We start from the raw sequence: 57671 nt of genomic DNA, 5'->3' as shown, positions 1-57671 counted from the left end.
ACAAGTTCTGTAGATCAGGTAACAAACTTCTCCGTGAAAATACGGATTACTGAAGAAATGGAAGGTAAACAACAATCGATATTCCGCCCGGGTATGTCGGCAACGGTAGATATAGAAAGTGAAACAGTAAATGGTTTGGCTATCCCGATTCAGGCTGTATTTACTGATGCCGGAAAGTCTGCAGAAGGAGCAACCAGCGGAGATCAGGGAAGTGCCGATAAACAAAAGTCAAAACTTTCAGATAAGAAAATAAAGCAGTTTATATATACCTACGACGCGAAAACCAAGAAGGTTAAGAAAACCGAAGTCACTACAGGTATCCAAAACGACCAGTTTATCATCGTAAAATCAGGTATAAAAGCCGGCAATGAAGTGGTTACAGGCCCTTACTCAGCCATCCAAAACAAGCTTAAAGATGGTATGCTTGTAGAAAAAACGGCTAAAGACCAACTGTTTAGCAAAGACGGTAAGAAGTAAGCTATAATTATTCGCAAGAAATAGTAACTTGCGAAAGTTTAAGGCGTATTACAAGGTTTTCGGGGTGTAAGATTTAAGGTTCAGACAAATGGTCTCAACCTTAAATCTTACACCTTTTGCCTTAAACCTTTTTTTAAAGGCCAGCCTTACACCTTTTACTTTTAACCTTTTATACACATGGTACCTAAAATAGCAATGATAGGGGGCGGTAGCTGGGCAACTGCCATTGTAAAAATGCTATCAGATAATTTATCTGAAAAGGAAATATATTGGTGGATGCGCAACGAAGTTGCCATTGAGCATATTAAAAAATTCAAACACAACCCCCACTATCTAAGTTCAGTAGAGCTGAAGCTTGCGACAGATAAAATTTCATCAGATATCAACTGCATCCTGAAATCAGCAGATTTCGTCATTTTAAACGTCCCTGCTGCATTTTTGAAAGAAACCCTGGCCGGTGTAACTCCCGAAGATTTAAAAGGAAAAAAAATTGTCTCAGCAATAAAAGGAATTGTACCTGAAGATAACCTGATCATTGGTGAATTTATGCACCAAAAATACGATATTCCTTATCAAGACATATTAGTGGTAAGTGGACCTTGTCATGCAGAAGAAGTTGCTTTCGAAAAGCTTTCCTACCTCACTATTGCTTGTACCGAAATAGAAACCGCATCATCTTTTTCCTCCCTTTTAAATAACCGTTATATCAAAACCAATGTATCTGATGATATCTTTGGAACGGAATACGCTGCGGTACTAAAAAATATTTATGCCGTAGCCAGTGGAATTTGTCATGGCATCGGCTATGGCGATAATTTCCAGGCAGTATTGATCAGCAATGCCATAAGGGAAATTAAACGCTTTGTAGACGTTGTACATCCGATCAATCGTGATATTATGGAATCTGCCTATCTGGGCGATTTACTCGTTACCGCTTACTCACAATTTAGTCGTAACCGTACATTTGGAAACATGGTAGGGAAGGGCTACACCGTGAAGTCTGCACAGTTAGAAATGAACATGGTTGCCGAAGGCTATTATGCAGCAAAATGCATGCATATTCAGAATCTGGCTTTTGGGGTGGATATGCCAATATGTAAGGCTGTACATAGCATCCTGTACGAAAAGCGTTCTCCTCAGATAGAAATGAAACTACTTGCCGAAAAACTAAGTTAAAGCGGAGGCCGATTGTAACTCAATACCCAACAAGTCTTTAACAATCAGCGAAATGCCCGTGGTCGAAACAAAACGGCAACCTCTAATGTTACTGGTATAAATAATAATAATATCGGTCATGAAAAAGAAATTTGCAATAGGGCTATTGGCAATCGCATTAGTTGGCGGTGCTGGCTTAAGTGTTAACGCACAGGAAAAAAAGAAAACAGAGGTTGGTAAAGCTTTAGATCACACAGGTAAAGCAATTGATAAAGGAGCTAAATCAGTGGGTAATAAAACCGCAGAAGTTGCGGTAAAAGGCGAAGCAAAAGTTTCAGATAAAACCTGGAAAGGTAAAATGGCACCAGATGGCTCTAACGTTTACATCAACTCCAAAAATGAAAAATATTATGTAAATGCTAAAGGGGCTAAAATCTGGTTAAAACCTAGTCAGATTAAAACCAGGCCTGCATCAAAAAATTAATAAAAAAATCCCGGACCATAAGTCCGGGATTAATATATTTCTCTAAACGATTGTTCCGTATAAATCAAAGTCTTCCGCCCGGTCAATCTTAACCTGAACAAAGCTTCCATTTGCAGCATAACCGGTTGATGCATCAATCAAAACCTCATTGTCAACTTCCGGTGAGTCAAACTCAGTTCTTCCCACAAAAAAATCACCCTCCTTTTTGTCAACCAATACCTTGAAGGTTTGGCCAACTTTTTCCTGATTAATGTCGAACGAAATACCCTGTTGTATTTCCATAATATCATCAACCCTTTGTTGTTTTACTTCCTCAGGAACATCATCTACCAAAGTGTGTGCATGAGTTTTCTCTTCGTGCGAATACGTAAAACAACCCAAACGGTCAAATTTAGTATCTTCCACCCATTGTGCCATTTCTTCAAAGTCGCGTTGCGTTTCACCTGGATAACCGCAAATTAAAGTCGTACGCATCGCAATGTTTGGCACCTTATCCCTGATCTGATTAACCAGGTCTATCGTTTTTTGCTTCGTTGTACCACGTCTCATCGATTTTAGCATGTTATCTGTAATGTGCTGTAATGGCATATCCAGATATTTGCAGATGTTTTCACGTTCGTTCATGGCATCCAGAATCTCCATCGGAAATCCACTTGGGTAAGCATATTGCAAGCGAATCCATTCGATCCCCGGTACATCAGATATACGGCGCATCAGTTCATCAAGCTTACGGGTGCCATACAGATCCAAACCATAATAAGTAAGATCCTGTGCAATTAGAATCAATTCTTTAGTGCCATTTGCAGCAAGGATTTTAGCCTCGTTAACCAGCTCTTCCATCGGTTTACTCATATGCTTGCCACGCATAAGCGGAATGGCGCAGAATGAACATGGACGGTTGCAGCCTTCCGCAATTTTGAAATAAGCAAAATGAGATGGGGTAGTTAACAACCGTTCACCGATAAGTTCGTGCTTATAGTTAGCACCCAGTTCATGGAGGATATTTTGTAAATCGTTAGTGCCAAAAAAAGCATCAACATTCGTAATTTCTGCCTCAAGTTCAGGCTTGTACCGTTCAGATAAGCAACCGGTCACAACAACCTTTCCGATTTTACCAGCCTCTTTCAATTCACTGAACTGAAGAATGGTATCGATAGATTCTTGTTTGGCGTTGTCAATAAAACCACAGGTATTGATCACTACAATATCGTCTTTACCCATTTTGTCAGATTCGTGACTAACGTTTAAGTTATTGCCACGTAATTGTCCCATCAATACTTCCGAATCATATATGTTCTTCGAACAACCCAAGGTGATAACATTTATTTTAGGTTGCTTAATGGAGGTTTTACTTCTTGCTATTTTGGTATTCATCTTTTACACTTAATCTTTACTATAATATTATTTAAACAAGCTATTCACAAACTCTTTTTTATCAAAAAGCTGCAAATCGCCGATTTTTTCGCCAACGCCAATGTATTTAACAGGTATTTTAAACTGATCCGAAATGCCAATCACCACACCACCCTTGGCTGTACCATCAAGCTTCGTGATAGCAAGTGCGTTCACATCTGTAGCTTCGGTAAATTGTTTGCATTGTTCGAAAGCGTTCTGCCCGGTCGAAGCATCTAAAACCAATAAAATTTCATGTGGCGCATGGGGTACAACTTTTTGCATCACCTGCTTAATCTTACCTAATTCATTCATTAAGCCTACTTTGTTGTGCAACCTGCCTGCAGTATCAATAATCACTACATCCTCACCATTTGCAACTGCCGATTGAAGCGTATCAAAAGCTACAGATGCCGGATCAGAACCCATGGCCTGAGCAACAACCCTTACACCAACACGCTCACCCCAAAGCTTAATTTGGTCAACTGCTGCAGCGCGAAAAGTATCTGCAGCACCTAGCACAACTTTTAATCCCGATTCCTTAAGCTTATGCGAAAGTTTTCCTATTGTTGTTGTTTTACCTACTCCATTAACGCCAACAACCATAATTACATAGGGTTTATGGTCACCGTACTCAAACTGGCGGAAGTCGTTACTGTTGTTTTCCGACAAGAGCAATTGGATCTCATCTCTTAAAATGAAATTCAGTTCCGAAGTATTAAGGTACTTATCTTTAGAAACACGTTCTTCAATCCGTTTAATGATTTTTAATGTAGTGCCAACACCAACGTCCGAGGTAACAAGTACTTCTTCAAGATTATCCAGAACTTCATCATCAACCGTCGATTTACCCGCAACAGCTTTGGTAATCTTATTGAAGAAACCGTCTTTCGTTTTCTCCAGTCCCTTGTCTAAGGCTTCCTGTGCTTCAGGAGCGGTTTCTTTCTTTTTGAAAAAATCAAATAAGCCCATTAGTATTATTGTTTAGAAATTATTCCCAACCGTAATTTGCTATAACAAAAAAAGCCCTCCCGGTTAAACGGAACGGCCTTTAATATTTTATTGAAAAATATTAACCTTATTTAGATGCAATAGCATCTTTTACGTGGTCGTTATGTACGATAAGCTCTTTGAATGAGTAAGCACCAGTTTTTGGTGATTTTACCATTGTAATTACTTTCGAATATTCTTTACCTGTACCGGTTTTAAGGGTTGCAACTACTTTCTTTGCCATGTTCTTATAATTTTAATGATTGAATGATAGATTGATAGAATGGGGGTTGCTCACCCTAAGCCTTCTACCTTAAAACCATCAACCTTATTTAATTTCTTTGTGTACGGTTACTTTTCTCAATACTGGGTTGAATTTTTTCAACTCTAAACGCTCAGTAGTGTTTTTACGGTTTTTCGTAGAAATATATCTAGACATACCTGGCATGCCACTTTCTTTGTGCTCAGTACATTCTAAAATAACCTGAACTCTGTTACCTTTTTTTGCCATTTTAATATTAAGTTAAACTGTTAATCTCAACAGTTAATGTTTTTTACAAAAATCCTTTTTTTACGAAACGATTGATCGCTTCGCTAATACCCACTTTATTGATGGTTTTAATCGCTGAAGTAGAAACTTTCAACGTAATCCAACGGTCTTCTTCAGGGATATAAAATTTCTGAAGTTTCAAATTAGGATAAAATTTGCGCTTGGTTTTAACGTTCGAGTGTGAAACGTTATTACCTTTCATTGCCATTTTTCCTGTTAAATCACAAACTCTTGACATGACTTGTAAATATAGTTGTTAAATATCGTCGCTTAATTTTTTTAAGAGTGTGCAAATATCTGAATAATAATTGTAAACAGCAAGAGTACAGGTAAATATTTTCATATATTTTTTAAAACATCCCAGGTATATTCAATTTGATACGAATTCAATATTTACCCTTATTATTATTTAATTAAATTAGCCGCTACTAACAAAATATATAACAGCGCCATGCAAATTACATCTTTTAAGCAATACGAAGAAGATTATAAAAAAAGTATAGAGAATCCCGAACAGTTTTGGGGCGAAGTAGCTCAGAATTTTCAGTGGCGCAAGCCCTGGTTCAAAGTGCTCTCATGGAACTTTAACGAGCCCCAGATTAAATGGTTCGAAGGCGCCAAACTTAATATCACCGAGAATTGCCTCGATCGTCACCTCGAAAAGAATGGCGATAAACCTGCAATTATCTGGGAACCTAATAACCCTGAAGAAGAAAGCGTAACGCTTACTTATAAAATGCTGCACGAACGGGTTTGCCGCTTTGCCAACGTATTAAAACGTAACGGCGCAAAAAAAGGCGACCGCATCTGCATATATATGCCAATGGTGCCCGAGCTGGCCATCGCAGTTTTAGCATGCGCCCGTATTGGCGCCGTACACTCTGTAATATTTGGGGGCTTCTCTGCCAAATCCATCGCCGATCGCATAAACGACTCGCAGTGTAAACTGGTAATTACTGCCGATGGTGCGTATCGGGGTAACAAACAGATTCCTCTAAAAGATGTCATCGACGACGCGCTGATTGGTTGCCCAACAGTAGAGAAATGCATTGTATTAACACATGTCCGTACGCCTGTTTCCATGCTCAAAGGCCGCGATGTTTGGTGGGAAGATGAAGTGAAACACGTAAATGATGTTTGTGAAGCGGAAGAAATGGATGCCGAAGATATGTTGTTTATTCTTTACACCTCTGGATCAACCGGAAAACCGAAAGGTGTTGTGCATACCTGCGGTGGATATATGGTTTACGCTGGATATACTTTTTCCAATGTATTCAATTATCAGCCTGATGAAGTATATTTCTGTACAGCCGACATCGGCTGGATCACAGGTCACTCTTATATCGTTTACGGACCACTATCTCAGGGAGCGACATCAGTATTGTTTGAAGGCATTCCAACCTACCCAAGCCCTTCACGGTTTTGGGATATTGTAGAAAAACATAAAATTAACACATTATACACAGCTCCTACAGCCATTCGTTCTTTGATGAGTTTCGGAGAAGATCCGCTACAGGGAAAAGATTTGAGTAGCATTCGCGTATTGGGATCAGTCGGAGAACCGATTAATGAGGAAGCCTGGCATTGGTTCGATGAAAAAATTGGACACAGTAAGGCACCAATTGTGGATACCTGGTGGCAAACGGAAACAGGTGGAATCATGATTTCTCCAATTGCTACCGTAACCCCAACCAAGCCGGGTTATGCAACGCTGCCGCTTCCTGGTATTCAACCCATCTTAGTGGATGAAAATGGAAATGAAATTGCCGGAAATAGCGTTAGTGGAAACCTTTGTATCAAGTTTCCGTGGCCGGGCATGCTGAGGACAACCTATGGCGACCACGAACGTTGCAAACAAACCTACTTCTCAACCTACGAAAATTTGTATTTTACCGGCGATGGATGTTTGAGAGATGAAGATGGCTATTATAGAATTACCGGCCGTGTAGATGATGTATTAAATGTTTCAGGCCATAGAATCGGAACCGCAGAAGTGGAGAATGCAATCAATATGCATGCCGGTGTTGTGGAAAGTGCCGTTGTCGGTTACCCTCACGACGTAAAAGGACAGGGGATCTATGCCTTCGTCATCTATCCTGAAATGCACGGAGAGGCAGAACTTTCAAAAAAAGATATCCTTCAAACCGTTACCCGTGTAATCGGAGCAATCGCTAAACCTGATAAAATACTTTTTGTAACAGGCTTGCCTAAAACCCGTTCCGGTAAAATTATGAGAAGAATTTTAAGGAAAATCTCAGATGGCGATACCGCTAATTTAGGTGATACATCTACTTTACTTGATCCGGGAGTAGTGGAAGAGATTATTGAAGCAGCAAAAAGTTTGTAATAGTAATTGCAGAAATAGAAAATGCCCCGCGATGTAAAAAACCGCGGGGCATTCTGGTTAATAATATCCTGGGTTTTGAACAAGGTTTTTATTCGCATCAATTTCTCGTTGCGGAATCGGGAAAACCAGGTTATTCGCGTTCCATGCTATTGGTCCAATATTGGTTTGAGTGCGCTTTGCATCGTGTAATGAGAAGCCTTCAAAGGCCAGCTCCAGTTTACGTTCATTCAGTACATTCGCAAGGGTTGCAGTGGTCGTTGTCAAACCAGCTCTGCTCCTCACAACTGATAAATCCTGTAAGGGCGTTTGGCCTCCAATAGGTGCAGCAGGCGCCAAACGAACATTACATTCTGCTCTGATTAAATACATTTCAGCTAAACGGATGATGGAAACATTTCCATAAGGGTTTGCAAATTTTGAAGTGTACATGTCCCCATCATCATAAAAAGCATTTATCCGGTCATCGGAGGTGTCATAAGTGTTATCAATCCAGTCTTGAGAAATGACAGCATCGCCGCGGCCGCCGTATGTGGATGAGCCATAGAACTCATTATAGCCATTAAAACCTGTTAAAGTTGTTACCTGGATGGAAAAAACATCTTCCGTGGTGTTTACACCTGGACTGGATCCCATGACTGGAAAGGCAGCTATGTAAGATGATGTTAACGAATAATTACCTGAGTCTATAACCCTACTGGCTGCTGCTCCCGCAGCTGCATAATTACCCATTTGTAAATATATTCTTGCCAGCATCCCTGCAGCAGAATATTTTGTAGCAAAGAAACCATTTGTTGCAGGTAATTTTGCTTCTGCATCAGTTAAATCGGCTATGGCTTGTGCATATACAGCAGCAACTGTTGCCCGGCTTACATAACTTCCATCAGTAACTGCCGAAGTTGGTGTAAGTACAATTGGCACCCCTAAATTTGTCGATGGAGAACCATCATTGTAAGCTTTACCGAATAACCTCACAAGGTCAAAATAAACTGAGCCTCTGATGAATTTAGCCTCACCTTCAACTTTATTTTTCTTTGCTGCATCGACCTTTCCTATTGCAGCAATTACATTGTTTGCATCATTGATTGCTGTATAACCGTCCGCCCATACGTTATTCACAAAAGTATTTGTCTTGAAAATAGATTTGATATTCGTTTGAGTAAGTTCTTCATAAGTTCCATACCATTCGATAGCATCTGTATTAGCTAAAAAATCAGCCATTAAGAAGGGTCTGCCGCCATATAAGTTTCTGCTCCCAAGTGCAGAATAAGTACCCACTAACGCTACTTCAACATCCTTAGAGGTAAGTAAGGCCTTGTTTTGTTCTATGGTGTCTACCGGAGAAATATCAAGTGCCTTTTTGCATGATACTGCGCCAGTCAACAGTATAGAACCCAGCAACAGATGATATATATATGTTTTTTTCATGTTGATTCTTCTTTAAATTATAATCCGATATTGATACCAAATGAAATTACACGAGGTTGTGGAGCAGAATAAAAATCAACCCCTTGATTGATATTTGTTGATTGATAATCTGCATTAACTTCAGGATCCCAACCTTTGTAACCGGTAATAGTCGCTAGATTCTGAGCGGTCGCATACAGCCTCAGCTTACTTAATTTAAGTTTGCTTAAAACCGTTGTAGGAAAGGTATAACCCAATGTTACGGTTTTAAGTCTGAGATACGATCCATCCGATAAATACCTCGTAGAATTGCCTACTCCATTACCATAAAATAACCTTGGCTCAGGTATATCGGTTACATCACCAGGCTTATCCCAGTAATTCATTTGATCTGCAGTTTGGTTATCGTATCCGTTTGAACCGTTTGCACTCATGTATTGCCCTCCCGCATTAAAAATTTTGTTTCCGGATACGCCCTGAAAGAATATGGCCAGGTCAAAGTTTTGATAAGAAAAGGTATTATTTAATCCAAATGTGTATTTCGGATTAGGGTTGCCTGCAAATATACGCTGTGCTTCGTTAATGTCATTTGTTGTGCCTCTATTGATACTGCCAAATTCATTGGTCGTATTCAGATAGTAAAGTGCATCGCCATTCGCGGGATTAACACCTGCATATTCCGGCAAATAAAAAACACCTATTGGTTGTCCGGCTATTGCTGCATTGATCTCGTTACTATTCAATATCTGGCCACCCAAATTCGTAATTTTATTGTTATTTATTGCGGCAGTAATACCAGTAGACCATTTAAAAGCGCCGATAAAGTTTTCGGTATTAATCCCTAACTCGAAACCTGTGTTTTTTAGTGTCCCTAAATTTTGAGTAATCGTAGAAAAACCGGTTGTTTCAGGAATGGGAACATCTAATAATAAATCAGTGGTATTCTTTTGATAGAAGTCAAAAGTACCCGATATCCTGTTTTTCAGAATCCCGAAGTCTAACCCTAAGTCGAGCTGCTTTGTCTTTTCCCATGTCAAATCCGGATTTGCAATTCTTGATGGTATTTGACCAGCCAGACCTCCATATGCACCTGTTCCACTAAACAATCCCCTTGCAGAATAATTTCCAATTTCAGCATTACCTGTTAAACCATAGCTTGCCCTGACCTTTAAAAGGCTAATGATTTCTATGTTTTTAAGGAAACCTTCTTCAGATGCAATCCATGCTACCGATCCTGCTGGAAAATAACCATATCGGTTATTAGCCCCAAACCTCGAAGAACCATCTGCCCTGACGCTAAAGCCAACTAGGTAACGATCATTGTATTTGTAATTTGCCCTAACAAAATAGGAAAGAAAGCTAAATGCACTCTCATTGCTACTAGCCACAACTTTTGTCGCGGCTGATCCTAGCTTCACATAGGCATCACTTGGAAAATCCTGACCTTCTATAGTACTGTATTTTGTAGTTGATTTTTGATAACTCGTTCCAAGTATCGCATCAAAACTGCTTTTGCCTTGAGTACTACTGTAACTAAAGAAATTATTGGTGTTTGCATTAATAACAAAAGTAGAGATGTTTTGTCCATCGCCATTCGATGTTCCCGTATTTCTGAATGTCAAAGACCCATAGTAACTTTCTTCATTTTGATTTAAGTTGTCGATAGAAAAATCAGTGCTGAATTTTAACCCTTTTGCAATGTTAATATTTGCAAATGCTTTACCAATCGTACGGTAAACCGTCGCCTTATATGCTGCGTTTTCAATTCCAATAAATGGATTATAATAAACAGGATAATTGGATGCTGCACCAGGTAAAGTTCCGCTGATTAATCCTGATCTGGGATCGATAAGTGGTGTAATAGGGGATAAAGCAACAGCTTGTAAAGGTGATGAAAACGCATTATCGTTTGAAAGTCTGTTATTAATACTATTTGAAAAATTAAGATTTACCCCAACTTCTAAGAAGTCAGTCACTTTGTTCGTCAGATTTAACCTTCCACTGTAACGTTTGTAGCTGTTTCCAACAATAATACCTTGTTGATCCAATGCCTGGCCACCAATATAAAACTTGGTTTTATCATTGCCTCCTGTTAAATTTAAATCATATTGTTGGGTAACCGGATTGTTTTGGAAGGCTTCAGCTTCCCAATTTGTATTCACCTTGTAGGTTTGATAATCGTCATTTCCGGCCGAGTATCTGTTCATTCTGCTTTCAATTAAATCAGAATAATCACTGAGTGCATCTGCTAATGCAGCGTAATCACCATTAGCAAAGTCTTGTTTTGCTGCTCCAACACCTGCTCTTCTCATCAATTGAACATACTGTTCTGCATTTAAAAATTCTCTGTGATTTGATGGAGTACTAATCCCACCTAAAGCATTAAATTGAATAAGCGTTTTACCAACTTTACCTTGTTTTGTCGTAATAATTACAACACCATTCGACGCTCTGGCACCATATATAGCCGATGCAGATGCGTCTTTCAACACTTCGATAGATTCAATGTCATTGGTATTTAAATCGGCCAATGCACTGGTAGGTGCGCTCGTACTAGATAAATCTCCTGACGTAATCGGAATCCCATCCACAATGTATAAAGGTTCACTGCCTGCAGTAACTGATGCAGCACCCCTTACTCTCACAGTTATCCCCTGACCCAGTTTACCATTTTGCGCTGAAATCTGAACCCCTGCAGCTTTTCCTTGTAAAGCTTGTTCAAAACTCGTGACCGGTAGATTTTCAAGATCTTTTGATTTTACAGAAGCTACCGAACCTGTAACATCTCTCTTAATTTGCGTCCCATACCCCACCACAACAACATCTGATAGCGTATTGCTATCTTCCTGTAAATTAGCATTAACAGATGTTCCGGTAATCGGGAGTTCCAGTGTTTTATAACCAATAAAGCTGAAAACAAGTGTCTTCGCATCTTCCGGCACGTTCAGCCTGTAGCTTCCCGTTGCATCCGTTTGGGTGCCGTTTGCAGGCAGGCCTTTTACGTAAACGCTCACACCCGGTACTGGTCCCGAAGTGCCTGAGGTAACTTTCCCACTAATCACCTTGCTCTGCGCGAAAGCAAATGAAATCAGTGCGAAAGAAAAAATCATACTGAGTAGTAGTTTTTTCATCAAATTATAGGTTTTAGTTAACAATTACGGCCCTGGTCGAAAGCCATTTACATAATTTAATGAAAAGAAACCACGATATACAAAAAACTTTGCCATCGTGCTGTTTTTTTGATTCAACGGCAGAAATTTAAAACAAAAAACAATCACCCCATGTTAAATACTGACATTAATTAATTTTAATTTTAATAATCAGATCATGGACAAATTAGAAATAAAAGGAAAGTGGAACGAGTTAAAAGGAAAGGTTAAACAGGCTTATGCTGATTTAACAGACGATGATTTAAAACACGAAGAAGGTCAGGATGATGAGTTGTTGGGAAGACTTCAGCAAAAGACCGGAAAAGGTAGAGATGAACTTGTAAAATGGATCAACTCCTTATAAATAAAACCACTTCACAAACAGACAATCAATTCGATTGTCTGTTTTTTTATAACCGCTAATATGAAAGATTTAGCCCGTCGCTTCAAGGAAAATCCAATATTAAAACCCGCAGATTTAACGCCGGGCCATCCCGGTCTTGAAATTGTTTGCCTGCTAAATCCGGGCGTTTTTCGTTTTGACGGAAAAATCTGGATGCTCATCCGGGTCGCCGAAAGGCCTGTACAGCAACAGGGCATCATTTCCTTTCCCATATTGGACGCCGACGGAATGGAAATCATATCAATCAAGGAAAATGATCCGAACCTCGTCACAACTGATCCACGAATAATTAATTATAAGGGGAAAGATTACCTTACAACATTGTCTCACCTCCGTTTGGTTTGTAGCGAGGATGGCGTCAGTTTTTACCAGCCTGAAGGCTATCCAATGCTAATCGGTGAAGGACCAAATGAAACTTTTGGAATAGAGGATTGTCGGGTGGCACAAATTCATGATACCTACTATCTTACCTTCACGGCTGTTTCTGCACACGGTGTTGGGGTAGGAATGAGAACCACCAAAGACTGGGAGACTTTTGTGAAACATGGAATGATTATCCCTCCTCATAATAAAGATTGTGCAATTTTCGAAGAAACCATCAACAATATATATTACGCTCTTCATCGTCCCAGTAGCGTCGCCCTCGGTGGAAACTACATTTGGCTGTCAGAGTCACCCGATGGCGTACATTGGGGAAATCATAAATTGGTTTTAAAAACCAGAAAAGGTAAATGGGACAGCGAAAGGGTAGGGGCAGGAGCAGCTCCGATTAAAACCGATCAGGGCTGGCTCGAAATTTACCATGGCGCTAACGAAAACCACCAATATGGGCTCGGCGCAATTTTATTAGATCTTCACAACCCGGCTCAGGTAATTGCACAAACTGACGGCCCGATCATGATCCCAACCGAAGACTATGAAATAAACGGTTTTTTCGGAGAAGTGGTATTCACCAATGGTCACATCGTAGATGGAGATCAGTTAACAATCTACTACGGAGCCGCTGACGAATTTGTGTGTGGCGCAACGTTCTCAATCAGCGAAATTATATCAGCCCTCGTCTGGCTGTAAATTTATCTTCCAGCCTTACCCCATAACAATACCTTCCTCAGGTGTCCTGAGGTTTCTAGGGTGGTAAAATAAAATTAGCTTTCTGCACTGGTCAAAAAAAAACGGTCCCCTTTTCCGGGAACCGCTTTCAGCTTTTTGCTTTAACCGTTAATTAGTAACCAAAAATCTCAGTTAAACTCAATTTTTTAACCGGACCGAATTTTGCTAAATCATCCATACTGATTTTCTTCTCGGAAGCAACAATACAATAGTTGTATGGCTTTTTAGAAAGATTCGTATCGTGGAATGACTTCACATCAGCGAAAGTTAATGGTTTCAGATTTGCATACTCATCAGCTCTCGAATCGTGGTCAAATCCTAATTTCTTGTCAGCTAAATAACTGTATATAATTCCGTCTTTAGTAATGCGGCTCGTTTCAATGCCATTAAGTGAATTACCTTTAGAAAGGGCAAACGACTTGTCCGATTCAGGTAATACATTCAATAACTCATTCATACCAGCTACCGCCTCATTCATTTTGTCGGCTTGAGTACCAACGTAGGCAACAACAGTGTTCTCTTTTTCCTTACTGTTTGGAGAAGAATAAACGGCGAAAGTAGAATAAGCCAACGCCTTCGATTCACGGATAGTCTGGAATACTATAGAACCCATACCACCACCAAAATAATTATTGAACAAAGCAATCTTGGCAGCATTTGCCGGATCATACAATCCTCCGTTACGTACCCAGCGAATCTCTGCCTGAACCATATCATAGTCTGCAAAGTAAACTTTGTTTGAATCAGTTTTCGTGTAAACAAACTTCTTCATTGGAGCAGCATCCGTAAATTCTTTTCCAAGTGGATGTGCTTTAACAATATCAGCCGAAAAAGCAGCCAGCGTCTTCGGACCAAAATAAGTAATGGTGTGTTTGTAGTTCGTTAAATTGTGTAAAAGATAAATCAGATCAGATGATTTCATGTTTTTGATCTCATCATTGGTAACTCCATAATTGAATGGATTATCTTTTCCATATTGTGCATAACTCATTAAGCCGCCCAGGATCGAAGATTTATTCAGCTTAGCGTTTTCCCGTGTCTTTAATAAACGGCCTTTTAAATCTTCCAAAGCCTTTTCATTCGGTTTACAATTGGCCAATACATCTTCCAATAAAGCAACTGCCTTATCAAAATTCTCCTGCAAACCACTCAATGAAACCGTAGTTAAATCCGTTCCTACATTAATATTATAGCTACAAGCAAGGTTATAAAATGCTTTGCTAATGTCTTCCGCCGAATATTTATCCGTACTCAAGAAAGATAAATACTGCGCTGCATAGGGTAAAAGCTTATAATTATATGATCCCATGTCAAATCGATAGCCCATACGGAAAATAGCATTCTCTGTATTTTGAACCGCAATTACATCTGCAATTGCTGCCTTCCCAAACTGAAGATCTTTAGTATAATCTAAAAACTTAGGCGCAATTGGCGCTACCTTGGCATCAATAATGGTTTTGGTAAAAGGAGAAACCTCGTTGGCATTTGTTTTCACCGCAGTGATGGTCGGTTTTTCTACTTTTAAAATGCTTTTATCTTCACCCTTGTGTTTAAGTAGTACAACGTAATCATCAACAAAGAATTTGTTGGCGAAATCAACGATTTCTTTTTTAGTTACTTTCGCCATGTTATCGGTAGAGGATAACATTTTATCCCATTCCGTACCACGGTTTTGAATAAAAGCATTCATTGTTGCATCAGCACGAACATCATTATTATCGTAAGCCTGCAGTTCTGCAAGTTTAATATTTGCAACAGTAGCTTTGATCAGGCTCTCATCAAACTCACCCTTTTTAAGCAAATCAACTTGCTCCAGCATAATCTTTTGTGCCTCTTCCAGACTTTGTCCGGCTTTAGGCGAACCTGATAGGATAAAAACGCCATAATCCTTCATCTGGTTGTAACCCGCACTTGCCCTTAACATCTTTTGTTGCTTGTTAATGTTGATGTCCATTAAACCTGCTTTGCCATTCGCCAGAATACTTCCAATTAAATCCAGTAATAAACTCTGGTGAGTATTCTGTGCAAAACCCCGGTATGCTACATACAAGTTTTCAGCACTTGGTCCGTAAATATCAACTTTCTGGATTTGAGTTAGCGGCTTTTCCGGAGCCGGATTGTAAAGGGCTAATGGCTTCGAAACCATGTATGCAAAATCCTTATCAATCTTTTTAATCAAGGCATCATAATTAATATCACCCGACATGATCAGGGCCATATTATTTGGCACATAATATTTGTTATAATATTTTCTGATTTCAACTAATGATGGATTTTTTAAATGTTCAATGGTACCAATGGTGGTTTGTTGTCCGTAGTTGTGTGTTGGAAATAATGCATACAACATTTTTTCATACATTTTGCGGCCATCGTTATCCATACCGATGTTTTTTTCTTCATATACAGCCTCCAACTCCGTGTGGAAAATACGGAATACAGGTGCGCGGAAACGCTCTGCCTGAACAGCCAGGAACTTGTCGATAGCATTTGATGGAAGATCTTCCTCGTAAACCGTTTCCTCAACCGAAGTATGGGCATTGGTCGATCCGCTACCAATTGCTTTCATCATTTTATCGTACTCATTCGCGATAGAAAAGTTCGAAGCTTCACCCGAGGTTTTATCTATCTGCGCATAAATCTCTTTACGTTTCGCCGGATCGGTTGTTTTGTTATAAGTTTCATAAAGGGATTCAATCTTATCCAGAAGAGGTTTCTCCTTTGCATAATTTAATGTTCCGAATTTATCCGTCCCTTTAAATAAAAGGTGTTCTAAATAATGGGCCAAACCGGTGTTCGTTCTTGGGTCAGTATTACTTCCTGCCCTTACAGCCATTTTGTAGGTAATGTTTGGCTCTTTGTTATTTTGTGATAGAATAACAGTTAATCCGTTTTTCAGCGTGTAAAAACGTGTTTTGGTAGGGTCATTAGTTACATACTTATAAGTGTAACCCCCTGATGTTCCCGTTTTCCACTGATAGGTGCTTTGTGCCTGCGCTAAAGACCCGGTAATGAGAAAACAAGCCAATGTAAATAGTTTGATTTTCATTGAAATGATTTTGGTTTATGGTAATGAGTTAGAATTCAGATAAGCGGCCTCATCCGTGCCGTTTTCCTGTAAATAAGTTAATTATCCAAATATATAGCCTTTAACTTATCTAATGAAATGCTTTTGAGAATATCAAACAGTTTACATAAAAATAGCCCGGTGCATAGCACAGTTTGATGGCATTCTTAGCTACCCCTTAGCCATGGTTCCCTGCCCTCAACAACACTGTTAGTACACAGCAAGTCCGCACTCGTGTAAAAATGACTCATTTAAAAGCTTGCAGAATAACATTACATCAGGTCGGTCACCTGAATCAGAGATAGGAATAGAATCCTTTGGTAATTTTCTAATTTACATCATTTTGGTTAAACCTGAAAATTATCCTCAAACTTTCCTCAGGTACTATTACTAAAATAATCTGTATTTTTACCAGCATGACAAAGCAGAATACAAAACCCAATATCCTGGTTGTAAATGATGATGGTATAACAGCTACAGGCATTAAAAACCTGATGGAGGTGATGCAGGAAATAGGAAATGTGGTAGTAGTAGCGCCAGATAGTCCACAAAGCGGAATGGGACACGCCATCACAATAGGGAAACCTATCCGCTTCGATAAAGTCGATTTATATGATGGCGTGGAAATGTATAAATGCAGCGGAACGCCTGTAGACTGTGTAAAACTGGGTGTAAATAAAATATTTAAAGGTAAAAAGCCCGATTTGTGTGTATCTGGAATTAACCATGGCTTAAACAATTCCATTAACGTATTATACTCAGGCACCATGTCCGCTGCGGTGGAAGGTGCCATTGAGAAAATTCCTTCAATAGGCTTTTCTATGGATGACTTTGCCGCAGATGCGGATTTCAGCCATACAAAAAAATACATCAAAAGTATTTGCGAACAGGTGCTGGCCAACGGACTACCTGAAGGGACATTGCTTAACGTTAATTTTCCCAAAGGTGATAAATTGAAGGGCATTAAAATCTGCCGCCAGGCCAACGCCAAATGGATGGAAGAATTCGAAGAACGTACCGATCCTTATAAACGGCCTTATTATTGGTTAACCGGAGTATTCGAAAACTTTGACAACGGGCAGGATACAGATGTCTGGGCACTCGAAAATAACTATGTTTCCATTGTGCCTGTTCAATTTGACCTCACAGCGCATCATGCCATTCAAACCCTAAATAGCTGGGATTTTGGTATCGATCATTCGGTGAAGAAAACTGCTGCAAACAAAATTGCAGCACCAGATGGATTAAACCTCGGTTAACACATGAATGATAGAATAAGAAAACTGGATAATTCAGTTTGGTGGGGATTAGGAATTGGGTTAATTGTTCCTTTAATATTATGCTCCCTGGCATACTACGTTATTCATCACGTGGGTGCCTTACGTAAAGCGGATTTGTTGTACATAGGTGGAATTGCGCCAAATGCTTACACCATGCAATATTTTTTTGGATACAATAAGGAAAACATCGGTAGGGGGATTCTCGCTGCAACCTTTTTGTGTGCTTTTGTATTTTTTGCTTATAAAGTTTTTTAAAATCCCCGAACCAATAGCTACATTCTCATATCTCACATCATAATCCTAATATGAAATACTACCTGATAGCTGGTGAAGCATCCGGCGATTTACACGGCGCCAACTTAATGAAGGCCCTGAAGGAAGAGGATGATCAGCCTGTATTTCGATATTTCGGAGGGGATAAAATGAAAGTTGAAGGTGGTGAGCTGGTGAAGCATTATGCAGATATGGCCTTTATGGGCTTTACAGAAGTAATACTGAACTTAAGAACAATCTTTAAAAATCTTAAAACAGCTAAGGATGATATTCTTTCCTGGAAACCCGATGTCCTGATATTAATCGACTTCCCCGGTTTCAACTTAAAGATAGCCGAATTTGCGAAGGCAAACGGTATAAAGGTCTGTTATTACATCTCACCCAAGGTTTGGGCATGGAACCAGAAAAGAGTGCTGAAAATAAAGCGTGTAGTCGACCACATGTTTTGTATTCTACCCTTTGAAGTAGATTTTTATAAAGAATGGGGAATGCATGTCGATTATGTGGGTAATCCATTACTTGATGAAATTGCCCAGTTTACTCCTGATCCGCAATTTCGTGAAAACCATCAGCTCGGTAATCAGAAAATCATTGCCCTGCTTCCTGGAAGCAGAAAGCAGGAAATTGAAAGGCTGCTCCCTGTCATGTTAAGCGTCACAGAGCAGTTTCCCGAATATACTTTCGCGATTGCGGCTGCACCTACATTTACCGAAACCTACTATCAGCAATATATTGGCAATAAAAACGTAAAACTGTTGTTCAGCAGCACCTATAATTTGTTGCACGTCGCACATGCCGCCATAGTTGCCTCCGGAACCGCTACCCTGGAAACCGCACTGTTCGAAGTTCCCCAGGTGGTGGTATATAAAGGTGGCACTATTTCCATCGCAATCGCCAGATTACTGGTAAAAATCAGATTCATTTCACTCGTCAATCTCATCGTCGATAAAAAGATTGTAACTGAACTTATTCAGGAAGATTGTAATACGCAGAAAGTATCTCAGGAACTCAACCTGATCACAAAAGGTAATGGCAGAACTCAAATGCTTGCCGAATATAAAACACTCCTCAAACGGATGGGAAATCCAGGTGCCTCTGAAAAAACTGCACGCTTGATTTTTAAATATACCCGGTCAAAATAGTTTTGTAATTGCGTAACATTTTAGGTACGATTTGATTTTTTCTAAAACAATAATGCCTTAAAGGCGTTACTAAATCGTTTTGCGGAAATCCAGGTCGTATTAAATTAATCATCTACGTTCCATTAATTATTACATCATTGGCCGCAAAATGTAACTAATTATAAACTAAACGAGTGAGTGCCAATGAAAAACATTCTACCCAGGTTGTCAGGTATCCTATGCCTGATCCTAATTTCAAGCCCCCAGTTGTTTGCAAAATTAAAGAGCAGTAAAAACAATTACAGCCTCTATTATTTTCAGCAAGATACAACTAAGCGAGACACAACAAAAAAAACACCTGTTGCCAAACCTGCCGATTCTGTCAAAGTACCGGTCAACCCTTTAGGTGGCGCGAGCCCGGCAACTTCCCCAACACCAGCTCCGGCTGCTACGCCAGCAACGGCAAGCCCGGCCGCGCCTGCAGCAGCAGCCGGACAGAAAACAATAACCGGTACGGTAGTCGACGAACAAAAACTCGGCCTTCCCGGTGTCGGCATTAAAATCCAGGGTAAAACCGGTGGTACAGTAACGCAGGAAAACGGTAAGTTTAGCATTGCGGTTTCAGCACCTACAGATGTTTTGGTGTTCAGTTACATCGGTTATCAGTCTAAATCAATGCCCGCTGGAAATGGTGCAACACCATTAACCGTTAGTCTGGTACCTTCCGGTGCTCAGAACCTTAACGATGTGGTGGTAGTGGGTTACGGTACCCTCAAAACGAAGGAGGTGACGTCATCCGTTGCCCACGTAGATACGGCCCAGTTCCGACAAAGTGGTGCACGAAATCCACTCGATCTGATTCAGGGAAAGGTTGCCGGACTTAACTTAACCCGAACGAGTGGTTCCAATCCAAATTCTGGTGTCAACGTTCAATTAAGGGGGGCAGTAACCGTAACCGGAAGCTCAAGCCCTTTATTTGTGATAGATGGTATTCCAGGTGGTAACCCTGATCTTCTGCAACAGGATGACATTCTTTCTGTCGATGTATTGAAAGACGGTTCAGGTGCTGCCATCTATGGTACAAGTGCTAATGCTGGGGTTATTTTAATTACAACTAAAAAAGGCAAACCAGGCGCACCTCAGTTCAACTATTCAACATATTTCAGAAAGGAATATATCCAGAACAGACTGGATTTCTTAACAGCTGATGAATTCAGACAAAAGATCGCAGCTAAGCTTATCGATGCCCCGGATTACGGAGGAAACGAAGATTTATACGGTAGCCTGATTAATAAAGACAATCTGTCTCAAAATCACAACTTATCCCTTTCAGGAGGATCAAACAATACAAACTACAGAGCAAGTTTGAACTACCGTGATCTACAGGGTATTGGTCTGGAAAATGGCCGCAAAGAATATACTGCAAGGTTAAATGTAAATCAGAAAGGATTTAATGATAAGCTGAATGTACAGATGAACCTGGCTTCTAACTTCAACAATGCCAACACACTTGGTGGTAGCGGATGGGAAGAAGAATTGGTAAAAAATCCTACCAAAAGGATATATAACCCTAATGGTAGTTTCTATTTCGATAACCAAAGCACAAATCAATATGCACGCCTTCAGCAGGAAAGAAGTAAAAGACAACAGCAAACCAGTTCCGCAGATATCAAGGCAGATATAGACCTTTTTAAAGGACTTAAAGGATCTGTGTTTGGATCGGTACAGAGAGATAGCTATACTGATGGTGCCTGGGCATCTATTTTTTCTGAACGATCAGTAGAAGATTCCGATTATCCTGGTGGCGGTTACGCCAGCAAAGGCAATTTCCTTTCTCAGGCATTTGCATTCGAGCCAACCTTGCAATACAACACGGTAATTAAAGAAAAACACTCACTGGCTGCAGTAGCCGGATATAGTTATCGTTATAACGTAGAAGAAGGCCAGTCTGCGAGTAACCGTGGTTTTATCAATGATCAGTTTCATGAAGATAATTTAACCACAGGTGTTGCTTTAACAGATGGCAGGGCAACAGCCACAAGTTTCAAAAATGATAACACCTTGATCGCTTTCTTTGGAAGAATTAATTATGCATTCGATAACAAATATCTGCTTCAGTTAATCTTAAGACGGGAAGGATCCTCACGCTTCGGTGTGAATAATAAATGGGGAAACTTTCCGGCAGTTTCCGCAGGTTGGAACATCTCTGATGAGAATTTCATGAAAAATGTAAAATGGGTGAATTACCTTAAACTTCGCGCAGGTTATGGGGTAACAGGTAACTCTGGCTTCTCTAATAATGCGTCAAGAGTAGTATTGGGAGGCGGCGGCAGGTACATTTACCCTGACGGTGCGTACAGAGAAACCTACGGACCAACTACCAACGTTAACCCCGATCTGAAATGGGAAAGCAAACGCGAGTTAAATATCGGAGCAGACTTCACTTTGTTTAATAGCAAATTAAAAGGAGCGCTGGATGTTTTTGATCGTACGACTAAAGACCTGCTGGATCTTTATACTACACCGCAGCCCCCTTACGTTCTTGCCAATATTTATGCCAATGTAGGTACCATTTCATCAAAGGGTATCGAGCTGGCGCTAAGTTACGAAGCCATCAAAACTAAAGACCTAACCTTTAGCATGGACTTTACCGGTAGTACATTAAGCAATAAACTGGTGAGCTATTCAAATGATATTTTCGATGTGAAATACAAAACTTTTGGTGGAATTGGCGGTTCAGGCGATCTTGGTGATGCTATCACAACCTACGAAGGTTCACCACTTGGCGAATTCTGGGGTAAACGTTTCGCAGGTTTTGATGCCGAAGGGAAATGGCTGTTTTTTAACAGGAACGGAGAAGCTGTTCGTAACGACAAAATCAACAATTCAAAAGATCCGAACGTGACCGATTTAGCCAGAATTGGTAATGCTATCCCAAAATATTACGCATCTTTTACTGCTAATCTTTCTTATAAAAACTGGGACTTCAGAATGTTTATTAGAGGTAAGTTCGATTATGATATTTTGAACACTACTGAACTCTCTTATGGAAATCCTTCCATCAAGGGAAGCAACTACTTGCGGACAGCCTTCGAAAAGAATAGTCAGATCAATGATACTTACATGTACTCTGACTACTATCTTGAAGATGGAACAAATCTGAAGATTGATGAAATTACCATCGGCTATAACTTCAAATTAAAAACCAAGCTGATCAGAAACCTAAGGGTATATGCTACTGGTCAGAATTTAATCACACTTACAGGTTATACCGGTAACGATCCTGATTTCGTACTGGATTCTGGCTTAGGCCCAGGTGTGGATAACAGAAATGCTTACCCAAGTACCAGATCCTTCCTGTTCGGTTTAAATCTTGGCTTCTAAACTTATTATCATGAAAAGTAATTTAAAATATATCGCATTAATCATGTTCTCAGTACTCAGCTTCGCGTGTACGAAACTGGATGAAAATGCCTACGATCAGATTCCAGCTGACGTATTCTATACCAATAAAAACGAAGTGCTTTCTGCTGTGTTACGCCCATATACGCACGCCAACGCATGGGTGGCTCCGGCAGGACAAAACGGATGGTGGCGCATGGCCGAACTATCTGCAGATCAGCTGGCCTGGCCAACAAAGGGGCCTCACGGAGAAGATGGCGGTCAGTGGAAAAGATTGCACTATCACACCTGGACAGTCGACGAGTCTGGTTATAACAACGCCTGGAACCTCATGTATTGGGGAATGGGGCTCTGCAACAGCCCGATACAGAATCTGGAAAGCAGAAGTATTGCTGATATGGGAATCACACAGGCCGAAAAAGATGCATACATCGCCGAACTTAAACTGCTACGGGCATTCCACTATCTTAAATTGATGGATTTGTTTGGTAACATTCCAATAAGCCTTACCGTACCAACCGGAAGCGTGCCAACGAGTGAATATCCTGCAACCTCAACCAGAAAACAGGTGTTTGATTTTATTGAAAAGGAAATCAAAGAAAATATTGAAAAAACACCTAAACTCTCCAGAGCAATGCTGGGAAGGATGAGCCAGGCAGGTGGTTACGCCATGTTGGTCGAACTCTACTTAAATGCTGAAGTATGGACAGGTACACCAAGATGGGACGATTGTATCGCCGCTGCCGATATGTTGATTAAAAATCAAGGGGGTGGACAAAATGGGGCAATGGCTTTAGATCCTAATATTTTGGATCAGTTCAAAAATACCAACGACTTATCAAAAGAAGTTATTTTCTCCATTGCATACGATTACAAAAGAGCAAACTTTGAACCAGGCTTTGCGGCCGATTTCTTTCACTTCGCGCAAAGAGATATCTATGGTGGCGGAAGAAATGGTAACGATGGCGTTGTGGTAATTCCAGGCGTTTATGATACTTATGATAATGACGACTTGAGGAAAAAAGAATGGTTGTTAATCGGTCCACAGTATAAATTTTCAAACCCTAAAGTTCCGGTAGAAGGTACAGTAGAATATGCTGGTAAGCCACTTGTGTTTGTAGATAACATTCGCAAAAACGTAACCGGTTCAACAACCAGTAACATGAGTGAGGGAGAAGAAAACAGTGGGGTGAGGTTCAATAAATACCGACTGGGTAATTCCATTGCCGGCTTTATTGTAAACGGTACCGACACAACTGCTGTACAGCCAGATCCAAATTATAATAACACAGACTGGAATATATATCGCCTGACATGGATTTACTTCGCTAAAGCTGAAGCCATCATGCGTAAAAACGGTGGTGCAGCTACGGCAGAAGCAGTAACACTAGTCAATACCTGCAAGCAACGTGCTTATACTGCTGCCACATGGCCAAGCCATGCTTATACCACTGCTACGTTAACTTTAGATAGCTTATTGGCAGAGCGCGGAAGAGAATTCATCTTTGAGGGGTTCCGCAGAGACGACTTAATCAGGTTCGGTAAATTTGCAACAGGAACATGGTGGGATCACACACCTTCTACTGCAACCCGGACACTGTTTCCCATCCCTCAGCAACAACGTGATTTAAACTCAAAACTCACCCAAAACCCAGGATATTAATCTTCACAAAAGGGCGCCGCAAGGCGCCCTTTGTATTTCAAACTGAATTGAAATCATTCAAGTATAAACGTTTCTAAAACGATTAATATAAAAAATGTTAAATTGCGTTTTTATAACCCGTTAAAATTCGAAAGCTGCATTTTTTATTTAGCTTTGAGTTTAACTACCAAATAGAACTGAAGCCAAATGAAATCGCTTTCCATAAAAGATATTGCTACTAAAGCAAATGTATCAATTACTACTGTTTCATTTATTATAAATGGTAAAGCCAAAGAAAAATCAATAAGCGAAGCCGTAATCGATAAAGTGCAGAAAATAATTGAAGAAAGTGGTTATAAACCCAATCAAATTGCACGTAGTTTACGAACCGGTAACTCTAATATTATCGGCCTGATCATTGAAGACATCTCAAACTCCTTCTTCTCTCGTATCGCACGTTTAATAGAAGACAAGGCCTATAAAAAAGGCTATAAAATTATTTACTCCAGCACCGAGAATAGCGTTGATAAAGCAAAAGAACTCATCAATATGTTCAAATCGCGTAAAGTTGATGCTTATATCATTTCTCCTATAAAAGGAATCGAGGAAGATATTCAGATGCTCATCAATGATGGAAACCCCGTTATCTTTTTCGACAGGAACCTGCCCGAGATTAGTACAAGTTATGTTGGTGCAGATCATTTTAATGCCTCTTATCAATCAATAGAAAGTTTTATCAATCAAGGGAAGAAAAATATAGCCCTGGTTACAACCGATATTAATGTTCCGCAAATCACCGAACGTTACGACGGATACAGAAAAGCGCTCGAAGATCATAACATTCCATACAACGATGACCTTGTTTTAAAAATACATTTCAATCAGGAAGAGGATGAAACCATCGGACAAATTAAAGAGCTTTTCAATGATAAAAATATTGATGCAGTACTGTTTGCCACCAATTATTTAGCCATAAGTGGTTTAAAAGTACTCAAGAAAATCAACAAAAAAATTGGTGCAGACTTTTCCGTTATTGCCTACGATGATCACGAAGCATTTGAATTGCATACCCCTGGCATTTCAACCGTTCAGCAGCCGTTAGAAGAAATTGCAGAAAACGTAATTATGCTAATCCTTAAGCAATTATCCTCAAAAACCAAATTGGAAGATCAGCAAATCATTATTCCTGCCAAACTCATTATAAGGGAATAATCTTGTAATGAAAAAATTACATCCCATAGTTCCAATATGGTTTAAAATTCTCTAATATTGAAATAGTAAAACGTTTTACTTTTAACTTGATTAAAAGGGCTTAATCAGGCAGTAATCATCTCAACAGAAAATTCAGAATTGGTAGCAGAATCCCGAACTGGCTCTTAGATGAAGTAAATCGATTTATTCTTAAACACCTTGAACCAAATATAACGATGAGAAAACTTTCCCTACTGGCACTATGTGCGTTCTTTATTTGCACACTGAAAGCTCAGGACAAAGCACCGGCTTATCCCTTAATCACCCACGACAGCTATTTCAGTATATGGTCATTTGGTGATGGGCTCAATCAGTCGGTTACCAAACACTGGACAGGCAAAGAACAATCCCTGATAGGATTGATTAAAGTAGATGATAAGTATTACCGTTTCCTGGGTAATGAACCGAAGAACTATAAACAACTACTTCCGGCAACCGACGAATCCCGCTATCAGGCAAAGTACACTTTTAGTCAGCCGGATAAAGGATGGGAAAATATAAGCTACAATGATGCCTCCTGGAAAAGTGCGGAAGCACCCTTCGGAGACGATCAGCGAGCAAAAACAAAATGGAACACAGATGATCTTTATTTCAGGAGAAAATTTACTTTAACTAATCTATCTCCAGGGAAAAAAGTGCTGAAACTTAATCACGACGATCATGTAATGGTTTACGTCAATGATAAATTAATTTATAAAAAGAATGATTACGTTTCTGATTATATTTATATTCCTATCCCTGACGGTCTGCTCAAAATGGGCGAAAACTTACTGGCAATCCAGGTAAAAAATACTGCCAGCGCGAGGCACCTCGATGCCGGAATTGTAGAAGAAGAGGAAACAAAGCTTCCAATACAACTAGCCAAACAAACGAACGTTAATGTACAGGCTACTACTACAGCATTTACCTTTAAATGCGGTGGTGTCGACCTGCAGGTAAATTTTACTTCTCCACTTTTGCTGAACGATATTCAATTAACCGCACGACCGGTTAGTTATGTGAGTTATGCCGTAAAATCAAATGATGCTAAGGCTCACAATGTTGATGTTTATCTCAGCGCGTCATCAAATATTGCTGTCAACGCTCCCGCCCAGCCGGTATCTGCCTGGAGCAAAAAGTCGGGTGGCCTGGCCATACTCAAAGCCGGAACAGTAGAACAACCTGTCTTGAAAAAAAGGGGTGATGATGTTCGAATCGATTGGGGGTATCTGTATGTCGCAGTACCTGAAAAGTTTGGTGCAAAACAATTTTTATCCCCACAGGGAGCCAGCTTGAGCGCATTTGTAAAAGGTGATTATCCTGCACAAAAGCAAATACTAAATAGTAAAAATATAAATCTAGGCACTGTAATTCCTTTTGGTTTGATCAATGAGACTGCCGTAGAGAAATATGTGATGTTCGGCTATGATGATGTCAGGCCGGTTGAGTATTTCAAAACACAGCTATTACCGGTTTGGAACAAATCGGGTAAGCAGAATTTTGAAGATCAGCTGAAGCAGGCCAGTGCCGATTATGCATTGCTTAAAAATAAATGTGCTGCTTTTGATAACCAGTTATACACTGATGCAGTTAAATCAGGGGGTAAAGAATATGCCGACCTCTGCAAGCTGGCTTATCGCCAGAGCATAGCCGCACATAAAATTGTTTATGCACCAAATGGCGACATCCTTTTCTTGTCTAAAGAAAACTTCAGTAATGGTTCAATAAACACCGTTGATGTTACCTATCCGTCTGCTCCGCAATACCTCCTTTACAGCCCGGAATTGTTGAAAGGAATGTTAAACGGCATTTTCTATTATTCGGAAAGCGGGAAGTGGAAAAAGCCTTTCGCCGCTCATGATTTAGGTACATATCCCATCGCAAACGGGCAAACATATGGTGAAGATATGCCGGTTGAAGAAGCTGGAAATATGATCATCCTCACCGCTGCTATTACTAAAGCAGAAGGCAATACCGGCTACGCAGCCAAACACTGGGAAGTCATGTCAGTATGGGCCGATTATTTATTACGGGAAGGCTTCGATCCTGCAAACCAATTGTGTACAGATGATTTTGCCGGTCACCTGGCCAGAAATTCAAATCTTTCTGTTAAAGCCATTGTTGCCCTTGGCGGATATGCGCAGATGGCGCAGCAACTCGGTAAAACGGATGTAGCTACAAAATACAGGAATGCAGCACTTAAGATGGCACAAGATTGGATGAAGCTCGCTGATGATGGCGACCACTATGCGCTTACGTTCAATGATAAAAATACCTGGAGCCAGAAGTATAACCTGATCTGGGATAAGTTACTGAAGCTCGACCTTTTTCCGGTTGCCGTTTATAACAAGGAAATTGCTTTCTATCTAAAAAAACAAAAGGAGTTTGGCCTGCCATTGGATAGTCGCAGAACCTATACCAAGTCCGACTGGATCATGTGGACCGCAACGTTAACCGATAACAAAGTCGATTTCGAAAAGTTTATCCATCCGGTTTACCGTTACGCTACAGAAACGGAAAGTAAAGTGCCATTGAGCGACTGGCATGAAACAACAGACGGAAGAATGAGTGGCTTTCAGGCAAGGAGTGTTGTTGGCGGCTATTTCATCAAAATGCTTGCCGATAAATGGGGTATTCAATAAAATATAAATCAGCCTTGCTTGCTTTTTCTACCTATGCAGGCAAGCGCTGATTTTAACAAACATTCGATATGGTGTAGGGTTAGCACATCATTGAACCAATAAACACAAACAAACTAAATGAAACCTAAATTAATTTTGTCCATCCTGCTTTGCCTGGCTGCCAAAGGCTCGTTCGCGCAGCAGAAAGACTGGGTAAGCTATGTAAATACTTTACAAGGCACCAATTCCAAGCATGAACTCACGCGGGGAAATACTTATCCTACAACAGCCTTGCCATTCGGCATGCACACCTGGACACCACAAACCGGTAGAAATGGCGATGGCTGGAAATACCAGTATTTTAAAGACAAAATCCGCGGCTTCCAGCAGGCGCATCAATGTAGTTCGTGGACCCGGGATTATGCAGTTTTCTCATTAATGCCGGTAATTGATGATCTGGTAGTAGATGAAAATAAACGTGAAACCAGATTCAGTCATAACGATGAAATTGCAAAGCCCAATTACTACAAGGTTACTTTCGAAAACGAAATTACAACCGAAATCTCACCATCAGAAAGAGGTGCACATTTACGCTTCTCTTATCCTAAAGGAAGAAGAAGCTTTCTGGTACTCGATGGCTATACCCGTTTAAGTGGGGTAAAAATCTTTCCAAAGGAAAATAAGATTACAGGCTGGGTAAATAATGGCGAAGGCTTTAGAAATGGCTGGAGAAGTTATTTTGTTGTTCAGTTTGATCAACCCATAAAATCTTTCGGAACCTGGGAAAATAAAAAAAACACAGTTCTTATAGACTCAGTTTCTGCTGAAGGCCTCGGAAAGGGAGCATTTGTTCAGTTTGCCGATGGAGTAAAAGTTCAGGCTAAAACAGCATCATCTTACATCAGCCTTCAACAGGCTGAACTCAATTTAATACGAGAGCTAGGCGCTGATAAAACATTGGAACAAACGAAAGCAAATGCTGCTGCTGTATGGAATAAATCTTTAGGAAAAGTTGAAGTTGAAGGCGGAACTAAAGCGGACATGGAGACATTTTATTCCTGCTTTTTTCGTGCCAGCTTGTTTTCGAGAAAGTTTTATGAATTAAATGAATCCGGACAACCTTATTACTTTAGTCCTTACGATGGGAAAGTGCATGAAGGCTACATGTTTACTGATACTGGTTTTTGGGATACATTCCGTGCTCAGTTTCCTTTAAACACTTTAATACAGCCAGAAATGCACGGACGTTACATGCAGGCCTTGCTTGCTGCTCAGGAACAATGTGGTTGGCTTCCATCATGGTCTTTCCCGAGCGAAGCAGGAAGTATGATTGGAAACCATGCCATTTCACTACTAGCTGATGCCTGGGCAAAGGGCATCAGAACTTTCAATCCGCAAAAAGCACTTGACGCTTATTACCATGAGGCCATGAACAAAGGCCCGTGGGGTCCTGCTAATGGAAGAGACGGGGTAAAAGAGTACAACCAGCTCGGATATGTTCCATATCCAAAATATCGCGAAGCAACCGCCAAAACGCTCGAATATGCTTACGACGATTACTGCGCCTACCATCTGGCGCAAATGACCGGAAATAAACATTACATGGAAGTTTTCGAAAAGCCGATGTATAACTACAAAAATGTGTATGACGCTGGTACCCGTTTTATGAGGGGAAAAGACGCTCTGGGCAACTGGACACCAAAATTCGACCCCACAGAATGGGGCGGCCCTTTTACTGAAGGCAATGCATGGCATTGGCAATGGTCGGTATTCCACGATACAAAAGGTTTAATTAACCTAATGGGAGGTGAAAAAAACTTCAATGCTAAATTAGACTCGGTATTTAGCGAGCCAAATAAAGTCAATGTAGGTTCCTATGGAGGCATGATACACGAAATGACTGAAATGGTAATGGCCAATATGGGGCAGTACGCACATGGAAACCAACCTATTCAGCACATGGTTTATTTGTATAACTATGCCAAAGAGCCATGGAAATCGCAGTTTCATGCACGGGAGGTGATGAAAAAATTATATGATGCCTCCGAGAACGGTTACCCCGGCGATGAAGATCAGGGCCAAACTTCTTCCTGGTATGTATTAAGTGCATTAGGTTTCTATAGTGTAACACCTGGAACCGGTGAGTATGTCTTTGGAAGTCCCGTTTTCCGGAAAACGACAATAAACCTTGAAAATGGAAAAAAATTCGTAATTGAAGCCCCTGCTAATGATGCTTCCCATGTTTATATTAAGTCTGCCACACTAAATGGAAAGCCGTACAGTAAAAACTTTCTCAACCATACAGATTTGCTAAATGGTGGTGTATTAAAACTACAAATGGATGTTAAACCTTCGTTAAAAAGAGGGATATTGGACGAAGATAAACCGTTTTCTCTCAGTTTATAAAAACGTTTTACTACTTTTGGCCAATTTTGTTGAAAAACACGAGAATTAATTTAAGAAATAAAGATATACAATGGTAAAACCTGTTGCATTAGGTGTAGATATTGGCGGTTCACACATTACAGCCGCATTGGTGGATTTAGAAACACGTACATTAGTTAACGATTCCATTAAACGTAGCCCTGTGAATTCACAGGAGAAAAAAGAAGTCATTTTATCTGCATGGTGCGATATCATCGAAAAGGCCTTCAAAAACATTACAAATGGTTCCAGGTATGTCGGTATAGCCATGCCAGGCCCTTTTAATTATGAGGAAGGCATTTCCTTAATTAAGGATCAGGATAAATTTAAATCCCTTTACAGTGTAAATGTCAAACAGGAACTGGCCTTAAGACTGGATATTCCTGCCGATCATATTCATTTTATAAATGACGCCGCAGGATTCCTGCAAGGCGAAGTGTATGCAGGAGCCGCCAAAGGTAATGCCAACGTCTTAGGGTTAACCCTGGGTACTGGTTTAGGATCTTCATTATGCATCGATAGTAAAGCCATTGATGCCGACTTGTGGTGCTCTCCTTTTTTGGATGGCATCGCAGAGGATTACCTGTCCACCCGATGGTTCGTAAAGCGATATAAGCAGCTTACGGGCAACGAAGTCGATGGTGTAAAAGAACTGGTTGCTATAGTAGAAAGCGATCATGCTGCAACACGCGTATTTATGGAGTTTGGCTACAACCTTGCGCAATTCTTAATTCCGGTGATCAATAAACATAAAATTGATACCGTAATTATAGGCGGAAACATTGCACAATCTTTTAGTGCCTTTGCTCCGGAATTAACTGCAACACTAAAAGGAAATCAAATAGATGCAGACATCAAAATCTCCGAACTCAAAGAAAATGCTGCTTTAATCGGCGCGGCAAGCTGCTGCGATGAAAATGCCGGGTAAAATTTCCCTTAAAACATTAAATACGGCGATGTAGAAGCAACATCGCCTTTTTTTTTCAAAAATAATCGTGATTTTGGAGATAATCTGGTCTATAAATGCTTGGAATTCATAGCTTTCTTGGTATTTAATCTGGTGTTTTTCCTATAAATAGTGCAAATCTATTGGTAATGCATATTTTTTTTTGATAGTTTAAATAAAATTGTGAATTTATTCCTATTATTGTGTTATAAAACGTTTTAGCAAGCCCTAAGGGGAATGAGAGTAATGGTATAAGTTCTGAGCATGCAGGACTTTTTTAAAGCATCGTTTGATAAAACGTTTTAGTTTTAATCTAAAGGGCAAATAATAAATAATATGGAGGGAATTATATGACATAAAGCTACTAAGAAACTGTCCACGTGTCTAGCGATTAGCTCATGGGCCAACAAACATTCCACAATCAACAACCAACAACTATTTAACTAATTATTATGAATTGTTTCAAAATTACCAGAAGGGTAGCCGTACTCTTCTGTGTGCTTGCATTGCTATCGGGGTGCACGAAGGAAGAATATCCGGCAGTAGATTTATTTACATGGAAAGCAAAAGTTGATGTCACTTCTAAAGCAACACTTTCTGTAAATATTGAAAGTTCCGGTGGTTCATCAGGAGCAGAAGGGTCTGCAAAAGTTGTCGACAATGATCTTACAACAAAATTTTTAATCAATCCTTACGCGAATAACTTTTATATGCAGTTGAGTTTTGCTACTCCTCAACAGGTTGCCTCCTATACACTGACTTCCGGTAACGATGCTCCAGGTAGAGATCCTAAGGATTGGAAGTTCAGCGGATCTTTGGATGGGACCACTTGGGTGGACCTCGATACGCGTACCGGAGAAACCTTTTCCGGAAGGAACATGGTTAAAACCTACAGTTTTAAAAATAAAATTGCTTACAAATTTTACCGCATTAGCATCACAGCAATCGGAAGTGGTTCGCTGTTTCAGTTGTCTGAATGGCGTTTGATCGAAGTTCCGGAAGAGCAACAATAATCCGTATAAATAGCCAAATATATAGTACAATTTTTTATACCGTCGGTAGTCGCCGATAGGTACTGGAAATCTATTGTAACTAAAAGCAGGCTTAGTAACAGTTACTATCAACAAACAAACTTATCATGATAAAAAGAATTACAAATTTAACGGAGGGCAGGCTCAGGTTTAAAGATTGTGCATTTAAGGCTATCGCTCTCTCATTAGTCTTGAATGGCAGTTTATACTCGTCCGCTCATGCAACTGCTGTTAACATAACCAGTTCAGAGTTCATCAACCAAACAAAAGCTGACATTGTGGTACGCGGTATCGTAAAAGATGAAACAGGTGCACCACTTCCCGGAGCAGGTATCAAGGTAAAAGGCTCATCTACAACTGCCGCTGCAGATGTAAATGGAGCATTTACCATAACGGTTCCGGATCAAAACGCAATATTGATTATTTCTTATGTGGGTTATGATTCACAAGAAATTACAATTGGAACTAAAACAACGATTGAAGTTAAACTCAAAGAAACTGCAGGGTCTAACTTAGAAGAGGTTGCTATTGTAGGTTTCGGAGTTCAGAAAAAAGAAAGTTTGGTTGGTGCACAGTCATCTGTGAAAGCGGATGAATTAAAACAGCCAGTTTCGAGTATGAGTCAACTCCTGGCAGGCCGTATCCCAGGTGTGATTAATGTAAGTAGAAATGGTGAGCCCGGTGCTACAGGCTCAGATATTTTTATTCGTGGCATTTCTTCCCTAACATCGGGCGACAGGGGACCTTTAGTAATTATTGATGGTGTGCCAAACCGAAGTCTGAACGACATTAGCGTTTATGATGTAGAAAATTTTACGGTATTGAAAGATGCCGCAGCCACAGCAGTCTATGGTATCCGTGGTGCAAATGGTGTAATACTTATTAATACCAAACAGGGAAAGACTGGTTCGCCAAGAATCAATGTGGAGTATTGGGAAGGTGTAAGTAGCTTCACTAATCGACCACAATTGATCGATGGTGTTGATTATATGAATCTTGCTAATGAGGCCAAGTATTCAGATTATCTAAGGGGCGGAGCTGCAGGTGCATTTGCGCCGGCATATTCTATTGATGCTGTACAAAAAACGGCCGCAGGAACAGACCCCATCTTATACCCTAATGTAAACTGGTTCGACGCTATATATAAAGATTTTGGGAGAAACAGGTCGGCTATTACAAATCTTTCCGGTGGGGTAACCAACGCAAAGTATTACGTCTCAATCGGATATTATGGTGAAGACGGTTTGTTTAAAACGGATGAGGCTGTAAATTCAGCGGTCAAACAAAATTTTAGCCGATACAATATCAACACCAATTTAAATCTTGATATTACCGGGACAACCAAACTGGACTTGGGTATTAAAGGTATTTTAGCACAAACCAACTACCCTAGTAATTTAGGAGCACAGGATATTTTTAGTCAGGCATTTTTAATTAATCCGACTTCATTTCCGGTTCTTTATCCCAACGGCAGTTTACCAGGGATAAGTGCACAGGCCGATCAACGTAACCCATATGGAGATATCACGAGAAATGGGTATAGAATTGGTTACAGTACTCAATTGTATTCAAACTTACGTTTAACACAAGACTTGAAAGAAGTTACGCCAGGTTTATCGGTTACTTCCATGTACTCTTTTGACATCAACAATAACAGTGCAATTTTCAGAACCAAGAGAGAAAGTTTATATAGAATTGATCCCCTTAACCCTTACAATGTGGCCGGCAACCCTGCCTCAGGTTATAAATATGGCTTGGTGCTACAAGGTCAAGACTTTTTAAACTTCGGAAGTGCAAATGGCGGTGACAAGAAAATGTATTTTGAGGCAGCAATAAATTATAATCGCACTTTTGGTAAGCATGCGGTAAGTGGATTATTACTTTATAACCAAAACGACAACTCTACATCGTTTGCTCCAAATTTAACGCAATCTTTGCCTTATAGATTACAGGGTATCGCCAGTCGTGCAACCTATGCATATGACAATAAATATTTCTTCGAATTTAACATGGGTTATAATGGTTCAGAAAACTTTGCACCTGATAAACGGTATGGTTTCTTCCCTGCTATTGGTATAGGTTATTTATTATCGAGCGAGAAGTTCTTTGAACCGTTAAAGGATGCTATTCAAATGGTTAAATTCAGGTATTCTGATGGTATTGTTGGCAGCGGCGGTAGTGGTGGTAATGGTTATGTCCAAACAGAGGGTGAACGTTTTTATTATTTAACAAAAGTAGGCAGCGCCAGTGGTTACACATACGGTTTAAATGGTAATGCCGGCGTTGGTGGTTTAGGTGTAACAGCCTATGGAGTAGATGTTACCTGGGCGGAAACACGCAAACAGGATTTGGGCTTTGAGATGAAAACCCTAAATAATAATCTCTCATTAATTGTTGATTTTTTTAAAGAAAGAAGAAAAAATCAATTCATAACCCGAGGAACTGTACCGAACTATATCGGCTTAGCCAACACACCTATCGGAAACCTTGGTATTGTGGAAAATAAAGGTATCGATGGTACTATTCAATATGATGCACAGTTGAGCAAGGATTGGTCGCTGAATTTAAGAGCTAACTTTACCTATAACAAAGACAAGGTTATTGAAAATGATGAAGCACCAAAAGCCTATCCTTGGTTGGAGCGTAGAGGGCTTAATATTTTATCTCGTTTTGGATATGTAGCTGAAAAATTATTTGATACCCAGGCAGAAATTAATGCAAGCCCAACACAATTTGGGACGTTAATGCCCGGAGATATTAAATACAAGGATTTAAATGGTGATGGTAAAATCGATTCGTTTGACCAAACGGTGATTGGTAGAGGAGATATTCCAAGCACAACATATGGTTTCGGGTTTTCATTGACCTATAAAAACTTCGATTTTGGCATGTTCTTCCAGGGACAGGATAATGCAGATATCAATATAAATATTCCGTCTTTTGCTAATTCCGGCGGTTTAGGAAATATGTTAGCGGTAGCTGCTAACCGCTGGACGGTTGCAAATCCACGTCAGGATGCTGTTTATCCTCGATTATCATATGGTGGTACCAACAACAATAATTATCAAACCAGTACTTGGTGGACACGCGACGTCAGCTTTTTAAGGTTGAAAAATGCCGATTTAGGTTACACGTTAAAAGAAGGTATCAAAAAACTAGGCATTAAACGATTGAGAATTTATGGAACTGGTTATAACGTATTTACCATCAGTAAATTTAAGCTTTGGGATCCGGAATTGCTAACTACCAATGGTACCAGATACCCATTAACCTCTAACTATTCTTTAGGTCTTACAGCTAATTTCTAAAATTAAAAGCATGAAAAAATTATTGATATATACAGCTGGCGTATTGCTATTAATGGGCAATAACGGTTGTAAAAAATTCTTGAATCAGGTACCTGACGACAGACTAACTTTTGATCAGATGTACGAGAGGAAGTCAACAGTTGATCAGGCGTTAGCAAATATTTACTCAACCCTGCCAGACCAAAACTATGATCGCTCTGCTTCAGGGCTTGGTAATATTGGTCCATGGACAGCTGCTTCCGATGAAGCTGATTATACGCTACCCAACTTCACAGAAAGTGTAAATACAGGAGCATGGGATGCTACTACCGGACAGGTAAACTACCATTGGCAAAATTATTACAGGGGTATTCAGGCAGCGAGTTCATTTATGGCTAATGTGACAAGATGTACAGATTGTAATATTGGTGGTATAGACATCATAAACCGGTATTATAATGAAGCTAAAGCACTAAGAGCTATTTATTATTACTATCTAATCAGGCAATATGGTCCGGTGGTTTTATTAGGTAATGATCCAATCGCATCTGATGCTCCACTTGAAGCAATAAGTAAACCTCGTAGCTCAATGGATGAGTGTGTCGATTATATCGTTTCAGAATTAGATGCGGTGATTGCAAAGCTTCCAGCTACACCGCAGGCTAGTGAAGACTATGGTCACATCAATGCCTCCGTTGCAGAAGCCTATAAAATTAAGACCTTATTAACTGCTGCGCGTCCATTATTCAATGGAAATACAGACTATGCGGCCCTTAAAAATAGCGATGGCAAGCAGCTTATCAACCAGACTTACAGTGTAGCAAAATGGACCAGATTAGCTACCGCGGCCAAAGCATTTTTAAATAACCCAAATTATGCCAACTACGCCCTGTACACCGTATCTTCAGTTCCAACCAGTAACCCTGTTACACCAAATACACCATTTAACAGGGCCTTTATTGCTACGAGGGATGTGTTTTTAAATGGATGGAATTCTGAAATTATTTTCGGGAGGGGTGGTGATGTTACCTTTTATCAATATTCCTTGGCTCCCAATCACAATGGTGCCACAGGTGGGGATAAAGGGGGCTCATTTTTATCGCCTTCTCAACAACTGGTAGATGCTTACTTCACTGCTAATGGCTTACCTATAGAAAATGACCCGACCTATTCAGCCTCTGGAACATCAAATTATCAGGCGCCTGACCCAAATGATCAGGGTACTCCAAGGTCCATCAGCAACATGTATGTAAACAGAGAACCTCGGTTTTATGCGAATATTACTTACTCAGGCCGTAAATGGATCAACACTTCATCAAATATCGTCACTAGTTTCGAATTTAACGGAAACGCAGGTAAATCTGCCATTTCAAACACCGATTATTCTAAAACAGGATACACGTCCAGAAAGCATCTGACTGTTGCAGGATGGTCAGCTGGCCGGTCTATTTTTACTATGATCAGATTAGCAGAAATTTATTTAGATTATATCGAAGCACTTCAGGAATCTAATCCATCAGACCCGGATATTTTAATATACTTAAATCGCATCAGAAGTAGAGCAGGCATCCCGGTTTATGGAAGCGGAGGTATTGCAGTGCCATCCAACATGAGAGATGCAATCCGTCGCGAACGCCGTGTTGAGTTAGCTTTCGAATTAGATCGTTATTTTTACACAAGAGAGTGGAAAATTGCAGAAACTACGGATACTCAAATTCGTGGTTTAAATATCACTCAAAATGCACCAGGTTTTTATACTCCGGTAGTAATCGAAAATAGGGTTTTTCAAAAGAAACACTATTTGTGGCCTATTCCAAACGGAGAAATCCAAAAAGTGCCTGTAATTGTTCAAAATACAGGCTGGTAAAATTGTTTGGCACCGGGTTGAAGCCCGGTGCTTTTTTTTAAAACCAAGTTATTTAAACCATGAAAAACATACTCTCTTTATCTGTCATTTCATTATTCACTTTGCTAGCTTGTAATGGGAAGAAATCGCCAGTTGAAACGGTTAGCCCTGCACCACCCTTAGTGGAGGCTGTAGACCCCCCTAATGCGCCATCAAAAACCTGGAAGGAACATTGGTTCGAACACGTACAGTTGCTTAATCGTATTTCCTACGATACAAGTGTAGTAGTTTATTACGATGGCGATGTAAAGCCAACCGTCGTATGGCCTAAAACATACATGGCCGAAGCCTGGAATTATACGAAAAGAACGTACGGTAAATTTGGTGATGATAGCCGGTTGTTTGTCATTTATCATGCTGGTAAATACAGTGGTGGTCACCCCGGCACGTATCTTGATGCCGGCCATGATTACAGAAATGTAACAGACTGCGGAGCAAGCAGCCTTGATGCATGGACCACGGGTATTGATAATGATATTGATTTGTCAACCCATGAAATTGGTCATATTGTTGAAGGCGCTTCCAAAGGAGTTAAAGAATCTCCCGCATTTGATATCTGGCATGATAGTAAATGGATGGAAATTTATCAGTATGATGTCTATTTGGGACTCAACAGAACTGCCGATGCTCAACGCTGGTCAGCAAAAATGATGACCACAACAGATACCTATCCAAAAGCAGGTACACAATGGTTTAAGAACTGGTTTCTTCCTATTTATGAAAATTATGGTAAAGCGAAAGTTTTAAATGGATTCTTTACTTTATTATCCCAGCATTTTCCAAAACAGTCAATTTCAGTACAAGGCAAAACTTACCAGCAATACACCAGAAAAATGAACTTCGGAGAATTTATACACTTTTGGAGTGGTGCCGCAAAGGCTGATCTTTCCACTCTTGCCCTAACAGCATTTGGTCCGAAAGACGAAAAAGGAGCGGATTGGGCACCAATGCTGACAAAAGCAAAAACCGACTTCCCAGCAATTACTTATTAACGATATCCTTAATATACTTTACCAAATGGTTTTGCGTTCGGCAAAATCATTTTTATTTTGTACACAAAACCATGAACAGAAATTTTTTAATCGTCATTATAGCACTACTTTTTGCATTTAACACTTACGGACAAAATGAAAAACGGAAAGGCTATCAGGTTTCATTCAATGATCCTTCCAACCAGTTAAATCAGGAAACAAAAAACAAAATCACCGCAGCTTTCTACAATACGTACCCCTTTTTCGCATCCGCGGATGGTTACCGAACGAAACGTGAAGCAATAGTAACGCTCGATGGAAATGAAAACACAACAATCAAAGCCAAAGCTGGAGAAATAAAAATTAACAATTCCTGGCTACAAGGAAAGTCACAGCGCAAAATAGAAAAAGAGCTCCGCACCGCATTTACTAAAAACTGGTCCTTCTATAGTCAGGATAAGAAAAAAGGATACTCACTAACCTTCATCAGTAAAGACCCAAACCTGGATCCAAAGGTTCGCCAGAATTTGATTGATACCTATTTTGAAATATATCCTACGTTAGTGAAAACGTTTAATAATAAGTCTACACATAATGTTCTATTTGTGGTAGATACGGCCTATAAAGCAGTAGCCGAAGCCAGTGGAAACAGAATATTATTCAGCGCCGGCTATATGAAAGCACATCCAACGGATATCGATGTAGTCACGCACGAAACGATGCATATCGTTCAGGGATATGGTTACAGTGCTGGTCCGGTATGGCTAACAGAAGGTATTGCCGATTATGTTCGGTATAAATACGGGGTTGATAATGTAGGTTCGAAATGGAGCTTGCCCGCATTCAACGAAAAACAAAGCTATAAAAACAGCTATAGAATCACTGCAAGGTTTTTTGCCTGGTTAGAACAAAATGTAAAGGAGGGTTTAATCGCCCAGCTCGATTCCCAACTCCGTGCACATAAATACACCGAGGAGTCATGGGTTGAACTGACAGGAAAAAATATCGATCAGCTTTGGGGTGATTACAGCAAAAATCCAGATCAGTTAGCCCTTAAATATAGCAGTAAATAGTGTTTGAGAAATAGAGGTGGTCGCCTTAAGCGTCTGGAAATATGATGCCAGAAATAAAAAATAAATATTTATCGTAAAATTTTGATGATTTACTAAAACGTTTTACATATTATTTTTATTTTGCACTGCTAATCATGCTAACCAAAATCACCTATTAATAATCAAATGAATAAAAAATCTATTTTTCTTGTCTTTGCAGTAATCTGTTTAATCTTCAACAGTAAGCTTTCGGCGCAGGAAGTGATCAAAAAGAACGGATATACACTATCGTTCGAAAGCAACTTTCCGGCACTTGACCCTGCATTAAAAAAACGGCTTATCAAGACATTCTTCGAAGTATACCCGAAACTGGCGAAGGAATACAATCCGTCTACCCTAAAGAACGTAAAGTTTTTTGTCGATACAACTTACGATGGTGTCGCCGCAACCGCAGATGGTAAAGTAACCTATAGCTCGATATGGATGGTTAAACATCCTGAAGATATCGATGTAGTTACCCACGAAGTCATGCATATCGTTCAGGATTACGGAAGGAGTGTAGGTCCAGGATGGTTAACGGAAGGAATAGCCGATTATGCCCGTTATAAATTTGGTGTTGATAATGCAGGAGCAAAATGGATATTGCCAGCTCTAAAGCCCGAACACTCCTATAAAAACAGCTACAGAATTACGGCCAGGTTTTTTGCATGGTTAGAAAAATCTAAACCAGGTACTATCAAAACTGTAGATGCTTCATTGAGAGATCACACCTATACACCTGCAATCTGGACAAGGCTAACAGGTAAAGATTTGGATGCACTTTGGAGTGATTACGTTAAGAATCCTGAAATTTAGAAATCATAATAAACACACAAATGAAAAAACTATTTATCGCCCTACTGAGTGTTGCAGCCTCAACCAGCTTTGCACAAACAGTAGGCAAAATCACCGATCCGGTCGACTGGATAAACCCCCTGATGGGAACGCAATCCAAGCCAGATCTTTCAAATGGAAATACTTACCCGGCAATTGGTTTGCCATGGGGAATGAACATGTGGTCGCCACAAACAGGAAAAAACGGTGATGGATGGGCATATGTTTATGATGCCGACAAAATCCGTGGTTTTAAGCAAACGCACCAGCCATCCCCATGGATGAATGACTATGGCGCTTTTTCAATCATGCCCGTTACAGGTAAACTGAGATATAAGGACGAAAACCGCGCAAGCTGGTTTAGCCATAAAGCAGAAGTTTCCAAGCCATATTACTATAGTGTATACCTGGCAGACGCTGATGTGACTACTGAAATCACGCCTACAGAACGTGCAGCTCAGTTTAGGTTTACCTTTCCAAAAACAGATAGCTCTTTTGTAGTTGTAGATGCTCAGAACAGAGGCTCATATATTAAAATAATCCCTGCGGAGAGGAAGATCATCGGATATACTTCAAAATATGCCCGCGGACCACTCCCTAAAAATTTCAAGAATTATTTTGTTATCTATTTCAACAAAGATTTCAAGCTGGCTAAAACCTGGGACGATAAAAAACTTAACGATAATGAACTGGAACTTACTGCTGACCATACCGGTGCTGTAATTGGTTTTGCCACACAAAAGGGCGAACAGGTAGTGGCTAAAGTAGCTTCTTCATTCATCAGTTTCGAACAGGCCGACCTTAACTTAAAAAGAGAGTTAGCCAACGATGGCTTCGATGCAACAAAAGCAAAAGGCAGAGCGGTTTGGAACAAAACCCTGAGCAAAATTGCAGTTGAAGGCGGATCTATTGATCAAACCCGCACTTTCTATTCTTGCTTGTACCGCACGCTGTTTTTCCCTAATAAACTGTATGAGTTGGATGCGCAAAATCAGGTCGTTCACTACAGCCCATATAACGGACAGGTTTTACCAGGTTACATGTTTGCAGGAACAGGATTCTGGGATACTTTCAGAGCGCTTTATCCTTTCCTGAACTTAGTTTATCCTTCTATAAACAAAGAAATGCAGCAAGGCTTAATCAATGACTATAAAGAAGGCGGTTGGTTACCAGAGTGGAGCAGCCCGGGTTATGCTAATATTATGGTGGGTAACAATTCCGCTTCGGTAGTATCTGATGCCTACATTAAAGGAATGCGTGGTTACGATATCCAGACTTTATGGGAAGCTTTGAAACATGGAGCCAACAACGAAGGTCCGATGGAAGCAGTTGGCCGTGATGGGGTTAAATACTATAATGAACTGGGTTATGTTCCGTTTGATGTAAAGAAAAACGAAAATGCTGCCAAAACTTTAGAATATTCATATGATGATTTTACCATTTACCAGTTAGGCAGGGCCTTAGGTAAACCAGCGTCAGAAATCGATATCTACAAGAAAAGAGCCATGAATTATAAAAATCTTTTCGATCCGGCATCTGGTTTAATGCGTGGTAAAAATCAGGATGGTACCTTTCAAAGTCCGTTCAGTCCATTTAAATGGGGTGGAGCGTTTACTGAAGGTAACAGCTGGCACTACACCTGGTCAGTATTTCAGGATGTAGATGGTTTAGCAAAATTAATGGGGGGCCATGATAAGTTTGTAACCAAACTGGATTCAGTATTCTCTATGCCTCCGGTATTTGATGAAAGTGCTTATGGTGGCGTAATTCATGAAATTCGTGAAATGCAAATTGCCAATATGGGTCAGTATGCCCATGGAAATCAGCCTATTCAACACATGATTTATTTATATAACTATGGTGGCGCACCTTATAAAACTCAGTATTGGGTAAGGGAAACCATGAACAGGATGTATAAGGCAACACCTGATGGCTATTGTGGTGATGAAGATAATGGACAAACCTCAGCATGGTATGTATTTTCAGCAATGGGATTCTACCCGGTTACACCGGCAGTAGATCAATACGTACTGGGTGCGCCATTATTTAAAAAGGTAACCATTACTCTGGAAAACGGTAAAACTGTTGCCATCAATGCTCCTGCTAATAGCGATAACAACCGTTACGTGCAGTCATTGTCAATGAATGGGAAACCGTATTCTAAAAACTGGATCAGCCATAGCGGTTTACAAAAAGGTGCGGTATTAAACTTTAACATGAGTGCAATGCCAAACAAAACCAGAGGTTCAAACCCTGTTGATTTCCCTTACTCGTTATCAACTGAAAAATAATAACTATTTACCGGTTGGGCAAAAAATGCTCAACCGGTAATAAAAATACAGGCTTAACCGGCCAAACAAAAAACCAAATATGAAACCTAACGCTTTAAAGGCGGGTTTTGCGGCCATACTCTGGCTAAGCGGAGCCTTGCTGGCCCACGGCCAACAAATTAATCTAACTGATCTTTCTGCTTTTAAAAACCCTGCAAATTCGTGGTCGCTGGCTGCGAATGTCATGGCAGATCTCAACGTAGAAAATGTTTTAAAAACAGCTAAAGGAACCGGTATTCTAGTCAATCAATCCACTGCTAAAAAAGCAGGTTCCGACTTATATACCCTTTCTGAGTATGGAGATGTTTCAGTTGAACTAGACTATCTTACGGCAAAAGGAACCAACTCCGGTATCTACTTACAGGGGAACTATGAAATACAAATTGACGATGCATGGGGGTTAAGAAGCGCAAGCTCATCCAATAATGGAGGTATTTATCAGCGTTGGGACGATTCAAAACCCGAAAATGAAAAAGGCTTTGGAGGTATTGCTCCCCGACAAAATGTAAGTAAAGCTCCGGGATTATGGCAACACATCAAAATTGTTTTTCAGGCACCAAAATTCGATGCATCAGGAAACAAAACAGACAATGCCCGTATGGTAAGTATCGTGCTAAATGGCGTTACTATCCATGAAAATGTAGAACTATTCGGACCTACAAGGGGTGCGGCAAGTGCCGAAAAAGCGAAAGGCCCCTTACGTTTACAGGGCGACCATGGATCGGTAGCGTTCAGGAACATCAGCATTACCCCACTTACAGAAGTTCCCAAGCCCGGCCAAAATGGTGGGGCAGATCCAATCTACATCGATGCAAACAGCAATAATATGATCAGGAGTTTCGTTGATGTAGCCCCCGGCGTTCGTTCTGTACATGCCATATCAGTTGGCGGACCTGAGAAAATCGGTTTCAGCTATGATTTAGACAACGGAACGCTATTGCAAGGCTGGCATGGAGATTTTATTGATGCGACCCCAATGTGGGATGGTCGCGGTAACGGTACTTCACGCCCGTTAGGTAGTGTAACTCTTTTTACAGCAAAACCGGTATTGGCAATCGGAAAATTGATAACCGGCCAGAATAAATGGCTAACTGATACAGCAGGAACAGATTTTAAAACAAAGGGGTACATTGTGGATAAACAGGATCGCCCCGAATTCAAATATCAGATTTATGGTGCGAAAGTGACAGACGCCATTAAGGTAATGGAAAGCGGACAGGGATTAACCAGAACAATTACCTTAGACAAACCTTCAAAAGATCTTTATTTTTTACTGGCAAGTGCTCCAAATCTGGAAGAAGTTTCCAAAGGGTTATATCTGATACGTGATAAATCCTACTATGTAAAACTTGCCGATGGAACGCCTAAACCTTTGGTGAGAGAGGTTGATGGGCAATGGCAGCTTTTGGTTGCCTTAGATGACACTTTAAACTATACCATTTTGTTTTAATTAAATTAACGATGAGAAACACATTAAAAAAATTAGCAATACTGGCGTTAGGTTTTAGCTTTTCTGCAGCTTTTGCACAGGAAACACCGAAAGAAGAAGACTTTTTCAGGATAAATAAAGTACGCGTGCCCGAAGGCCCGATATTAGAAGTGGGCGGACTGGTGACCATGCCAAATGGCGATCTGGCCGTCTCCACCAGAAGAGGTGAGGTTTTTATTGTTGAAAATCCTACAAGCGCCAGGCCCTACTGGCGCAGGTTTGCCTATGGCCTGCATGAAATTTTGGGTATCGTGTACAAAAACGGCGCACTATATGTTGCCCAACGTGGCGAGTTAACCAAACTAACCGACAAAGATCAGGATGGCAAAGCCGATGTTTATGAAACAGTTTACGCCTGGCCTTTGAGCGGTCACTATCACGAATATAGCTTCGGCCCCAAATTAATGCCCGACGGGACATTTATGGTTACCGGCAACGTAGCTTTTGGCGATGAAGAATGGTGGCGTGCAGAAAGTCGCGTACCCATGCGCGGTTGGGCAATGAACATTACCGAAGATGGTAAAATGATGCCTTATGCTGCGGGATTTCGTTCGCCTGCAGGAATTGGAACAATAGACGGACAGTTTTACTTCACCGAAAATCAGGGCGACTGGGTAGGCTCAGGGGGTTTATGGAAAGTGAATAAAGGCGATTTTATGGGCCATCCGGCAAGTTTAAGGTGGACGAACATGCCTAACTCTCCCGTCAAACTTCAATCAGATTTCTTTTATTCGAAAATGGACGAGAGAAGGATCAAAAATGATGAAGGCAGGTATATTAAACCAGAGAACAGGGTGAACGAAACTTTTAAAACGCTGTTCGATATGAAAAAAACCTTTCCGGAGTTAAAATTGCCATCAGTTTGGTTGCCTTATGGTATTCTCGGAATATCTTCCGCAGAACCGGTTAAAATTCCAGTCAATACCTTCGGCCCGTTTGAAGGCCAGATTTTAGTTGGTGATCAGGGAATGAGTATCATTTCGAGGATTTTCATGGAAACGGTCAAAGGCGAAGAACAAGGGGCAGCCTTCCTCTTCCGCAAGGGTTTCCGTTCAGGTGTACTGAGGTTGGCCTGGGGAACAGATGGTTCTTTATTTGTGGGTGAAACCAATCGTGGCTGGGGATCAGCAGGAGATGCAAATGAAGGTTTGGAAAGGTTAGTCTACAATAACAAAACACCTTTCGAAATGAAAGCCGTAAGGGCAATGCCTGATGGTTTTGAAATTGAATTTACCATGCCGGTCGACCGTAAATCAGCTGAAGACCTGGCATCATACAATGCAGAAAGCTTCATCTATAAATATCAGCCTGTTTATGGCTCACCTCCTGTAAATACAGAAAAATTAAAAATATCAGGGGTTAAGGTTTCTGCCGATGGTTTAAGAGCCAGGATTATTGTTCCCAATCTGCGTCAGTATTATATCCATACGCTAACGCTCGATGGAATCAGATCGCAGCAAGGATTTTATTCTTTGATTCATCCGGTAGCTTATTACACCCTGAATCAGATTCCGGATGGAAATAAACTATCATTAAGCGAAGTAAGCAGGAGAAATTCTGAAGTTGCGGCGGCAACACCAGTTAAAAAAACGGCTATACCAAAAGCAGGGGCTGGTAAAATGCCTGAATCAAAAGGAGCCCCAGCAGCAGCCAAACCCGCTGCTGCAATTCCCGCTAAAGTCCCTACATTTAAAGAAGTGGAAGGTTTGTTAACCAAAAATACCTGCCTGGCCTGCCACAACCAAACTAAACGACAGATCGGTCCGCCGTTTGTTGAGATCGCAAAACGTAAATATTCAGCCGAAAAAATTTTCCAGCTTATTCATAACCCACAGCCTCAAAACTGGCCTGGCTATTCAACCGAAATGCCACCAATGCCTCAGGTTACCAAAGCCGAAGCACTGAAAATTGCAGCCTGGATCAACTCACTGAATAAATAAGGCTACTAGGTAAAGCGGCTGGTGGCAGCACCAGCCGCTTTATTTACATAAATTATAATCTATAAATGAAGAAAGTTACACTGCTGATCAACTTTTTCCTGTTAGCCACTTTTGCTTTGCATGCACAGCAGAACAACATTTCAGGAACAGTTAAAGCAAATGAAAATACAGTAATTGCCGGTGCAACAGTACAGGTGTTAAATACCAATCTGGTAACCAAAACAGATGAGGAAGGATATTTCGAGATAAAAAATATGAGGCAGGGAAAAATAAGCCTTATGGTATCCGCCATGGGTTTTGCCACAGAAATTAAAGTGCTTGCAGGCGGTGATAAAATCCACATTACGTTAAAGAATAAAAACAATGCTTTGGATGATGTAACAGTTTCGGCACAGAAAAGGGATGAGCGTTTACTGGAGATACCAATAGCTATAACGGCTTTTTCAGCATCAAAAGTTAACGATTTCCGCATTCAAAATTTAAAGGACCTGGCAACAGTCGTTCCCAACCTATATAGCAGTAATCCTGGAGACGGCAGAAATGTAACCAGTATTCGCGGGATAGGTACCACATCTTATGATCCGGCAGTAGCCACATATATAGATGGCGTAAATCAATTCGGGTTGGATACTTACATCGCATCCTTATTCGATATAGAACGTATTGAAGTTTTACGTGGCCCGCAGGGAACACTGTATGGCAGAAATGCAATGGGAGGGGTAATTAATATCATTACGAAACAACCAGGAAATACCACCACAGGTTTCGCAGGCGTTGATATAGGTAATTTTGGTCAGCAACGCTATAGTGCTGGTATCCGAACAGCACTGGTTAAAAATAAACTGTTTTTTGGTGCTGCCGGCCTGTTCAACAAACAGGATGGTTTTTATTCCAATGAATTTAATAACAGTAGCTTTGATAAGCTTAATGGATATCTTGGCAATTATTATCTGAAGTTCTTAGCAACAGCTAACTTTGCACTAACGCTAAACGTGAAGCATAATGAAAACAGAAACAACGGAACCTTTCCTTTGGCTGGTTCAGTTGAGGAAGCTCTAATTAATCCTTTTAAACTGAATCAGAATTCGGTAGCCGAGATGGCCGACAACTTGTTCAATGCATCTTTATCCGGAAATTATTCAGGTAACGATTTCAACTTCACCTTTCAAACCGCCTACCAGTCAAATTATCGCTATTATAAACAACCTATCGACGGTGATTTTTCACCCCTGGATATGGTTTCCATTGTAAACAATTATGGGAACGACTGGAATAAAGTCCAGGTTTTTACTCAGGAAATTAAATTCAGTTCACCGGCAAACCGGTTATCTAAACTTAAATGGCTTGTAGGTTTATACAGCTTCTATCAGAAAAATCCGGTTAAGCAAGGTACTTATTTCGGTGCCAACGGCGATTTGTATGGCGCAGTACCCAATACAACAGCCGTAAATGTGAACAATGGAAAGGGTTTGGGATGGGCTGCTTTTGGTCAGATTTCTTACGCCATCGCTGATCGTCTGGAAGCAACCGCCGGATTGAGGTACGATTATGAACACAAGAAAGTCAGTGCAAGTGGTGAGTATCTTATTCCTGGCTACGAACCAATAATTACACAGGCTGATACTATCGGGAAAGCTAATTTTAATGCCCTGTCGCCAAAGATAAGTTTAGCCTATAAACTTGCTGATGAGAATAGTGTTTATGCATCTTATAGCCGTGGTTATAGGGCCGGAGGGATTACCCAGCTAGCTTCCGATCCTACAGCTAAGCCGCTCGATGCTTACAAGCCAGAGTATAGTAACAACTTTGAAATAGGTTCAAAAAACACCTTTTTAAACCAGCGTTTAAGTGTGAATTTCGCCGCGTTTTACGTGAATATTACAGATGCACAGGTTCCGGTTTTAATATTGCCAGATGCATTAACCAGCACACGAAATGCAGGCAAATTAAGCAGTAAAGGATTGGAATTTGAACTTGCTGCCATCCCGGTAAAAGGTTTGAGTGTCGACTATAATTTCGGATACACACACGCCAAATACAAAACTTCATCAACAGACAATGGATCGGAAACCATTGGATTAAATGGTAAAAGACAGATTTACACGCCTGAAACAACCTCGATGCTCGCGTTGCAGTACAGCCATAAGGTCGATCAAAGCTCAGGGCTAAATGCCCTTGCCCGGGGTGAATGGTTATTTACCGGAAATCAGTTTTTTGATTTAAGTAACCAGATTCAGCAAAAAGGCTTTAACGTTTATAATGCTAAAATTGGTTTAACTCAAAAAAGATTTGATTTATTTCTCTGGGGAAGAAACCTTGCCAACAAAACATATATCGACTATGCATATGATTTTGGGGCAGCTCACTTAGGGAATCCAAAGACCTATGGAGTAAGCTTGACAGGCAAATTCTAATCGACCTTAAAAAGAAATGGGGATTCCACTAGTGCAGAATCCCCATCATCTAAATTAACGCTCTCATAAACATAAACGCTGTAAAACCTAATTATTGTGCTGCTGGTTATTTTTTTTCTTTTTTTCTGATGATCATTCGCTCTTCACTTATTTTAGCTTTAATTTTACTTTATGGCTTCAATAGATCTAACCCTTCAAAATGCTGAAAAATTAGCTGCCGCACTCGCTGCGGTAAAATTCGTTAATGATGGCGATATTGTTGGCCTGGGCACCGGGTCTACCGCTACCATTGCAATTGAGCAACTCGGAAAAAAGGTAAGGGAAGGTCTAAAAATTAAAGCCGTAGCCAGTTCGGTCCGCACAGAACAGTTGGCAAAGTCATTCGGGATTGAAGTTCTCGATCCGGGAAGCTTAAGTTCAATTGACATTAGTATCGACGGGGCAGACGAGTTCACAGAATCTCTAGATCTGATAAAAGGTGGAGGAGGAGCTTTGTTTCGGGAAAAGATTATGGCTACCCTCAGCAAAAACACCATCATCGTTACTGATGCTTCCAAGAAAGTGAAAAAATTAGGCGCATTTACCGTACCAGTGGAAGTGATCCCGCTCGCTTATCAATACGTTTACAATGAAATTTCAAAACTTGGCGGAAAAGGTGTTTTAAGAAAAGCAGCATCAAAACAATACATTACCGATAATGGAAATTATATTATTGATGCAGACTTTGGATTGATTGAAAACCCTGGCGAGTTAAATTTTTCTTTAAACCAGATTAATGGTGTGCTAACGAGCGGACTGTTCGTTGGGATTACGTCTAAAGTAATCATGAGCCAGGGTAACGACATCATTATTTTTGAATGATAGCATCTGAATCTCTGAATCTTTCACCGGGATTTTGACCGGTCATTTCATTCTGGAGATATTTTACCGATGAAATCAATTCACTCACCGATAAAATAAAGTTACTCAGGGAAGAACCATTCTTTAGCCTTTGTTTTCGTGATACATTTGAATATAAAAACAAACGGTCATGGAAAATTTCATCAAAAACAATCAGTCAGATAAACAATTAGGTTTAGGTATTTTAATCGTAGTCATCGGCTCCGTATTCTTATTGAGAAATTCAGGATTAGCGATCCCTCACTGGATTTTAAGCTGGCATACGATTATGTTAGGCGCAGGAATCTGGTTAGGCTACCGCAAAAACTTTCAGGGAAGCGGTTGGCTGGCATTAACCATCATCGGCGGAATTTTCACATTCAAAGATTTGGTGTTTTTTGATTTCTCAAGAGTTACAGGCGCAGTGGCATTGATAGCCGTGGGATTATATCTGATCTTGAAGCCGAAGAAGATTACCGCCTTTGATCAGTATAAAGCAGAAAAGACAGCAGACTTTTCAGACTTAAATAAATAAAATCCGCACCTCCATCATATATACAAAAAGGGATATTTTTTAAGAGATATCCCTTTTTTCTATGTAAAAAAGAAACGGGGATTCCGCCTTTTGGCAGCATCCCCGTCATCTAAATTAACGCTCTCATATTCATAAACGCTAAAAACCAGATTTATTATACGCAGGCTCATTTTTTTTCAAAACTTGGCGAACCAGAACCCCGGTTCCCGTATTCAATCGGTGTTAATGATCAGCGGACCTGAAAACTCCAACGATTCAATTGTTAAAAATAGTTAAAACTAAAAAGACCGTTCATTTAAGATATTTTGAGTGGCAAATAATGTTAACTTTGGTTTTAAAGAACAACCAAACATCCTTAAATGAAAAAAAGTATTTTAATTATAGTTGCATTGCTATTTACAACCACTGCATTTTCTCAGAATGTAGTTCAACTATTCAATGGCGCAAACGATTTTTTTAAGTTTTTGCAAGATGGTAAGTATACCGAAGCACACGCCTTTTTTGATGATACCTTAAAATCCAAGCTTTCTCAAGATGCCCTCAAAAAACTATGGGGCGATATTGGTGAAAAATTTGGTAAGGCCGAATCCCTCGATGCCATCCAGAGTAAGGCGCAGGGTGAATTTTTTGCTGTGACTGTTGAAGGGCATTTCGAAAAAGGTGATCAGAATTTTATCCTCGGTTTTAATAAAGCACAAAAAATCGTCGGTATATATCTCGGTCAGGTGAAAAAAGCCAATGCTTACATTAAACCCGCTTACGTAGATACCAGCTCGTATACAGAAAAGTCTACTTACATAGGCCCGCCTAAAAGGCAGCTCGCGGCAATTATCACTTCACCGAAAAACACCAAAAACTTTCCAATAGTGGTATTTGTGCACGGTTCGGGCCCGGGTGATATGGATGAAACTGTGGGTGCAAACAAACCATTTAAAGATATCGCCGCCGGTTTAGCGTCTAAAGGCATCGGATCCATCAGGTACGTTAAACGTACGCTGGTTTACCCAAATGAATTTGCTACGCCTTATACAGTAAAAGAAGAAGTTCTTGACGACGCCACAGCAGCAATTGCATTGGCAAGAACTGTGGTAGGGGCCGATCCTAAGAATATATTTGTTTTTGGACATAGCCTTGGTGGAATGCTAGCACCAAAAATGGCCTTAACATCTCCTGACCTTGCAGGATTAATATTAGCTGCCGCGCCTGCGAGAAAGCTGACTGATATTATCATAGATCAGAATAAATACATGTTTGAGTTATCTGGTGATACAACAGCGGTGATGAAGCAGCAACTTGCAGCTGCAGTTACCGAGATCAATAAAAGCAGAATTTCGCAACTGGGCACAACGATTAAGCCTGATTCGGTAATATTGGGCTTGCCGGCAAAATACTGGGCAGATCTTAATGCATATAATCAGGTTACCGTGGCAAAGGGTTTGGTAAAACAACGGATCTTTGTGGTTCAGGGTGGTAATGATTTCCAGGTGAGTAAAACAGACTATGATCTTTGGAATTCGGCATTAAGCCAGAAGAAGAACGTAAAACTGAAATTTTATCCCGATCTGAATCACCTCCTCAGCCCGCAAATGGTAAAAGGTACTACAAATCAATACCAGCTTCCTGTAAGCGTTTCAGAAACTTTGGTCGATGATGTCGCTGCATGGATAAAAGGTAAATAATTCATAAATTTCCTGTTGGAGAGGGTGGACAAAGAAATGGCCACCCTCTTTTTCGTTTAGTATATCCCCCCTTTGATTTCGAGTGAATTTCGTAGTTAAGTCACTGTTCAGTCGGGCTTTGGTCGGGGATTGGTCGGGCTTGTGACAATTGCAGCCGACCAAAGTGCGACCAAAGTGTATACAAACTGTCACGGAACCTCGAACCAGGTAAACTTGATACTTCCAAAACAATTAGAGCTACAAGGGGTTTAAAAGAAGGATACTAAACAATCGATATGGCAAAGCAGAAGATAACATTTAAGGGAATTTGGGGTGTATTAAAAGCATCGTTTACAGGTTTTTCTGATCATAAGGTTACTAAGCTCAGTGGTTCGCTTGCCTATTATACTGTGTTTTCAATGGCGCCACTACTGGTGGTGATCATTTCCCTTTGCGGTATCTTTTTAGGAAGGGAAATTGCCGAAGGGCAGGTATATGCCCAACTCGAAGGTTTTTTAGGGCGGGAGTCGGCAACTTCACTGCAGGAATTAATTAAAAATGCCTATCTGGAAGACAAAAGTACCATCGCCCTGATCATTGGTATAGTTACCCTCCTTATCGGATCTACCACGATTTTTGGCGATATTCAGGACTCGATTAATACCATCTGGGGGCTAAAACCAAAGCCTAAGCGCGGATGGGTTAAGCTTCTTCAAAATCGTTTTCTCTCGTTCTCCGTAATCATTAGTTTAGGTTTTGTGCTACTGGTTTCCTTAGCTGTTACTGCGGTTTTAGATACATTCAGCAAGAATTTACAGCTTCGATTCGCAGAGGTTTCAGTCGTTGTCTTCTATATCATCAATCAGGTGGTTACCCTTGCGGTCATATCTTTGATTTTTGGGGTAATATTTAAAGTACTTCCGGATGCCATCATTAAATGGAAAGACGTTGCCCTGGGTGCGATCGTTACTGCAGTGCTTTTTATGATTGGTAAATTTGCAATATCCATATATATCGGACAAAGCGATGTAGGCGGCACTTACGGGGCGACAGGTTCACTTGTAGTCGTTTTATTATGGACCTACTATTCGTCGATTATTCTATACTTTGGAGCTGAGTTTACAAAGGCCTACGCCGTTGCTTACGGCTCAGAAATTTACCCTTCACATTATGCCGTTGTTACCAAAGAGGTTGAAGTAGAATCGGGTTCGGCATCTATCCAGGATAATCATCCGGAAATTAAAGAAACCGTGAAAGAAGCAGAGAAATAATTTGTTACTCGCCCCAGGCAGTTACAATCAGTCTGCGGTTACCACCATTATTACGGTGCTCACACAAGTATATGCCTTGCCAGGTGCCTAGTGCCAATCTTCCATCACAGATAGGTATCGTTACTGAACTTCCTAAAATGGATGATTTTAAATGTGCGGGCATATCGTCTGATCCTTCATAATCATGTTCATAAGCCGGATCGTTTTCTTTAACTGTTTTATTAAAAAACATCTCGAAATCCATCCGAACCGTTGGGTCGGCATTTTCATTTATGGTTAATGAAGCAGAAGTATGCTGGATAAAAACCTGGCAAATACCGGTTTCAATTTCCTCAATTTGGGGTAACGCTATCTCGATGTCGTCGGTGATGAGGTGAAAACCCCGTCTCTTTGCTCTTAATGTAAGTGCCTGTTGAAATATTTTCATGTTACTTTAAAAACTCTACGTTCCAGATCTTTTCCGCTTTCCGGCCAATTAGCCAAAACGAGGCAGCCAGAACAGAAAAGAACAGTGCTTTGTGCCAGCTATCCCAAAAATACTCGAAATAACGAGTGTAAAGATTGATGAATAAAAATGTAATACCAAACTCGCGGGCAATATCGTCATGGTATTTCAACCCGAAAACAGTGCTGATTACACATATAGTTGCAGAGATTAATGCCCAGTAAAATAAACTCAGCTGCCTCACCGTGTACCACTCCTCCAGACTCGCAAAATTCCCGAAAACAGATAGCGCCCACAGTGATATGAAGAGGTATACCATTCCGGCAATATAGGTGACCTGAAAGAAGTGTTTTGTTTTAGGAATTACCTTCATACCGAACGATGCTGCTGTCAAAACAGATCCAAATACAACAAATCTTAACGGGTAATTCATACCCAGGAAGTAGTAGTTCCAGCGGCTTAAGTAGCCGGTTTCAGTCCCAAACCAGGCACCCAATGAGATCAGCGCAAAAATCCAGATCAGCCTCGAGTTGAAAACATAGGCTAGCCCACCATAAATGAAAACAGAGATAAGGATCAGGATGGAAAAATTTCCGGATCCATTATCAAAGGCTTTTCCAAAATAGGCGATCGCATTTGCGGTTAAAAGTATTGCAGAAAAAATGATGGCTTCATTACTAAACTTCAAATGTGAAAGCTTTTTCTTTCTGCGGAATCCCAGAATGTATAGCCATCCTGCAATTATACCGGAAACAATTGCAATCACGATATTAGGGGTGTTGTAAACACGCTTCAGGTAATCCAGAATGGAGTTGTCTATTAAAAGGGATCCTAATGCTATAAATCCGCAGGCCAGGGCAACCCAGAAAGCATACTGCGCCAAACGTAGCCAATCGAAATTTTTGGCTTCATAGCTTTTGCGAAGTTTGTTGCCTGTTTCTTCGTTAATTAAGCCGTCATTTTGCCACTGCTCAATCATGTCATCAAGAAACTCACTCTTTTCTCTGTCAACTTTCATAGTTTGGGTTGTATACGAAGATATAAAAAATGAGAAGGATCTTTATATCACCTCCTTTATCTTCTTATTATTTCCTACAATCCAGATCACATCTCCATTGTCGAATATAAAATCTGAGGAGGGGTTTAAGATTTTGTCGGTTCCGCGTTCAATGCCTACAATCAGTGCCTGTGCCTTTTCCCGTATTCCTGCATTTCTGATACTCAGGCCATAAACGGGAGATTCTGTGTTAACTACCACTTTTTGTAAGGTCATCTCCTTGTCCGGGAAACTCTTCTCCTGCTCGGTCTCGGGAATATCAACCTCCAGAATAGATTTTACAGCGGCCAGCTGGTCATCTGCACCGATTAGCAAAAGTTTATCGTTGGGATATAATCGCTCATCACGTCCAGGGGTAGGAATGTTATTTCGCCCACGCTCAATCATCGCAATATTTACACCATACTTTTCCCGGATCATTAAACTGGCCAGTGTCATTCCAACAACTTCCGATTCAGGCGATACTGTTAATTCTGCCAGGTGGGTATCCCAGGGTAAAATGGCAGGCTTTTGATTTTCGCGGGCATTCAGGTTCAGCATGAACCGCTTTTCCAGCTTATCATAGAAAGACTGCAGTCTCCGGGCAAATATGATCATCCCTAATACAATTAAGCCCAGTGCAATTCCTGCAGCAACCCAGGTATCGAAAAATTCGTACATCAGAAATCCAACAAAGAAAATTCCCAGCGCAATCCTGAATACCTCAATGGCAATCAGCGGACCTCGGGTATACTTTTTGTTTAACCAAAGATGCGAGTAGGCCGTTCTCTGGATTCTGCGGATAGACAGTGCCCATAAAAATGGAGACATCAGAATAAATGATACCACAACACTGATGATAATTGAGGTCAGACTGTTGGCAATATTTTTAACGATGAACGGCTGTACATACCGGTAAGCCAGAAAGATGATGGCAATGATAATGACGGAGTGTATAATCGTGTTGAAAATATAGGAGCGCAAAAGAATTTTCCAGTCGCTTAATGTTGTAATGCCTGCAGTACTTGAACTGTACCTTTCTATGCCATCTAACCATCGCTGTGGTAGTTTCCGCTTAAGAAGCTGATAAAAGGGCTCAGATAGCTTAATCAGGTATGGCGTGGTGAAAGTAGTAATGGCCGCTGCTGCAACTGCTATGGGATAAAGGAAATCGCTGGTAACTTTTAACGTTAAACCCAGAGAGGCAATAATGAATGAGAATTCACCAATCTGAGCCAGACTCATACCCGATTGCACAGATGTTTTTAAAGGCTGCCCGGATAGTAATGCGCCTAGAATTGTAAACAGTATTTTTCCAACGATGATCACAAAGGTAGAGATAAGAATTGGAACAGCATACTTCACCAGCATCGATGGGTCGATCAGCATGCCTACAGAAACAAAGAAAACTGCGGCAAATAAATCCTTTACCGATTTGGTAAGGTGTTCTATTCGTTCTGCTTGCGTCGTTTCTGCCAGGATAGAACCCATAATAAAGGCACCAAGGGCAGGCGAGAAGCCTACCTTATCTGCCAGCAAAACCATCACCAGGCAAAGTGCCAGCGACACCACCAGCATGGTTTCATCATTCATTAATTTTTTGGTCGCTTTCAGGAAGGATGGGATTAAAAATATTCCCCCTAAAAACCAGAGTACAAGGAAGAATGCCAGCTTCAGGATGGATAAAAGCATCTCTGTACCTGCCGATTGCTGACTTACAGCGAGGGTTGAAAAGAGTACCAGTATTAAAATGGCAACCAGATCTTCAACAATCAAAACCCCGAAAACAAGTCCGGCAAACTTTTTATGTTTCAAACCAAGTTCTTCGAAGGCCTTAATCGTTATCATGGTCGATGAAATGGATAATATCCCACCAAAAAACAGGCTATCCATACTCGACCAACCCATTGCCCTTCCTACGAGATAACCAGCAAGGATGATAAAAACCACTTTTACAATTGCTGTAATTGAAGCAGAGCCGCCAACTTTGACCAGCTTTTTGAAACTAAACTCCAGCCCCAGACTGAAAAGAAGGAAAATCACACCTATTTCTCCCCAGATGTTAATACTTTTTGTATCGGTAACGGAAGGGAAAAAACTGAGGTGGGAGCCAACCAATAGCCCGGCTAAAATGTAGCCCAGAACCAGGGGTTGCTTTATCTTTTTAAATATAAGTGTGGTAATCCCTGCTGCTGCAAGGATTAACCCTAAATCGGCAATTAAGTCAGGTAAATGCATCTATGAAAAATTGGTAATAGTAAAATATACAAAATGTATAGCCTAGGCTATGAAAAGAAATCCAGAATTGCCCGCATCTCTGCGGTATCATCTGTTACTTACCAGAAAATGTGTTTCAAATAAAGTTGTTTAAACAGGCAGCAGTAGTTAAGCCTTAACCTGTTTATCCTGGCTTTTTTATCGGGGATACTTATTTTCAGTAGGCAACAGTAGAATAATACCAGCAATAAAAATGTGCTGCAAAAGGTTTTGACTAGTGGACTGGAAATAAAATCCCTTTGCAGGCTTTCACTGTCCTGGCCAAAATCTGAAAGAAATTTCGTTTGTTTTTTGCCGGATATAAAACTGATTTTGAAACTTTTTTCAGAGGCAATATCATTTTTCCGCTGCGAAGAATGGCAAGCAAAACTAACAGAGAATATAGTAAAAATGATGATGTAAAAAAGCCTCATTGCCGCCAATATAACGAAAATAAGGCTTTTTTGAAAGGGAAAACACCAATAAAGTTGTTTATAAAATGGATTGAAAATATTCCAGGGTGGCTTCTTTATCTTTTTGAAGCTGTACGGTAAGGGCCTCTAATCCGGTAAACTTTACATCGTGACGTAAAAACTTTAAGAAATTCATTTTGATATCCTGGCCATATATTTCCTGATCAAAATTAAAGATATTGACCTCGATGTTGCGTGTCATTCCGTTTATGGTTGGTCGCTGACCGATGTAGGCCATCCCTTGATAAGTCCGAATACCGGAATCTGTGGTATGGTTTTCAGGTGCCAGTTCCTGATCGGTTTCAAACGCAGGGTCCATGTCTACAGTGACGGCATAAATACCATCACCGGGAATCAGTTT

42 protein-coding genes (2 of these 42 running past the window's edge) are annotated in these 57671 nt (G+C 40.4%); 29 read left to right on the top strand and 13 right to left on the bottom strand.

Annotated features, from left to right (window positions below; genetic code table 11):
- Positions 1–477 carry the 3' portion of an efflux RND transporter periplasmic adaptor subunit gene (locus AB669_RS07730; RefSeq protein WP_053058328.1) on the top strand. 861 nt of this gene lie to the left of the window's left edge, so the window shows 477 of its 1338 coding nt (coding positions 862–1338); its start codon lies off the left edge, out of view; the stop codon is at positions 475–477.
- A gap of 177 nt (positions 478–654) precedes the next feature.
- Positions 655–1653: an NAD(P)H-dependent glycerol-3-phosphate dehydrogenase gene (locus AB669_RS07725; RefSeq protein WP_047798719.1), complete on the top strand. Its 999-nt coding sequence runs from the start codon at positions 655–657 to the stop codon at positions 1651–1653.
- On the opposite strand, the gene AB669_RS22470 is transcribed toward AB669_RS07725, so the two are convergent.
- Complete coding sequence (locus tag AB669_RS22470; RefSeq protein WP_255352146.1) at positions 1645–1773, bottom strand: hypothetical protein; 129 nt, start codon at positions 1771–1773, stop codon at positions 1645–1647. The two genes, AB669_RS07725 and AB669_RS22470, sit on opposite strands and share 9 nt — an antisense overlap.
- On the opposite strand from AB669_RS22470, the gene AB669_RS07720 reads away from it, so the two are divergent.
- Complete coding sequence (locus tag AB669_RS07720) at positions 1772–2116, top strand: hypothetical protein (protein WP_047798718.1); 345 nt, start codon at positions 1772–1774, stop codon at positions 2114–2116. The two genes, AB669_RS22470 and AB669_RS07720, sit on opposite strands and share 2 nt — an antisense overlap.
- Positions 2117–2158: 42 nt before the next feature.
- On the opposite strand, the gene rimO is transcribed toward AB669_RS07720, so the two are convergent.
- From rimO to rpmB, 5 genes are all read right to left on the bottom strand, one after another.
- Positions 2159–3490 (bottom strand): 30S ribosomal protein S12 methylthiotransferase RimO, encoded by a 1332-nt coding sequence (rimO, locus tag AB669_RS07715; protein WP_047798717.1) that lies wholly within the window; start codon positions 3488–3490, stop codon positions 2159–2161.
- Positions 3491–3517: 27 nt separating this feature from the next.
- Entirely contained in the window at positions 3518–4480 is a 963-nt protein-coding gene (gene ftsY, locus AB669_RS07710) for a signal recognition particle-docking protein FtsY (RefSeq protein ID WP_047798716.1), read from the bottom strand.
- A gap of 106 nt (positions 4481–4586) precedes the next feature.
- A complete protein-coding gene (locus tag AB669_RS21780; RefSeq protein ID WP_010599808.1) occupies positions 4587–4742 on the bottom strand; it encodes a DUF4295 domain-containing protein in 156 nt (51 codons plus the stop codon).
- An 84-nt stretch (positions 4743–4826) separates the two neighbouring features.
- Positions 4827–5009 (bottom strand): 50S ribosomal protein L33, encoded by a 183-nt coding sequence (gene rpmG / locus AB669_RS07705; protein ID WP_010599807.1) that lies wholly within the window; start codon positions 5007–5009, stop codon positions 4827–4829.
- A gap of 43 nt (positions 5010–5052) precedes the next feature.
- Positions 5053–5286 (bottom strand): 50S ribosomal protein L28, encoded by a 234-nt coding sequence (gene rpmB / locus AB669_RS07700; protein WP_010599806.1) that lies wholly within the window; start codon positions 5284–5286, stop codon positions 5053–5055.
- A gap of 213 nt (positions 5287–5499) precedes the next feature.
- Between rpmB and acs the strand changes: the two genes are divergently transcribed.
- Entirely contained in the window at positions 5500–7395 is a 1896-nt protein-coding gene (gene acs / locus AB669_RS07695; RefSeq protein ID WP_047798715.1) for an acetate--CoA ligase, read from the top strand.
- Positions 7396–7452: 57 nt separating this feature from the next.
- On the opposite strand, the gene AB669_RS07690 is transcribed toward acs, so the two are convergent.
- A complete protein-coding gene (locus tag AB669_RS07690) occupies positions 7453–8820 on the bottom strand; it encodes a RagB/SusD family nutrient uptake outer membrane protein (protein ID WP_047798714.1) in 1368 nt (455 codons plus the stop codon).
- Positions 8821–8837: 17 nt separating this feature from the next.
- Entirely contained in the window at positions 8838–11930 is a 3093-nt protein-coding gene (locus tag AB669_RS07685; protein WP_047798713.1) for a TonB-dependent receptor, read from the bottom strand.
- Between the two features lie 196 nt (positions 11931–12126).
- On the opposite strand from AB669_RS07685, the gene AB669_RS07680 reads away from it, so the two are divergent.
- Together AB669_RS07680 and AB669_RS07675 are read left to right on the top strand one after the other, a co-directional pair.
- Positions 12127–12312, top strand: coding sequence for a CsbD family protein (locus AB669_RS07680; protein WP_047798712.1), 186 nt, complete (start codon positions 12127–12129; stop codon positions 12310–12312).
- A gap of 60 nt (positions 12313–12372) precedes the next feature.
- On the top strand, positions 12373–13422 hold the full coding sequence (locus tag AB669_RS07675) for a glycoside hydrolase family 130 protein (protein WP_047798711.1): 1050 nt from the start codon (positions 12373–12375) through the stop codon (positions 13420–13422).
- 151 nt (positions 13423–13573) lie between these two features.
- Here AB669_RS07675 and AB669_RS07670 read toward each other — a convergent pair whose 3' ends face one another.
- Complete coding sequence (locus AB669_RS07670) at positions 13574–16507, bottom strand: pitrilysin family protein (RefSeq protein WP_047798710.1); 2934 nt, start codon at positions 16505–16507, stop codon at positions 13574–13576.
- 434 nt (positions 16508–16941) lie between these two features.
- Here AB669_RS07670 and surE point away from each other — a divergent pair, with 434 nt between their 5' ends.
- From surE to AB669_RS07555, 23 genes are all read left to right on the top strand, one after another.
- Entirely contained in the window at positions 16942–17784 is an 843-nt protein-coding gene (gene surE, locus AB669_RS07665; protein ID WP_047798709.1) for a 5'/3'-nucleotidase SurE, read from the top strand.
- A 3-nt stretch (positions 17785–17787) separates the two neighbouring features.
- Positions 17788–18060, top strand: coding sequence for a hypothetical protein (locus AB669_RS07660; RefSeq protein WP_047798708.1), 273 nt, complete (start codon positions 17788–17790; stop codon positions 18058–18060).
- Positions 18061–18110: 50 nt separating this feature from the next.
- Positions 18111–19220 carry a lipid-A-disaccharide synthase gene (gene lpxB / locus AB669_RS07655; RefSeq protein WP_047798707.1) on the top strand — a complete coding sequence of 370 codons (1110 nt, stop codon included), beginning with the start codon at positions 18111–18113 and terminating at the stop codon, positions 19218–19220.
- Between the two features lie 183 nt (positions 19221–19403).
- Complete coding sequence (locus AB669_RS07650) at positions 19404–22583, top strand: SusC/RagA family TonB-linked outer membrane protein (protein WP_082120615.1); 3180 nt, start codon at positions 19404–19406, stop codon at positions 22581–22583.
- Positions 22584–22593: 10 nt separating this feature from the next.
- The gene (locus AB669_RS07645; RefSeq protein ID WP_047798706.1) at positions 22594–24264 is read left to right on the top strand and encodes a RagB/SusD family nutrient uptake outer membrane protein; all 1671 of its coding nucleotides are present in this window, start codon (positions 22594–22596) and stop codon (positions 24262–24264) included.
- Positions 24265–24450: 186 nt separating this feature from the next.
- Positions 24451–25455, top strand: a complete 1005-nt coding sequence (locus tag AB669_RS07640; RefSeq protein WP_047798705.1) for a LacI family DNA-binding transcriptional regulator — start codon at positions 24451–24453, stop codon at positions 25453–25455.
- Between the two features lie 215 nt (positions 25456–25670).
- Complete coding sequence (locus AB669_RS07635) at positions 25671–28115, top strand: glutaminase family protein (protein ID WP_047798704.1); 2445 nt, start codon at positions 25671–25673, stop codon at positions 28113–28115.
- Between the two features lie 117 nt (positions 28116–28232).
- Positions 28233–30500, top strand: coding sequence for a GH92 family glycosyl hydrolase (locus AB669_RS07630; protein WP_053058327.1), 2268 nt, complete (start codon positions 28233–28235; stop codon positions 30498–30500).
- A gap of 70 nt (positions 30501–30570) precedes the next feature.
- Entirely contained in the window at positions 30571–31446 is an 876-nt protein-coding gene (locus AB669_RS07625; RefSeq protein ID WP_047798703.1) for an ROK family protein, read from the top strand.
- 470 nt (positions 31447–31916) lie between these two features.
- The gene (locus tag AB669_RS07620; protein WP_047798702.1) at positions 31917–32477 is read left to right on the top strand and encodes a discoidin domain-containing protein; all 561 of its coding nucleotides are present in this window, start codon (positions 31917–31919) and stop codon (positions 32475–32477) included.
- Positions 32478–32602: 125 nt separating this feature from the next.
- Complete coding sequence (locus AB669_RS07615) at positions 32603–35803, top strand: TonB-dependent receptor (protein ID WP_231582643.1); 3201 nt, start codon at positions 32603–32605, stop codon at positions 35801–35803.
- A 10-nt stretch (positions 35804–35813) separates the two neighbouring features.
- Entirely contained in the window at positions 35814–37649 is a 1836-nt protein-coding gene (locus tag AB669_RS07610; protein ID WP_047798701.1) for a RagB/SusD family nutrient uptake outer membrane protein, read from the top strand.
- A gap of 59 nt (positions 37650–37708) precedes the next feature.
- Entirely contained in the window at positions 37709–38680 is a 972-nt protein-coding gene (locus AB669_RS07605) for a hypothetical protein (RefSeq protein WP_053058326.1), read from the top strand.
- A 71-nt stretch (positions 38681–38751) separates the two neighbouring features.
- On the top strand, positions 38752–39732 hold the full coding sequence (locus tag AB669_RS07600; RefSeq protein WP_053058325.1) for a basic secretory protein-like protein: 981 nt from the start codon (positions 38752–38754) through the stop codon (positions 39730–39732).
- Between the two features lie 165 nt (positions 39733–39897).
- A complete protein-coding gene (locus AB669_RS07595; RefSeq protein WP_047798700.1) occupies positions 39898–40566 on the top strand; it encodes a basic secretory protein-like protein in 669 nt (222 codons plus the stop codon).
- A gap of 20 nt (positions 40567–40586) precedes the next feature.
- A complete protein-coding gene (locus tag AB669_RS07590; RefSeq protein WP_047798699.1) occupies positions 40587–42875 on the top strand; it encodes a GH92 family glycosyl hydrolase in 2289 nt (762 codons plus the stop codon).
- A gap of 79 nt (positions 42876–42954) precedes the next feature.
- Positions 42955–44364: a DUF1080 domain-containing protein gene (locus tag AB669_RS07585; RefSeq protein ID WP_047798698.1), complete on the top strand. Its 1410-nt coding sequence runs from the start codon at positions 42955–42957 to the stop codon at positions 44362–44364.
- Positions 44365–44375: 11 nt separating this feature from the next.
- Positions 44376–46343, top strand: coding sequence for a c-type cytochrome (locus tag AB669_RS07580; RefSeq protein ID WP_047798697.1), 1968 nt, complete (start codon positions 44376–44378; stop codon positions 46341–46343).
- A gap of 65 nt (positions 46344–46408) precedes the next feature.
- On the top strand, positions 46409–48757 hold the full coding sequence (locus tag AB669_RS07575; RefSeq protein ID WP_047798696.1) for a TonB-dependent receptor: 2349 nt from the start codon (positions 46409–46411) through the stop codon (positions 48755–48757).
- 171 nt (positions 48758–48928) lie between these two features.
- Positions 48929–49618 carry a ribose-5-phosphate isomerase RpiA gene (gene rpiA / locus AB669_RS07570; RefSeq protein WP_047798695.1) on the top strand — a complete coding sequence of 230 codons (690 nt, stop codon included), beginning with the start codon at positions 48929–48931 and terminating at the stop codon, positions 49616–49618.
- Between the two features lie 169 nt (positions 49619–49787).
- Positions 49788–50171: a hypothetical protein gene (locus tag AB669_RS07565; protein WP_047798694.1), complete on the top strand. Its 384-nt coding sequence runs from the start codon at positions 49788–49790 to the stop codon at positions 50169–50171.
- A 359-nt stretch (positions 50172–50530) separates the two neighbouring features.
- Positions 50531–51850: a DUF3887 domain-containing protein gene (locus AB669_RS07560; protein ID WP_047798693.1), complete on the top strand. Its 1320-nt coding sequence runs from the start codon at positions 50531–50533 to the stop codon at positions 51848–51850.
- Between the two features lie 275 nt (positions 51851–52125).
- Complete coding sequence (locus AB669_RS07555; protein WP_047798692.1) at positions 52126–53100, top strand: YihY/virulence factor BrkB family protein; 975 nt, start codon at positions 52126–52128, stop codon at positions 53098–53100.
- Positions 53101–53104: 4 nt separating this feature from the next.
- Here AB669_RS07555 and AB669_RS07550 read toward each other — a convergent pair whose 3' ends face one another.
- The 4 genes from AB669_RS07550 to AB669_RS07530 form a co-directional block, all read right to left on the bottom strand.
- The gene (locus tag AB669_RS07550) at positions 53105–53527 is read right to left on the bottom strand and encodes a secondary thiamine-phosphate synthase enzyme YjbQ (protein WP_047798691.1); all 423 of its coding nucleotides are present in this window, start codon (positions 53525–53527) and stop codon (positions 53105–53107) included.
- Position 53528: 1 nt separating this feature from the next.
- On the bottom strand, positions 53529–54563 hold the full coding sequence (locus AB669_RS07545; RefSeq protein ID WP_047798690.1) for a DUF2157 domain-containing protein: 1035 nt from the start codon (positions 54561–54563) through the stop codon (positions 53529–53531).
- A gap of 42 nt (positions 54564–54605) precedes the next feature.
- Positions 54606–56819 (bottom strand): cation:proton antiporter, encoded by a 2214-nt coding sequence (locus AB669_RS07540; protein WP_047798689.1) that lies wholly within the window; start codon positions 56817–56819, stop codon positions 54606–54608.
- 510 nt (positions 56820–57329) lie between these two features.
- Positions 57330–57671 carry the final stretch of a bifunctional riboflavin kinase/FAD synthetase gene (locus AB669_RS07530; RefSeq protein ID WP_047798687.1) on the bottom strand. It continues 651 nt past the right edge of the window, so only the last 342 of its 993 coding nucleotides appear in the window; the start codon falls outside the window, past its right edge; it ends in the stop codon at positions 57330–57332.

Origin of the sequence: Pedobacter sp. BMA, assembly GCF_001027745.1 — a bacterium.
Lineage (GTDB): Bacteria > Bacteroidota > Bacteroidia > Sphingobacteriales > Sphingobacteriaceae > Pedobacter.
The sequence above is the reverse complement of the archived record's forward strand: the minus strand, read 5'-3'. Positions and strand labels throughout refer to the sequence as shown.

Coding starts and splice junctions, on each gene's coding strand:
- AB669_RS07725 (WP_047798719.1), top strand. CDS start 655: ATGGTACCTAAAATAGCAATGATAGGGGGCGGTAGCTGGGCAACTGCC.
- AB669_RS07720 (WP_047798718.1), top strand. CDS start 1,772: ATGAAAAAGAAATTTGCAATAGGGCTATTGGCAATCGCATTAGTTGGC.
- AB669_RS22470 (WP_255352146.1), bottom strand. CDS start 1,773: ATGACCGATATTATTATTATTTATACCAGTAACATTAGAGGTTGCCGT.
- rimO (WP_047798717.1), bottom strand. CDS start 3,490: ATGAATACCAAAATAGCAAGAAGTAAAACCTCCATTAAGCAACCTAAA.
- ftsY (WP_047798716.1), bottom strand. CDS start 4,480: ATGGGCTTATTTGATTTTTTCAAAAAGAAAGAAACCGCTCCTGAAGCA.
- AB669_RS21780 (WP_010599808.1), bottom strand. CDS start 4,742: ATGGCAAAGAAAGTAGTTGCAACCCTTAAAACCGGTACAGGTAAAGAA.
- rpmG (WP_010599807.1), bottom strand. CDS start 5,009: ATGGCAAAAAAAGGTAACAGAGTTCAGGTTATTTTAGAATGTACTGAG.
- rpmB (WP_010599806.1), bottom strand. CDS start 5,286: ATGTCAAGAGTTTGTGATTTAACAGGAAAAATGGCAATGAAAGGTAAT.
- acs (WP_047798715.1), top strand. CDS start 5,500: ATGCAAATTACATCTTTTAAGCAATACGAAGAAGATTATAAAAAAAGT.
- AB669_RS07690 (WP_047798714.1), bottom strand. CDS start 8,820: ATGAAAAAAACATATATATATCATCTGTTGCTGGGTTCTATACTGTTG.
- AB669_RS07685 (WP_047798713.1), bottom strand. CDS start 11,930: ATGAAAAAACTACTACTCAGTATGATTTTTTCTTTCGCACTGATTTCA.
- AB669_RS07680 (WP_047798712.1), top strand. CDS start 12,127: ATGGACAAATTAGAAATAAAAGGAAAGTGGAACGAGTTAAAAGGAAAG.
- AB669_RS07675 (WP_047798711.1), top strand. CDS start 12,373: ATGAAAGATTTAGCCCGTCGCTTCAAGGAAAATCCAATATTAAAACCC.
- AB669_RS07670 (WP_047798710.1), bottom strand. CDS start 16,507: ATGAAAATCAAACTATTTACATTGGCTTGTTTTCTCATTACCGGGTCT.
- surE (WP_047798709.1), top strand. CDS start 16,942: ATGACAAAGCAGAATACAAAACCCAATATCCTGGTTGTAAATGATGAT.
- AB669_RS07660 (WP_047798708.1), top strand. CDS start 17,788: ATGAATGATAGAATAAGAAAACTGGATAATTCAGTTTGGTGGGGATTA.
- lpxB (WP_047798707.1), top strand. CDS start 18,111: ATGAAATACTACCTGATAGCTGGTGAAGCATCCGGCGATTTACACGGC.
- AB669_RS07650 (WP_082120615.1), top strand. CDS start 19,404: ATGAAAAACATTCTACCCAGGTTGTCAGGTATCCTATGCCTGATCCTA.
- AB669_RS07645 (WP_047798706.1), top strand. CDS start 22,594: ATGAAAAGTAATTTAAAATATATCGCATTAATCATGTTCTCAGTACTC.
- AB669_RS07640 (WP_047798705.1), top strand. CDS start 24,451: ATGAAATCGCTTTCCATAAAAGATATTGCTACTAAAGCAAATGTATCA.
- AB669_RS07635 (WP_047798704.1), top strand. CDS start 25,671: ATGAGAAAACTTTCCCTACTGGCACTATGTGCGTTCTTTATTTGCACA.
- AB669_RS07630 (WP_053058327.1), top strand. CDS start 28,233: ATGAAACCTAAATTAATTTTGTCCATCCTGCTTTGCCTGGCTGCCAAA.
- AB669_RS07625 (WP_047798703.1), top strand. CDS start 30,571: ATGGTAAAACCTGTTGCATTAGGTGTAGATATTGGCGGTTCACACATT.
- AB669_RS07620 (WP_047798702.1), top strand. CDS start 31,917: ATGAATTGTTTCAAAATTACCAGAAGGGTAGCCGTACTCTTCTGTGTG.
- AB669_RS07615 (WP_231582643.1), top strand. CDS start 32,603: ATGATAAAAAGAATTACAAATTTAACGGAGGGCAGGCTCAGGTTTAAA.
- AB669_RS07610 (WP_047798701.1), top strand. CDS start 35,814: ATGAAAAAATTATTGATATATACAGCTGGCGTATTGCTATTAATGGGC.
- AB669_RS07605 (WP_053058326.1), top strand. CDS start 37,709: ATGAAAAACATACTCTCTTTATCTGTCATTTCATTATTCACTTTGCTA.
- AB669_RS07600 (WP_053058325.1), top strand. CDS start 38,752: ATGAACAGAAATTTTTTAATCGTCATTATAGCACTACTTTTTGCATTT.
- AB669_RS07595 (WP_047798700.1), top strand. CDS start 39,898: ATGAATAAAAAATCTATTTTTCTTGTCTTTGCAGTAATCTGTTTAATC.
- AB669_RS07590 (WP_047798699.1), top strand. CDS start 40,587: ATGAAAAAACTATTTATCGCCCTACTGAGTGTTGCAGCCTCAACCAGC.
- AB669_RS07585 (WP_047798698.1), top strand. CDS start 42,955: ATGAAACCTAACGCTTTAAAGGCGGGTTTTGCGGCCATACTCTGGCTA.
- AB669_RS07580 (WP_047798697.1), top strand. CDS start 44,376: ATGAGAAACACATTAAAAAAATTAGCAATACTGGCGTTAGGTTTTAGC.
- AB669_RS07575 (WP_047798696.1), top strand. CDS start 46,409: ATGAAGAAAGTTACACTGCTGATCAACTTTTTCCTGTTAGCCACTTTT.
- rpiA (WP_047798695.1), top strand. CDS start 48,929: ATGGCTTCAATAGATCTAACCCTTCAAAATGCTGAAAAATTAGCTGCC.
- AB669_RS07565 (WP_047798694.1), top strand. CDS start 49,788: ATGGAAAATTTCATCAAAAACAATCAGTCAGATAAACAATTAGGTTTA.
- AB669_RS07560 (WP_047798693.1), top strand. CDS start 50,531: ATGAAAAAAAGTATTTTAATTATAGTTGCATTGCTATTTACAACCACT.
- AB669_RS07555 (WP_047798692.1), top strand. CDS start 52,126: ATGGCAAAGCAGAAGATAACATTTAAGGGAATTTGGGGTGTATTAAAA.
- AB669_RS07550 (WP_047798691.1), bottom strand. CDS start 53,527: ATGAAAATATTTCAACAGGCACTTACATTAAGAGCAAAGAGACGGGGT.
- AB669_RS07545 (WP_047798690.1), bottom strand. CDS start 54,563: ATGAAAGTTGACAGAGAAAAGAGTGAGTTTCTTGATGACATGATTGAG.
- AB669_RS07540 (WP_047798689.1), bottom strand. CDS start 56,819: ATGCATTTACCTGACTTAATTGCCGATTTAGGGTTAATCCTTGCAGCA.